The sequence below is a fragment of the Nocardia lasii genome (genome assembly GCF_042658545.1).
GTDB lineage: Bacteria > Actinomycetota > Actinomycetes > Mycobacteriales > Mycobacteriaceae > Nocardia > Nocardia lasii.
In genome coordinates, this window is the sequence record NZ_JBHSQN010000012.1 from 1 (window position 1) to 56525 (window position 56525).

General features: G+C 69.0%; 54 protein-coding genes. 34 read left to right on the top strand and 20 right to left on the bottom strand.

All coding sequences use genetic code 11. From position 1 onward, the window contains the following. Window positions 1-42: 42 nt before the first annotated feature. On the bottom strand, window positions 43-1902 hold the full coding sequence (locus tag ACFP3H_RS17980; protein ID WP_378607486.1) for a DEDD exonuclease domain-containing protein: 1860 nt from the start codon (window positions 1900-1902) through the stop codon (window positions 43-45). Window positions 1903-2668: 766 nt separating this feature from the next. Here ACFP3H_RS17980 and ACFP3H_RS17985 point away from each other — a divergent pair. The 13 genes from ACFP3H_RS17985 (at window position 2669) to ACFP3H_RS18045 (ending at window position 15503) form a co-directional block, all read left to right on the top strand. After that, window positions 2669-3238 carry a C40 family peptidase gene (locus tag ACFP3H_RS17985; RefSeq protein WP_378607489.1) on the top strand — a complete coding sequence of 190 codons (570 nt, stop codon included), beginning with the start codon at window positions 2669-2671 and terminating at the stop codon, window positions 3236-3238. A gap of 171 nt (window positions 3239-3409) precedes the next feature. After that, window positions 3410-4474, top strand: a complete 1065-nt coding sequence (locus ACFP3H_RS17990; protein ID WP_378607492.1) for an NlpC/P60 family protein — start codon at window positions 3410-3412, stop codon at window positions 4472-4474. Window positions 4475-4483: 9 nt separating this feature from the next. Then, complete coding sequence (locus ACFP3H_RS17995; protein ID WP_378607494.1) at window positions 4484-5494, top strand: peptidase MA family metallohydrolase; 1011 nt, start codon at window positions 4484-4486, stop codon at window positions 5492-5494. Window positions 5495-5536: 42 nt separating this feature from the next. Further along, window positions 5537-6664: a glycosyltransferase family 4 protein gene (locus ACFP3H_RS18000; protein ID WP_378607497.1), complete on the top strand. Its 1128-nt coding sequence runs from the start codon at window positions 5537-5539 to the stop codon at window positions 6662-6664. Between the two features lie 43 nt (window positions 6665-6707). After that, a complete protein-coding gene (locus ACFP3H_RS18005; RefSeq protein ID WP_378607500.1) occupies window positions 6708-7103 on the top strand; it encodes a polyketide cyclase / dehydrase and lipid transport in 396 nt (131 codons plus the stop codon). Between the two features lie 269 nt (window positions 7104-7372). Continuing rightward, a complete protein-coding gene (locus tag ACFP3H_RS18010) occupies window positions 7373-7810 on the top strand; it encodes an SRPBCC family protein (protein WP_378607503.1) in 438 nt (145 codons plus the stop codon). 26 nt (window positions 7811-7836) lie between these two features. Then, the gene (locus ACFP3H_RS18015) at window positions 7837-9087 is read left to right on the top strand and encodes an ArsA family ATPase (protein ID WP_378607506.1); all 1251 of its coding nucleotides are present in this window, start codon (window positions 7837-7839) and stop codon (window positions 9085-9087) included. Then, window positions 9077-9871 carry a flagellar biosynthesis protein FlhF gene (locus ACFP3H_RS18020; RefSeq protein WP_378607509.1) on the top strand — a complete coding sequence of 265 codons (795 nt, stop codon included), beginning with the start codon at window positions 9077-9079 and terminating at the stop codon, window positions 9869-9871. The genes ACFP3H_RS18015 and ACFP3H_RS18020 overlap by 11 nt, the downstream gene beginning before the upstream one ends. Then, the gene (locus ACFP3H_RS18025) at window positions 9868-10863 is read left to right on the top strand and encodes an ROK family protein (protein ID WP_378607512.1); all 996 of its coding nucleotides are present in this window, start codon (window positions 9868-9870) and stop codon (window positions 10861-10863) included. The genes ACFP3H_RS18020 and ACFP3H_RS18025 overlap by 4 nt, the downstream gene beginning before the upstream one ends. Before the next feature lie 117 nt (window positions 10864-10980). Continuing rightward, complete coding sequence (locus tag ACFP3H_RS18030) at window positions 10981-11709, top strand: lysophospholipid acyltransferase family protein (RefSeq protein WP_378607515.1); 729 nt, start codon at window positions 10981-10983, stop codon at window positions 11707-11709. A 54-nt stretch (window positions 11710-11763) separates the two neighbouring features. Continuing rightward, complete coding sequence (locus ACFP3H_RS18035; protein ID WP_378607518.1) at window positions 11764-12537, top strand: sporulation protein; 774 nt, start codon at window positions 11764-11766, stop codon at window positions 12535-12537. Between the two features lie 133 nt (window positions 12538-12670). Further along, window positions 12671-14050, top strand: coding sequence for an ABC1 kinase family protein (locus tag ACFP3H_RS18040; RefSeq protein ID WP_378607521.1), 1380 nt, complete (start codon window positions 12671-12673; stop codon window positions 14048-14050). A gap of 181 nt (window positions 14051-14231) precedes the next feature. Continuing rightward, complete coding sequence (locus tag ACFP3H_RS18045; RefSeq protein ID WP_378607524.1) at window positions 14232-15503, top strand: FAD-binding oxidoreductase; 1272 nt, start codon at window positions 14232-14234, stop codon at window positions 15501-15503. Between the two features lie 435 nt (window positions 15504-15938). On the opposite strand, the gene ACFP3H_RS18050 is transcribed toward ACFP3H_RS18045, so the two are convergent. After that, window positions 15939-16355: a cytochrome c oxidase subunit 4 gene (locus ACFP3H_RS18050; protein WP_378607527.1), complete on the bottom strand. Its 417-nt coding sequence runs from the start codon at window positions 16353-16355 to the stop codon at window positions 15939-15941. Window positions 16356-16365: 10 nt separating this feature from the next. Then, window positions 16366-17355, bottom strand: coding sequence for an aa3-type cytochrome oxidase subunit II (gene ctaC, locus ACFP3H_RS18055; RefSeq protein ID WP_378607640.1), 990 nt, complete (start codon window positions 17353-17355; stop codon window positions 16366-16368). Between the two features lie 485 nt (window positions 17356-17840). Here ctaC and asnB point away from each other — a divergent pair, with 485 nt between their 5' ends. Further along, window positions 17841-19817: an asparagine synthase (glutamine-hydrolyzing) gene (gene asnB / locus ACFP3H_RS18060; RefSeq protein WP_378607530.1), complete on the top strand. Its 1977-nt coding sequence runs from the start codon at window positions 17841-17843 to the stop codon at window positions 19815-19817. A 135-nt stretch (window positions 19818-19952) separates the two neighbouring features. On the opposite strand, the gene ACFP3H_RS18065 is transcribed toward asnB, so the two are convergent. Both ACFP3H_RS18065 and ACFP3H_RS18070 read right to left on the bottom strand, forming a co-directional pair. After that, window positions 19953-20879, bottom strand: coding sequence for a carbohydrate kinase family protein (locus ACFP3H_RS18065; protein ID WP_378607642.1), 927 nt, complete (start codon window positions 20877-20879; stop codon window positions 19953-19955). 432 nt (window positions 20880-21311) lie between these two features. Then, window positions 21312-21668, bottom strand: coding sequence for a HesB/IscA family protein (locus ACFP3H_RS18070; protein WP_378607533.1), 357 nt, complete (start codon window positions 21666-21668; stop codon window positions 21312-21314). Window positions 21669-21983: 315 nt separating this feature from the next. Between ACFP3H_RS18070 and ACFP3H_RS18075 the strand changes: the two genes are divergently transcribed. Continuing rightward, a complete protein-coding gene (locus ACFP3H_RS18075; protein WP_378607644.1) occupies window positions 21984-22583 on the top strand; it encodes a DUF3043 domain-containing protein in 600 nt (199 codons plus the stop codon). A 52-nt stretch (window positions 22584-22635) separates the two neighbouring features. Here ACFP3H_RS18075 and ACFP3H_RS18080 read toward each other — a convergent pair whose 3' ends face one another. Beyond that, on the bottom strand, window positions 22636-22803 hold the full coding sequence (locus ACFP3H_RS18080; RefSeq protein WP_378607536.1) for a hypothetical protein: 168 nt from the start codon (window positions 22801-22803) through the stop codon (window positions 22636-22638). A gap of 86 nt (window positions 22804-22889) precedes the next feature. On the opposite strand from ACFP3H_RS18080, the gene ACFP3H_RS18085 reads away from it, so the two are divergent. The 6 genes from ACFP3H_RS18085 (at window position 22890) to ACFP3H_RS18110 (ending at window position 28697) form a co-directional block, all read left to right on the top strand. Beyond that, the gene (locus ACFP3H_RS18085; protein WP_378607539.1) at window positions 22890-23843 is read left to right on the top strand and encodes a helix-turn-helix domain-containing protein; all 954 of its coding nucleotides are present in this window, start codon (window positions 22890-22892) and stop codon (window positions 23841-23843) included. 249 nt (window positions 23844-24092) lie between these two features. Continuing rightward, window positions 24093-24974: an alpha/beta hydrolase gene (locus ACFP3H_RS18090; RefSeq protein WP_378607646.1), complete on the top strand. Its 882-nt coding sequence runs from the start codon at window positions 24093-24095 to the stop codon at window positions 24972-24974. Between the two features lie 52 nt (window positions 24975-25026). Beyond that, window positions 25027-25560, top strand: a complete 534-nt coding sequence (locus ACFP3H_RS18095; protein ID WP_378607542.1) for a bifunctional adenosylcobinamide kinase/adenosylcobinamide-phosphate guanylyltransferase — start codon at window positions 25027-25029, stop codon at window positions 25558-25560. Window positions 25561-25642: 82 nt separating this feature from the next. After that, window positions 25643-26716, top strand: coding sequence for a nicotinate-nucleotide--dimethylbenzimidazole phosphoribosyltransferase (cobT, locus tag ACFP3H_RS18100; RefSeq protein WP_378607545.1), 1074 nt, complete (start codon window positions 25643-25645; stop codon window positions 26714-26716). Window positions 26717-27101: 385 nt separating this feature from the next. After that, window positions 27102-27851 (top strand): adenosylcobinamide-GDP ribazoletransferase, encoded by a 750-nt coding sequence (locus tag ACFP3H_RS18105; protein WP_378607548.1) that lies wholly within the window; start codon window positions 27102-27104, stop codon window positions 27849-27851. A 132-nt stretch (window positions 27852-27983) separates the two neighbouring features. Beyond that, window positions 27984-28697, top strand: a complete 714-nt coding sequence (locus ACFP3H_RS18110) for an MBL fold metallo-hydrolase (RefSeq protein ID WP_378607551.1) — start codon at window positions 27984-27986, stop codon at window positions 28695-28697. A 130-nt stretch (window positions 28698-28827) separates the two neighbouring features. Here ACFP3H_RS18110 and ACFP3H_RS18115 read toward each other — a convergent pair whose 3' ends face one another. The 3 genes from ACFP3H_RS18115 to gcvT form a co-directional block, all read right to left on the bottom strand. Next, window positions 28828-29310, bottom strand: a complete 483-nt coding sequence (locus ACFP3H_RS18115; protein ID WP_378607553.1) for an NUDIX domain-containing protein — start codon at window positions 29308-29310, stop codon at window positions 28828-28830. Window positions 29311-29393: 83 nt separating this feature from the next. After that, window positions 29394-30491, bottom strand: coding sequence for a branched-chain amino acid aminotransferase (locus ACFP3H_RS18120; RefSeq protein ID WP_378607556.1), 1098 nt, complete (start codon window positions 30489-30491; stop codon window positions 29394-29396). A 43-nt stretch (window positions 30492-30534) separates the two neighbouring features. Beyond that, window positions 30535-31635 (bottom strand): glycine cleavage system aminomethyltransferase GcvT, encoded by a 1101-nt coding sequence (gene gcvT / locus ACFP3H_RS18125; RefSeq protein ID WP_378607559.1) that lies wholly within the window; start codon window positions 31633-31635, stop codon window positions 30535-30537. Window positions 31636-31856: 221 nt separating this feature from the next. On the opposite strand from gcvT, the gene ACFP3H_RS18130 reads away from it, so the two are divergent. Both ACFP3H_RS18130 and ACFP3H_RS18135 read left to right on the top strand, forming a co-directional pair. After that, window positions 31857-33413, top strand: coding sequence for a bifunctional phosphatase PAP2/diacylglycerol kinase family protein (locus ACFP3H_RS18130; protein ID WP_378607562.1), 1557 nt, complete (start codon window positions 31857-31859; stop codon window positions 33411-33413). Between the two features lie 116 nt (window positions 33414-33529). Further along, window positions 33530-33778 (top strand): hypothetical protein, encoded by a 249-nt coding sequence (locus ACFP3H_RS18135; RefSeq protein ID WP_378607565.1) that lies wholly within the window; start codon window positions 33530-33532, stop codon window positions 33776-33778. Between the two features lie 51 nt (window positions 33779-33829). On the opposite strand, the gene ACFP3H_RS18140 is transcribed toward ACFP3H_RS18135, so the two are convergent. Both ACFP3H_RS18140 and msrA read right to left on the bottom strand, forming a co-directional pair. Beyond that, entirely contained in the window at window positions 33830-34888 is a 1059-nt protein-coding gene (locus ACFP3H_RS18140; protein WP_378607568.1) for a DUF2189 domain-containing protein, read from the bottom strand. A 129-nt stretch (window positions 34889-35017) separates the two neighbouring features. Beyond that, on the bottom strand, window positions 35018-35524 hold the full coding sequence (gene msrA / locus ACFP3H_RS18145; protein WP_378607571.1) for a peptide-methionine (S)-S-oxide reductase MsrA: 507 nt from the start codon (window positions 35522-35524) through the stop codon (window positions 35018-35020). Between the two features lie 166 nt (window positions 35525-35690). Here msrA and ACFP3H_RS18150 point away from each other — a divergent pair, with 166 nt between their 5' ends. After that, entirely contained in the window at window positions 35691-36155 is a 465-nt protein-coding gene (locus ACFP3H_RS18150) for a carboxypeptidase-like regulatory domain-containing protein (RefSeq protein ID WP_378607574.1), read from the top strand. Between the two features lie 43 nt (window positions 36156-36198). Here the strand turns inward: ACFP3H_RS18150 and ACFP3H_RS18155 are convergent, their stop codons facing one another. Genes ACFP3H_RS18155 through ACFP3H_RS18170 form a run of 4 tightly spaced genes read right to left on the bottom strand, consistent with a single transcriptional unit; the run spans window position 36199 to window position 40838 of the window. Then, window positions 36199-37500 carry an AAA domain-containing protein gene (locus tag ACFP3H_RS18155; protein WP_378607576.1) on the bottom strand — a complete coding sequence of 434 codons (1302 nt, stop codon included), beginning with the start codon at window positions 37498-37500 and terminating at the stop codon, window positions 36199-36201. Next, window positions 37484-38974, bottom strand: a complete 1491-nt coding sequence (locus tag ACFP3H_RS18160; RefSeq protein ID WP_378607577.1) for a hypothetical protein — start codon at window positions 38972-38974, stop codon at window positions 37484-37486. The genes ACFP3H_RS18155 and ACFP3H_RS18160 overlap by 17 nt, the downstream gene beginning before the upstream one ends. Next, window positions 38971-40056: a hypothetical protein gene (locus tag ACFP3H_RS18165; RefSeq protein ID WP_378607579.1), complete on the bottom strand. Its 1086-nt coding sequence runs from the start codon at window positions 40054-40056 to the stop codon at window positions 38971-38973. The genes ACFP3H_RS18160 and ACFP3H_RS18165 overlap by 4 nt, the downstream gene beginning before the upstream one ends. After that, window positions 40053-40838, bottom strand: a complete 786-nt coding sequence (locus ACFP3H_RS18170) for a hypothetical protein (protein WP_378607580.1) — start codon at window positions 40836-40838, stop codon at window positions 40053-40055. The genes ACFP3H_RS18165 and ACFP3H_RS18170 overlap by 4 nt, the downstream gene beginning before the upstream one ends. A 113-nt stretch (window positions 40839-40951) precedes the next feature. Here ACFP3H_RS18170 and ACFP3H_RS18175 point away from each other — a divergent pair, with 113 nt between their 5' ends. After that, complete coding sequence (locus ACFP3H_RS18175) at window positions 40952-42460, top strand: leucyl aminopeptidase (protein ID WP_378607582.1); 1509 nt, start codon at window positions 40952-40954, stop codon at window positions 42458-42460. On the opposite strand, the gene ACFP3H_RS18180 is transcribed toward ACFP3H_RS18175, so the two are convergent. Then, complete coding sequence (locus tag ACFP3H_RS18180; protein ID WP_378607584.1) at window positions 42461-42811, bottom strand: oxidoreductase; 351 nt, start codon at window positions 42809-42811, stop codon at window positions 42461-42463. It lies immediately after the preceding gene. Between the two features lie 232 nt (window positions 42812-43043). Here ACFP3H_RS18180 and sucB point away from each other — a divergent pair, with 232 nt between their 5' ends. The 8 genes from sucB to ppnP all read left to right on the top strand — a co-directional run bounded on the left by sucB (window position 43044) and on the right by ppnP (window position 49092). Continuing rightward, window positions 43044-44780: a 2-oxoglutarate dehydrogenase, E2 component, dihydrolipoamide succinyltransferase gene (gene sucB, locus ACFP3H_RS18185; RefSeq protein WP_378607586.1), complete on the top strand. Its 1737-nt coding sequence runs from the start codon at window positions 43044-43046 to the stop codon at window positions 44778-44780. Between the two features lie 11 nt (window positions 44781-44791). After that, entirely contained in the window at window positions 44792-45685 is an 894-nt protein-coding gene (locus ACFP3H_RS18190) for a TIGR01777 family oxidoreductase (protein ID WP_378607588.1), read from the top strand. 8 nt (window positions 45686-45693) lie between these two features. Then, window positions 45694-46197 carry a GNAT family N-acetyltransferase gene (locus ACFP3H_RS18195; RefSeq protein WP_378607648.1) on the top strand — a complete coding sequence of 168 codons (504 nt, stop codon included), beginning with the start codon at window positions 45694-45696 and terminating at the stop codon, window positions 46195-46197. 45 nt (window positions 46198-46242) lie between these two features. Then, window positions 46243-46992 carry a lipoyl(octanoyl) transferase LipB gene (lipB, locus tag ACFP3H_RS18200; RefSeq protein ID WP_378607590.1) on the top strand — a complete coding sequence of 250 codons (750 nt, stop codon included), beginning with the start codon at window positions 46243-46245 and terminating at the stop codon, window positions 46990-46992. Beyond that, window positions 46989-48011 carry a lipoyl synthase gene (gene lipA, locus ACFP3H_RS18205; RefSeq protein ID WP_378607592.1) on the top strand — a complete coding sequence of 341 codons (1023 nt, stop codon included), beginning with the start codon at window positions 46989-46991 and terminating at the stop codon, window positions 48009-48011. Before lipB ends, lipA begins: the two co-directional genes overlap by 4 nt. A 66-nt stretch (window positions 48012-48077) precedes the next feature. Next, window positions 48078-48377 carry a nucleotidyltransferase family protein gene (locus ACFP3H_RS18210; RefSeq protein ID WP_378607594.1) on the top strand — a complete coding sequence of 100 codons (300 nt, stop codon included), beginning with the start codon at window positions 48078-48080 and terminating at the stop codon, window positions 48375-48377. Next, window positions 48364-48753: a HepT-like ribonuclease domain-containing protein gene (locus ACFP3H_RS18215; RefSeq protein WP_378607596.1), complete on the top strand. Its 390-nt coding sequence runs from the start codon at window positions 48364-48366 to the stop codon at window positions 48751-48753. The genes ACFP3H_RS18210 and ACFP3H_RS18215 overlap by 14 nt, the downstream gene beginning before the upstream one ends. 27 nt (window positions 48754-48780) lie before the next feature. After that, complete coding sequence (gene ppnP, locus ACFP3H_RS18220) at window positions 48781-49092, top strand: pyrimidine/purine nucleoside phosphorylase (protein WP_378607598.1); 312 nt, start codon at window positions 48781-48783, stop codon at window positions 49090-49092. A 47-nt stretch (window positions 49093-49139) separates the two neighbouring features. On the opposite strand, the gene ACFP3H_RS18225 is transcribed toward ppnP, so the two are convergent. The 3 genes from ACFP3H_RS18225 to ACFP3H_RS18235 all read right to left on the bottom strand — a co-directional run bounded on the left by ACFP3H_RS18225 (window position 49140) and on the right by ACFP3H_RS18235 (window position 54305). Next, entirely contained in the window at window positions 49140-49673 is a 534-nt protein-coding gene (locus ACFP3H_RS18225) for a hypothetical protein (RefSeq protein ID WP_378607600.1), read from the bottom strand. A gap of 76 nt (window positions 49674-49749) precedes the next feature. After that, window positions 49750-50337 (bottom strand): VldE C-terminal domain-containing protein, encoded by a 588-nt coding sequence (locus ACFP3H_RS18230; RefSeq protein ID WP_378607601.1) that lies wholly within the window; start codon window positions 50335-50337, stop codon window positions 49750-49752. A gap of 242 nt (window positions 50338-50579) precedes the next feature. Then, the gene (locus ACFP3H_RS18235) at window positions 50580-54305 is read right to left on the bottom strand and encodes an AAA domain-containing protein (RefSeq protein WP_378607603.1); all 3726 of its coding nucleotides are present in this window, start codon (window positions 54303-54305) and stop codon (window positions 50580-50582) included. Window positions 54306-54499: 194 nt separating this feature from the next. Here ACFP3H_RS18235 and ACFP3H_RS18240 point away from each other — a divergent pair, with 194 nt between their 5' ends. Next, window positions 54500-55195, top strand: a complete 696-nt coding sequence (locus tag ACFP3H_RS18240; RefSeq protein ID WP_378607605.1) for a phosphoribosylanthranilate isomerase — start codon at window positions 54500-54502, stop codon at window positions 55193-55195. Here the strand turns inward: ACFP3H_RS18240 and ACFP3H_RS18245 are convergent. After that, entirely contained in the window at window positions 55183-56496 is a 1314-nt protein-coding gene (locus ACFP3H_RS18245) for a hypothetical protein (protein ID WP_378607607.1), read from the bottom strand. The genes ACFP3H_RS18240 and ACFP3H_RS18245 overlap by 13 nt on opposite strands. Window positions 56497-56525 lie beyond the last annotated feature (29 nt).

The following is a 56525-nucleotide window of genomic DNA, read 5'->3' on the forward strand; positions in this document are numbered from 1 at the left end:
GTGGGTGGGTGGGTGGGATGGCGCGGTTGGGTGGTGGGTGTGTCAGCGTTCGGACAGGTATTGCTCTTGTTCGGTTTTGGTGGTTGCGGCGGTGTGGGCCCGTTGGGCCCAGGCGGCCCATCGGCCTGCCCCGTGTAGCGGTTCGTGGTAGCCGGCGGTGGTGCGGACGATGCGGGCGCCGGGTTTGGCGAGCCAGCGGGCGACCACGCCGACTTCCTCCGGGGAGGCGCCGCGCAGGGGCGGGATGTGGTCTTCTAGCAGGTCGATCGAGGTGGGTTCGTGCGCATCGCTCCACTCGGAATCGTCCGGGCCGACGGCGGAATCGGTGGTCAGCGGAGTGGTCCGTGCTGTCGCGTCGCCCAGGTCGGGGATCACGGTTTCGGCGGCGGCGACGATCTGGTCGACGACGGCCATGGGTGGGGTGCCGCGGGGGGCGGTGCCCGCGGCGGCGAGGCGGCCGTGGCGGATGACGGAGAATTCCCAGCCGCCCGCGCCGTCGGGCAGGGCGATGATCAGTTCGGCGAGGCGGGCCATGGCGGCGAGGCGCTGGGTGCGGTGCAGTCGGGTGACGACGGTGGCGGTGCGGTCGCGTAGACGGGCAGCTGCTTCGAAATGTTCTGTGGCCGAATGGGTTTCGATGCGGTCGAGCATGGCGCGCAGCAGGGTGTCGGCGCGGCCGGCGAACAGGTCGCGGACCGCGTGCGCGCGGGGGGCGTAGGCGGTCGCGTCGAGGTCGGCGTCCTGGTTGGCCGCGGGGCAGCCGCCGACCACCGCGGGCGGGCAGGTGTGTTTCGCCGTGCGGGTCAGGCGGGTGGCGCAGGTTCGCAGGCCGGCGAATTCGGCGACGGTCAGGGCCATGTCGACGGCGTCGGTGCGAGAAGTGAAGGGGCCCACCGCTGTTCGGGTGGCGGTGCGGACCGCGATCAGGCGCGGGAAGGGTTCGTCGCTGAGGGTGAGCCACCATCCGCGCTGGGGGAACTTCGAGCGACGGTTGTACGGCGGGGCGTGCGCGGCGAGCAGGCGCAGCTCGCGCACCCCGGCTTCGAGACCGTGCGCGCACACCACGTGGTCGACCCGGGTCGCCAGCGCCACCATCTCCTTCATCCGGCCCCGGGTCTCCGAGCCGGTGAAGTAGTTGCGCACGCGCCGGCGCAGGTTCACCGCCGTACCTATATAGAGGACTTCCTCCGACGGTCCACGGAAGAGATAGACGCCCGGCGCGGCGGGCAGGTCGCCGGCGAAGCCGCGTTTGGCGCGCTGGGTTCCGGTGACGCCGGGCAGGTAGTCGAGCAGCTCGGTGAGACTGTGCACGCCCTGATTGCCGACCCGCCCGATCAGCGCGTGCAGCACGTCGACCGTGGCGCGGGCGTCGTCGAGCGCGCGGTGGGTCGGGGTGGTGGCGGCGCCGAGGATCCGGGCCAGCACACCCAGTTTCGCCGAGGGCGCCTCGTCACGGGTGAGCACGCGCCGGGCCAGCTTCACCGTGCACAGCACCTGCGCGTTCGGCCACTCGATCTCCTGTCGCGCCGCGGCCGCCTTCAAGAACCCCATGTCGAAGCGCGCGTTGTGCGCCACCAGCACCGCCCCCGCCGCGAACTCGAGAAACCCCGGCAGCACCGCCTCGATCCGCGGCGCCTCGTACACCATCGCCGTGGTGATCCCGGTGATCTGCACGATCGCGGGCGGAATCGCGTACCCCGGATTCACCAGCGTCGCGAACTCCCCCAGCACCTCACCCCCACACACCTTCACCGCCCCGATCTCGGTGATCGCGTCCCGATCCGCGCTGGTCCCGGTCGTTTCCAGGTCGACAACGACGAAAGTGGTGGCATACAGCGGGGTATCGAGCTCATCGAAAGCCAACTGCCGCGCGGCAGCGGGAAGCGGAACGGGATCGGACACGGGCAGCAGCGTAGGACGGGGGTCCGACACACTCGCCGCGTCGCACCATCGCGGTGATTCAACCGCCCTGATACCCGGTCGGCCACCGATCCGACGGGAGCCACGACGGCGGCACGACAAGGCGGGGCGGGACTGCCGCAACAACTTTCCCACCAAGCGTCGAACAGACCGGTCGGCCCGGTTCGACCCGCCGAAATCGGCTGCCGCGGCCGTTGTTCACCTTTCGCGCCGGTAATTCGGTGCGAGGCTTTCGTTCCGGTGCGAACAAAATGACCTAGATCAAACTCAAAAGTGATCGGGCTCACAAATATCCGAATGGCACATGAATAACGCGGATTTCAACCGGTAATCGGCCTTACCGGTCGCCGTGCGCCGAAATCCGCGACGCGCCGCCCGCGCGGCACCCCACCCGCCGCACCGCCTGTCCGCACACCGAGCCCGTGCCACCTGGGATTCAGCTGAGAAACAGCACGCGAATGCCCACTGACGCCCTATTGGCGACGCGCCGGTAGCGCTTCGACATCACGCTCGCCGTGACCTGGCGTTATCGTTTCGTGATCGAGTGTGACCCAGCTCGCATCGATTCCCCGGCGATATCACCCGGAATGCCCCCTGGACCGGCGTCCGACTTTACAAACCCCCGTGATGTCTTCGTAACCTTTTCGAGACCTCACGGAGTCCCGCTGAACCGGCAACGGCCAAGCGAGACGAAGCCCGCCGCGTCATACGGACACGTCGTCGTGAGGCAGATTGGAAGTACCGCATCATGGCGAACAACACCGTCAAGCGTCAGGCGCAGCGTGCCGTTGCCGTCGGAGCCGTCGGCGCTGCCACCATCGGCGCGTTCCTCCTGCCGGCCGCGCCGGCATCGGCGACCCCGGTGACCATTCCCGGGATCGGCACCTTCGAGGTTCCCAACGAGATCCCGCTGCCCCAGGGCGTGCCCGGCATCGAGATCCCCGCCGCGCCGCAGGTTTTCACCGCGCCGCGCGCCACCGCCGCCGACATCGCGCTCGACGCCGCGATGAGCAAGATCGGCTCCCCCTACGTCTACGGCGCCGCGGGCCCGAACGCCTTCGACTGCTCGGGCCTGGTCCAGTGGGCCTACGCCCAGGCGGGTCTGGACCTGCCGCGCACCAGTGGCGCCCAGCTCGGCGCGGGCACCCCGGTCTCGATCGACAGCCTGCAGCCCGGCGACCTGGTGTCGTTCTACGGCGGCGGCCACTCGGGTCTGTACGCGGGCGACGGCAATGTCGTGCACGCCTCGACCTCCGGCACCCCGGTTCAGCTCGCGCCGCTGTCGTCGATGCCGTTCGCGGGCGCTCGCCGCTTCTGATCCGTCTCGGGGTACGGTGCGTCATTCACGGGGAAGGGCGCACCGTGACCGGTCCGCCGCTGCACTGGACACGGACACGAGCGGTTCCGTAACCTGATCGAGACCTTCTCGGCTGACGAGGAGTTCGCGCTGGGGTATGGCGGCTAACGAGAGAACGGGGCACGGGCCAACGTGACTGCACCACACCGGAATTCGCGCGCCGCGCGCGGTTTCGCCGGAGCCCTGTCCGCCGCGATCCTGGTGTGCGCGGTCTACACCGCGGGACCGGCGACCTCCGATCCCGTCGCCCTGCCCACCTCGGCCACCGACGCGATCTCCCGGATGGTCGACCTGTCGCGCCAGTCCGAACAGCTCAATCAGCAAGCCCTCGACGCCCAGACCGACCTCGACGCCAAGCTGGCCGTGCAGCGCGACGCCGACAGCAAGGTCGCCGCCACCACCGCCGTGGTCGAGGCCGCCCGCGCCGAGGTGCGCAAGTACCAGCCGATGATCGACCGCACCGCCGTGGCCGCCTATACCGGCGTGCGCACCAACAGCATGTTCGCGGTGCTGTCGAGCGGTTCGCCCCAGCAGCTGCTGGACAAGATGTCGACCCTGGACGTCGTGGCCCAGCAGACCGCCGACACGGTCCGCCAGTTCAAACAGGCCGCCGACGCCGCCACGATCGCCGACAACGCCGCCCGCGCCGCCGCCGACGCCGCCCATACCGCCACCGCCGCCGCGAATGCCGTGCGCACCGACGTGGAACGCAAGCGCCAGGATCTGGCCGCGGCCACCACCGGCGTGGTCGAGGCGTGGAGCCAGCTCTCCGCGAGCGACAAGTCGACGCTGGCCGGTTCGCCCTTCCCACCCGGTTTCGACCGGGATTCGCTGCTGGCCGGGTTGGTCCCCGGCAGCGGCACCAGCGCACTGGCCGCCGCCCTGACCCGGGTCGGCGATCCGTATGTCTGGGGCGCCACCGGACCCGATCAGTTCGACTGCTCCGGCCTGGTGCAGTGGGCGTTCAAGCAGGTCGGCAAGGACGTGCCGCGCACCAGTTCCCAGCAGGCCAACTTCGGCACCCCGGTCTCCCGCGACGAACTGCTACCCGGCGATGTGGTCCTGTTCTATCCCGATATCACCCACGTCGGTATCTACGCGGGCAACGGAATGATGGTGCACGCCTCCACCTTCGGCGTTCCGGTCGCGGTGGCGCCGATCAACACGACTCCGTATCACTCGGCCCGGCGATACTGAGCGACACCGGTGAGCTCTTCGTCTTCCCGTCCCGGCCTGCGTTCGTGGTTGTCGTCGAACGGTCGCCTGGAGTTCTGCGTCACCCTGTTCTCGGTCACCCTGTTGACCGGCGCGTGCGTCGCGCTGATCCTGGTGCCGCGCAATGTGGGTCCGCTGCAACTGGCCACCGACGAGGCCGAGGTGCTCGAGACCTCCGAGGTCATCGACCATCCGCGCCTGAGTCCGGTGCGCCGCGACTTACAGCCCTACGGCCCGATCCTGGTGCGCGAGGTCGCCGCCGGTGACGCCGACGAGGCCCTGCTGGTGGCCCACCCGAGCCATCGCGCCGACCTCGACGTGCTCGAAGCCCAACTGGGCCCGGCTGTTTCGCAGGTGAGCGCGGTGTGGGGTACCGAGTGGAATCGCGCGCCGGTGGTGGTCGTGGCCGGTTCGCCCGCGGAGTTCATCGCGCTGACCAGGTCGGCAGGCATCTCGGCCGCCGCCGATGTGGCCGCGGTATCGCTGAGCGGCTCCTATGTCCCCGGCACCCGGCCCACCGATCAGCGCATCGTGTTCAACCCCGACGCGCGCCGCCGACTCGGCGCCGAGGGCCTCGCCACGCTGCTGCGCCACGAGCTCACCCACATCGCCACCAGGGCCGAGACCGTCGACGGCGCCCCACTGTGGCTGGTGGAGGGCTTCGCCGAGTACGTCGCCCAGCGCGACCGCGGCGCCACCTTCTCCCAGATCGCCCCGACCCTGACCACCCGGTTGCGCGCGGGCACCGTGCCCGCCGACCTGATCGCCGACGCCGATTTCGCCGGTGTCGACGCCGCCTACGCCTACGAAAGTGCCTGGGCCGCTTGCGCGTTCCTGGCCGATCGGTACGGCCCGACCGCGCTCACCACGCTCTACAAGCGCCTGGCGACCGGCCCGCAATCCGGTGCCGCGCAGGACAGCGCGTTCGCCGCCGTGCTCGGGGCCTCGCGCGCCGAGCTGCTCGACGGCTGGCGGGCCTGGTTGCGCGGCCGCGCTGTCTGACCACGTCCATTCCCTGTCGCGTCGACCGATTAGGTTGTTCTCATGGCCCGAACTCTGCTGGTTACCAACGATTTCCCGCCTCGGCCGGGCGGCATCCAGTCCTACCTGCAGGCCCTGACCCAGCAGCTGCCGCCCGAGGACCTGGTCGTCTACGCGCCGCGCTGGCGTGGTGACAGCCACGAGAAGTTCGACGCCGCGCAGAAGTTCCAGGTCGTGCGCCACCCCACCACGCTGATGCTGCCGAGCCCCGCGGTGATCAAGCAGGCGAGCGCGCTGGTGCGCGAGCACGACTGCGACACCGTCTGGTTCGGCGCCGCCGCGCCCCTGGCCTCGATGGCGCCGGTGTTGCGCCGCGCGGGCGCCGAGCGGATTCTGGCCAGCACCCACGGCCACGAGGTCGGCTGGTCCATGCTGCCCGGTTCGCGCCAGGTGTTGCGGTCGATCGGCGAGCACACCGACGTGATCACCTATGTCAGCAAGTACACCCGTGGTCGCTTCGCCGCCGCCTTCGGCCCGCACGCCGCCCTCGAACACCTTCCGCCCGGCGTCGACCCGGACGAATTCCGCCCCGACCCGGCCGCGCGCGCCGAACTGCGCGCCCGCTACGGCCTCGGTGACCGCCCGACCGTGCTGTGCCTGTCGCGGCTGGTGCCGCGCAAGGGCCAGGACATGTTGATCGTGGCGATGAACGAGATCCGCGAGCGGGTCGACGGCGCGGTGCTGGTGATCGCGGGCGGCGGCCCCTACGAGTCGCGGTTGCGCGCGCTGGTCGACACGCTCGGTGTGCGTGACAGCGTCGTGTTCACCGGTCGGGTGCCTTCGGGCGAGCTGGCCGCGCACCACACCATCGCCGATGTGTTCGCGATGCCGTGTCGTACGCGCGGGGCGGGCCTGGATGTCGAGGGTCTGGGGATCGTGTTCCTCGAGGCGTCGGCGTCCGGCGTTCCGGTCATCGCCGGTGATTCCGGCGGGGCGCCCGAGACCGTGCGCGAGGGCGAGACCGGCTATGTCGTGGCGGGCCGGTCGGTCGCCCAGCTCAGCGACGCCGTCGTGGAACTGCTCACCGATCGCGACAAGGCCGCCGAGATGGGCGCGGCCGGTCGCAGCTGGGTGGAGCAGAACTGGCATTGGGACCGTCAGGGCGCCCGGCTGCGGGAACTTCTGCGGTGACACCCCGGCCGGCCCCGGTGTGGCGTCGGATACGCTCAGCCGGGTGAGCAGTATCCAGGTCGCCGACCAGACCTTCCTCGCCGCACCGGGCGCCGCGATCGCCGAGGTGCTCGGCGCCACGAACAACTGGCGCCGCTGGTGGCCCGACCTGCGCCTGGACGTGCGCGAGGACCGCGGCGACAAGGGCATCCGCTGGACCGTCTCCGGCGCCCTGACCGGCACCATGGAAGTCTGGCTGGAAGCAGTCCCCGAGGGCGCCATCCTCCACTACTTCCTCCACGCCGAACCCCCCACCGCCGCGAAGCCGGCCCCTCGCGCCCTCGCCGCCGCCAACCGCACCCGCCGAGTAGCGGGCCGCACCATGGCCTTCGAACTCAAGTCCCGCCTCGAAGCAGGCCGCCCCGCAGGCGTACCCCCCACAACCGCACCGGCCCCATGACCCCCACCCGCCCCGCTCACCGAACTATGACACGTGTGGACCACCAAGCCCCGGCGGTCCCACACACCGAGCACCCCCACCACCAAAGCGCGATGCCCCAGAAAACCCAGTTCAAACACCTGGGCCAGGCACCCCTGGGTGTTCTCGGCGCGCCTCCGCCTCTGGACTGAGCGGAGGGTGCGACGAAGGAGTACCCGGAGCGAGGGAAGAGGCGGAGTTAAGCGCCGAGAACCGCGGCACCAGCCGCCAAATAACACAGAAAGGACGTCATGGCCGACCGGACTCAGCGATCAATACTGATCGACGCCCCCGCCCAGCAGGTGATGGCCGTCATCGCGGATCTGGAGTCCTATCCCGAGTGGGTGGCCGCCGCGAAGTCGGTGGAGGTCATCGACCGTGATGCGGCGGGCCGGGCCGCCACCGCGCGTTTCGTGCTCGACGCCGGGGTCGTCAAGGACACTTACGTCCTGTCCTATACCTGGAGCGCCGACGGTCGGGCGGTGACCTGGCATCTGCTCAGCGGCGACTTGCAGAAGGCCCAGGACGGCAGTTACGCCCTGCGTGAGACGCCCGAGGGTGGCACCGAGGTCGTCTATGAACTCACCGTGGATTTGAACATCCCGATGATCGGCATGTTCAAACGCAAAGCCGAGAAGGTCATCACCGACACGGCGCTGAACGAGCTGAAGAAGCGGGTCGAAGGCTGAGCGCCCCGGGCGGAACCCGCGTCGAGTTGTTCGTCGGCAAGGGCGGTGTCGGGAAGACGACGCTGGCTTGCGCGACGAGCATGACCTATGCCCGCTCGGGTCAGCGTGTGCTGATCGCCTCGCTCGACCAGGCTCATTCGCTCGGTGACGCCCTCGGTTTCCGTTTCCCGCACGATCCGGGCACGGTCGCGGGGGTGGCCAGGGTGGCGCCCGGGATCGAGGTCATCGAGATCGATTCCCTCGCCCTGCTCGAGGACCGTTTCCGCGAGGTGGTGGGGATGCTGGCCACCGGCGGCTCCCACGATCACGGCTTCGACTTGGCGGCGCTGGATCCGGCCGAGCTGACCGGGCTGCCGGGCGTGCAGGAACTGCTGATGCTGGTCGAGATCGCCCAGTACGCCGAGGAGAACGACTGGGACGTCATCGTCGTCGACTGCCCGCCCTCGGCCGACATGCTGCGCATCGTCACCGCCCCCGACACGATGCTGAACTATCTGGAACGCCTGTGGCCCAAGCACTCTCGCACTATGAGCGCGATCGGCCTCGACCTGCGCAAGGCGGTGCTCGCGGCGGCGGTGGAGCGGATCGTGGTGGCGGTGACGCAGGTGCGTGATCTGCTCGCCGACCGCACCCGCACCAGCGCGCGCCTGATCACCGGCCCCGAGCAGGTCGCCGTGGCCGAGGCGCGTCGGGTGCACTCGGCGGCCGCGCTGCTCGGGTTGCGCTTGGACGCGGTGATGGTGAACAAGGTCCTTGCCCCGGTGCCCGCGCCGGGCGAGCGCGCCCATCCGGCCGTGCACTGGTACCTGAATCGGCGCGCCGAGCAACTCGAGGTGGTGGCGCGCCTGCACGAGCAGCTCACCGATGTTCCGATCCTGATCGCCCAGCACGCCGGGGCCGAACCGGTGGGGGTCGGTGCGCTGTCGGCGTTCTCGGCCTCGGTCGACACGCTGCCCGCCGCGTACGCTCGGAGTGCGGAATCGGGCGAACCGATGGTTCGATGGGAGTCCGGCTCCGGTATCGACTCCGTGTACGCGATGCGGATGCGGCTACCGGTGGTCGATCCCGGCACTTTGCGGCTGGGCCGAGTGGAGGACGATCTGATCGTGGGAGCCGACGGGGTCCGCACGCGCGTGCGGTTGGCGCCGGTGTTGCGCCGCTGCACGGTGGCGGGCGCCGAACTCGATACCGGTCATCTCGTGGTCCGCTTCCGGCCCGACCCGCGGGTGTGGCCCGCCGATCCGAACTACACGAAGGCCACCGCAGATGAGCAGTGACTCCCAGTCCGACCGCCACGGCCACCATCCCGACGGCTTCGCCGAGTTCGCCGAGGAGTTACGGCTGCTCGCCGAGGTGCTGCTCGCCCGCGTGGAACCGGTGCTGCGCCGCACCGCCGCCGACGGCCAGGCCGACCTCGGCGGCTGCTCCTGGTGCCCGGTCTGCGCCGCCGCCGCGCTGGTCCGCGGCAACCACCACGATGTCGTCGCCGCCCTGGCCGAACACGGCACGTCCATGGTGACGGTGCTGCGCGAAGCCCTCGCCGGGATCCCGGTCGAACCGGTCCTGCCCCAGGAGTGGGCCGATCACGCTGCGGGACACCCGAATTCGACCGATCCCCACGCCGAACAACCGCGCACCGAGCCCTTCGCGACGGCGGACGCTCGACCACACGCCACCGGTCCGAACGAGGCGCGTTCCGCCGAGCGGCACACCACGTCGACCGAATCGCGCAAGCGCTCCCAGCGCGGTGCGTTCCCTCGGGACGAGTCCGACCAGCGGGCCGCGGCCCCTCCGGCGCCGACCGAGGAGCCGCGCACCGGGACACCCCACGCACGCGCGGCCGAGCCCACCCCGCGCCCGCGCCGAGTCGGCGAGTACCCCGCCCCGCGGCCGACCCACCCCCCGCACATCACCCCGGAACCGGACGCTTCCGAGGCCGCGAACGCCTCGGGCACGGGCACTTTCGCCCCCGAGCCGCCGAAGTCCGACCGTCGTGCGGCCCCGAACCGCGCGAGCACCCGCTCCGGCTATGTCGACATCCCGGTGACGATCCGGGGATGACCAGCCGGATCGACCCCCAACACCAGCTCACCGTCGGCATCGATGTCGGCGGCACCAATATCCGCGCCTCGGTGGTCGACGCCGACGGCGAGGTCCTCGACACCGTGCAGGCCCCGACCCCGCATTCGGCGCGCGCGCTCGAGGACGCGATCGACCGCTCGGTGCGCGAGCTGGCCCGCCGCCATCGCATCGCCGCGGTGGGTCTGGCGGTGGCCGGTTTCATCTCCACCGACCAGTCGACGGTCCTGTTCGCCCCGCACCTGCCGTGGCAGAACGCACCCGTGGCTCGCCGCCTGAGCGCCCGGCTGGATCTGCCGGTGATCCTCGAGCACGACGCGAACGCCGCGGGCTGGGCCGAGTACCGCTTCGGCGCGGCGGCGGGCGGGCGCACGGTGGTGCTGATCGCGATCGGCACCGGCATCGGCGCGGCCCTGCTCATCGACGGCACGCTCTATCGCGGCAGCCACGGCATCGCCCCCGAACTGGGTCACCTGCAGGTCGTGCCCGACGGTCGCGCCTGCCCGTGCGGCAAACACGGCTGCTGGGAACGCTATTGCAGTGGAACGGCACTGGCCGACACCGCCATCGAGATGCTGGCCACCGACCCGGTGCGCTCGGTACTGGCCCGCGACGTGATCCGCGATCCCGGCTCGCTCACCGGCCGCCGGGTCGCCGGCGCCGCCCAGGACGGCGACCCGCTCGCGGTGCGGGTGATGGCCGATTTCGCCCGCTGGCTCGGGCTCGGCCTGGCCTTCGTGAGCGACCTGTTCGATCCCGATCTGGTGGTGATCGCCGGTGGGGTGTCGAGTTCGGCGCCGCTGTTCCTCGACGAGGCCCGCGAGCACTACGCGGGCGCGGTCACCGGCGCGGGCCACCGCCCGCTGGCCCGGCTGCGCACCACCCAACTCGGCGAGGCCGCGGGCATGATCGGGGCCGCGGAACTGGCCAGGGCGGCGATCGACGCCCCGGCGGTCGGGCGCGCCGGGAGATGATGGTCACAGCCATGCGCGCGTGCTACCAGCCTGGGTTGGTTGTGACCTGCGACCAGCGGTAAAGTCGTTTTTCGACGAGGCTTTACACGACCATCCAGGTCCCGGGGAAAGGGCGCCATGTTCTACTGGCTACTCAAGTTCGTTCTCGTGGGGCCGTTCATGCACCTGTACAACCGACCCGTGGTCGAAGGTGTCGAGAACATTCCGACCGATGGTCCGGCGATCATGGCGGGCAATCACCTGTCCTTCTCCGACTGGCTGTTCGCGCCCCTGCTGAGCCCGCGCCGGATCAACTACCTGGCCAAGGCCGAGTACTTCACCACCCCCGGCTTCAAGGGTCGCCTGCAGAAGTTCTTCTTCAGCGGCACCGGCCAGTACCCGATCGACCGCAGCGGCGCCTCGGCCGCCGAGGATGCCCTGCGCGCGGCTACCAAGCTCCTCGACGAGGGTCGCCTCGTCGGCCTGTACCCCGAGGGCACCCGCTCCCCCGACGGTCGCCTCTACAAGGGCAAGACCGGCATGGCGCGGCTCGCGCTCGAGACCGGCGTGCCGGTGATCCCGGTGGCCGTGATCGGCACCGACAAGGTGTCCCCGCCCGGACCGTTCAAGTGGCGTCGACACAAGGTCACGCTGAAATTCGGTGCGCCCCTGGACTTCTCGCGCTACGAGGGCATGAGCGGTAACCGTTTCGTCGAGCGCGCCGTCACCGACGAGGTGATGTACGAGCTGATGCGGTTGACCGGTCAGGAATACGTCGACGTGTACGCGCACAGCCTCAAGAAGGGCGTCGCCGCGACCGACCGCCAGCTCGACGCGACCCGGATCCCCGACACCGCCGCCGGCTGAGCCGCGCGGTCACTCTTAAGCGAACTGCAAGCGCGGTCGGCCAGACTGCTCGCCATGTTCAAGCAATTGCTGGCCGCCGCCGGTGTCGGCGGTGCCGAGGTCGACACCGAATTGTTCACTCCCGGAGCCCAACCCGGCGGTGTGGTCGACGGCGTGATCCGACTGCGCGGCGGTCGGATCGATCAGGCCATCGGCCACGTGGCGGTCGAATTCGTGACCCGGGTCGAGCGCGAGTACTCCGACGGTGAGGAACGTATCGCCGACCACGGCTTCGGCCGGATTCCCGTCGCCGGACCCTTCACCCTCCTCGCGGGCACGGTGGCCGAATTCCGGTTCACCGCACCGGTTCCGCACGAAACCCCGATCACCTTCTTCGACGGCAAGCACCTGCCGGGCGCGACGGTCTCGCTGCGCACCATCGTCGACATCCACAACGCCGTCGACGCCACCGACACCGACCCGATCGGCATCGGCGCCCTGCCCGCCCAGCACGTCATCCTGGATGCCCTGCGCCGCATGGGTTTTCCGCTGCACGGTGCCGACGTGGAAGCGGGCAGGATCGCCCGCACCCCGCAGCAGCTGCCGTTCTACCAGGAGATCGAGTTCGGTCGCTCGCCGCATTTCCCGCGCGCGAACCAGCTCGAACTCACCTTCGTCGCCACCGGGCACGGCCTCAGCGTGGTGCTAGAGGCCGATATCGAGGGCGGGTGGTTCCGTGACGACGCCGACCGGATCGGCATGTTCTGGGTCGACTACGCCCAACTGGCACACCGTGATTGGACCGCCGAGATCCACCGCGTGCTGACCGAACTGGGCGCCCGCGGCTGAACCGAGTCGGCCACTCGTCCAGTTCGCTCGCCGTTGCCCGGACACCCCCGCGCCCGATTGGTAGCCTGTGCGGGCGAGAGACCGTGGCGGGCCGGGGATTCGGTGGCCCGCGTCGGCGGAGGGCGAGGGACACATGGCCGATGGTGGATCCGAGGAGGGTCGCGTCCTGCCGTTCCGGCGGCGCGACACCGCACCGCAAGGCCATCCACCGACCGGCCGGGTCGCCCGCGGCGCCCGACTGGCCGCGGTGCCCGTCGCCTACGCGGGCCGCCGCATCGCGGGCCTCGGCAAGCGGGTGGCGGGCCGCGACCCCGCCGACATCGACCGCGACATCCGCGTCCGCACCGCCGAGCACCTGTTCCAGGTCCTCAGCGAACTCAAGGGCTGTGTCGCCAAACTCGGCCAACTCCTCGGCCTGCTCGAACTGGGCCTGGCGCCCGAACTGGCCGAACCGTACCGGCTGGCGCTGGCCCGCCTGCACGATTCGGCCCCGCCGATGCTGCCCGGCGCCGTACACGCCGAACTCGCCACCCATCTCGGACCCCGGTGGCGCGAGCTGTTCCTCGAATTCGACGATCGCGCCTGCGCCGCCGCCTCGGTCGGCCAGGTCCATCGCGCCCGCTGGCACGACGGCACCCAGGTCGCGGTCAAGCTCATGTATCCCGGCGCGCGCCGCGCGGTACTGGCCGACCTGCAGGCGCTGCGCCGCGCGACCCCCCTGTTCACCGCCCTGCTGCCCGGCGCCGACACCCGACCGGTGGTCGAGGCGCTGTGCACCGAACTGGGCGACGAACTCGACTACGCCCGTGAGGCACTCAACCAGCGCGCCTTCGCCACCGCCTTCGCCGACGACCCCGACGTGGTGGTCAGCCGGGTGATCGCCCAACGCGGCGACGTGCTGGTCAGCGAGTGGCTCGACGGCGTGCCGCTGACCCGGTTGATCGAGCACGGCCGCGCCGCCGAACTCGACCGCCTCGGTGTGCTGATCCTGCGCTTCCTGTTCTCCGCGCCCGCGCGGGTGGCCCTGGTCTACGGCGACGCCCACCCCGGCAACTTCCTGCGCATGCCCGACGGGCGCCTCGGCGTCGTCGACTTCGGCGCCTGCACCCCGTGGCCGGCCGACTTCCTCACCGTCGCGGGCGACGTGGGCGCCGCCGTCATCGCCGAGTCCCCCGTCGAACTGGAAGCCGCGCTGCGCCGCCACGGCTTCGTCGCCCCCGACCGCGATCTCGACATCGCCACCGTCATCGCCCGCCTGCGCCCCGTGCGCGACGCCCTGCTCGCCCCCGCCTACCCCCTCTCGGCCACCTGGCTGCGCGAACAGGTCCGCCTGGTCACCGACCTGCGCCTGACCAACGTGCTGCGCCAACTCACCATGCCGCCCGCCCACACCGCCCTGCTGCGTTCCTTCCTCGGCGGCGTGGCCATCCTGTGCCAACTCCACACCACCGTGCCGCTGCGCGCCGAGTGCACCCGCTGGTACCCCGAAACCGCCGCCGCCGCAGGGCTGTGAGAACCGTCCACCGCCGCGCTACGCAGGTCCGCGATCTCGGCGTTCACGCCCGAGAAACGGCCGTCAACTTGTCTCCCGCGACCGGAAAACCCGGCATTCCCCGAGCAAACTCGCGCCCGCGTGGAACCAGGTGCGAAGTACCCTGCGCACGAACGGCGGACCTGTGGTTAGCTATGCGGTCATGGGCACGCCGCAGACCGATATCTCCGAAGAATATCTCCCCACCGACACCGCGGATGTCGTTCGCACTGTGCGTGATTCGCGCGACCGGTCGGAACGGTTGACCGTGCGCGGTGGCGAGCAGACCGAGGAGACCTACGGTCTCACCGATCAGCGTGGCGTGCTCTCGCTGCGCAAGATGAACTCGGTGCTCGACATCAACCTCGGCAGGCGCACCGTGCGCGTACAGGCCGGCGCGAAACTGTCCGAGATCGACCGCCGCCTCGGCGCGCACGGCCTCGGCCTGCCGGTGGTCGGCGATCACCGCGACATCACCGCGGGCGGCTTCGCCTCCGTCGGTGGCGTGAGCACCGCCTCGCACCGCTACGGCATGTTCATCGACCAGATCGTCGACCTCGAATACGTCGACCCCGACGGTCGCATCGGCACCTGCGGGCGCGGGCACCACACCGAACGCTTCCACCGCATCCTCGGCGCGGGCGGACGCGCGGGCATCATCACCGCGCTCACCCTCGACGTGGTCGAGGTCGACAAAGACCACACCATGCTCACCACCGACGCCGACCGCTTCCTCGACTTCGACTCCTTCGTCGAACACGCCACCAACGAGATCACCAACCCCGGCAGCGCGGCCCTGCAGGTCGGTCGCTGGGTCGACACCGCCCCACTGAAGGTGGCGCGGCCCGTCGGCGCCGGACAGGTGACCCTCGGCGCGGTCCGGTTCGGCCAGTGGTCGAGCCTGTACCCCACCGCTCCCACGCGTGGTCTGCGGGCCCGGCGTGAGGTCGGCACGCGTACCCGTAAGTCGCTGGGTGCGATCGCCTCGGCGGCCGGTGGGCGGGCGGGTATGCCGGTGCGTAATGCGGCGGCGGGTGCGCTGATGTTCGCGCCCAAGGTGCTCACCATGCGTGACGCCGAGTATCTCGCCGACACTGTGATCAACTCTTCCGAGCGTGGGCCTGCTTATCGGGTGGGGGTGTTTGCGCCGTTGGCCAATTACGGGTCGGTTTTTTACGGGTTGCATGATCTGTTTTCTGATCATCGGGAGCGGTCGGGGTGCTTTACCGTTATCTCGGCTATGACCTATGGTGTGCGCTCGGAGTACCTGCGTGCTGAAGCTGCTGCTCGTGGGCTTACGCCTGCTGATTATGGGCTGATCACGTTTACCTGTCGGTTGCGGCCCTCGGCTCTGCCCTCGGAGCAGTTGCGGGAGATCGTCTCCGGTATCGACGACATCTGCCGCTCCGAACAGGCTCTGCGGTACAGCGTGTAGGTGGCCCAGGTTTGGTGGGCCCAGTGAGGTACGCAGGCTGTGTTTTTGGAGCGCTGGCGCGCTCGAGCGCGGCCCCCCAGGGGCCGCGAGTTAGCACCCGTTGCTGGCGGCTGCGCCGCGGACGCAACGGCGGCTAACTCGCGGCCGGGCCGCTACGCCGCTGCGCGGCGGACCCTCCTCGAGGTCGGGTCGTGCGGGGCTGGGAGTGCGGTCATGGCGGAATTAGGGTGTGCGGTGGTGGGGTGGGGTGGGGTGGTGAAACGTGCGACGAAGACGTGCGGGGCTCGGTTTGGGGGGACGTCCGACGAAGACGTGCGGGGCTCGGTTTGGGAGACGTGCGACGAAGACGTGCGGGGCTGGGGTTTGGCGGATGTGTGACACAGACAAGAGAGGCTCCCACCGGGTCGGTGGGAGCCTCTCTTGTGTGATTGTGGGTCAGTGCTTTTCGGCGCCCAGGTAGTACTCGAATACCAGGCCGGCGGAGGCTGCGAGGACCAGGACTACGCCGAGGCCGATCAGCCAGAACTGGAAGAACGCCAGGCCGAGGGCGGTGACCGAGCCTGCTGCGGCCAGCAGGATGGGCCAGAAGCTGCCGGGCGAGAAGAAGCCCAGGTCGCCGGCGCCGTCGACGATTTCGGCCTCTTCGTAGTCCTCGGGGCGCAGGTCGATGCGACGCGCCACGAAGCGGAAGTAGGTGCCGATGATCAGCGACAGACCCGCGGTCAGCACGATCGCGGTGGTGCCTGCCCATTCGATGCCGGTGCGCGACTGGGCGGTGAAGAAGCCGTAGACGATGCCCACCAGGATGAAGAACGCTGTGAGCAGTTCGAAGATCCGTGCTTCGAGCCTCATGTCAGAATCCTCACTTGCTTTCGTTCACCGAAGCGCTCTTGATATCGCGCTTGGTGTTGAAGGGGTACGTGGAGGTGGCCACCGGCGACTCACCGATCGAGGACAGCGCCTCGCCGTTGGTCATACCGCTCTCACGGGCCTTGATGTACTGCGCGAACTTCTCCGGCGACACCGCGCGGACCTCGAAGTTCATCATCGAGTGGTAGGTGCCGCACATCTCCGCGCAACGGCCGACGAACGCGCCTTCCTTCTCGATCTGCGAGATCTGGAAGACGTTGTCGGAGTGGTTTTCCTTCGGGTTCGGCATCACGTCGCGCTTGAACATGAACTCCGGCACCCAGAAGGCGTGGATCACGTCGGCGGCGGCGAGCTGGAACTCGATGCGCTTGCCGGTCGGCAGCACCAGGACGGGGATCTCGGTGCTGGAACCGAAGGTCTCGACCTTGTCGTAGTGCAGGTACGAGAGGATGTCGTTGCTCGGCTTGCCGTGCACGGGGCCGGGGCGCGCGTGGCCCTCTTCGTTGGTGCGCGACTCGTACTGGCGCAGCTGCTCTTCGTTCAGCTGCTCCTTCTCGTAGTCGATGCCGTTCCAGGTCAGCCCGCCGACGTTGTTCACGTTGCGGTAGCCGAACTTCCAGTTCCACTGGAAGGCGGTCACGTCGACGGTGACATCCGGGTTGTCGGTCTTCTCGTGCACGTAGTTCTGCACGACGACGGTGAAGTAGAACAGCACCGCGATGATCACGAACGGGATCGCGGTGTAGGTCAGCTCCATCGACACGTTGTAGCCGGTCTGGCGCGGGAACTCCGGGGAGTTCTTGCGCTTGCGGTGGAAGATGACCGTCCAGAAGGTCAGACCCCAGACCAGCACGCCGACAACGAGCGCGGCCAGCACGGACCACGTCCACAGCTCGCGCATCCGAGCGGCTTCGGGCGTGATGCCCGAGGGCCAGCCGAATCGCAGCCAGACATTGTCGATCGAGCAGCCCGAGACGAGCATCGCGGTGATCCCCAAGGACACCGCCAGCCCGGCCCGTCGAAGGACCTGGCCCTGCCGACCCCGTACGGGTCGTGCCCCGATCTCTTCGCTCGCCTTGTGCGCCACGCTCACGCCTTCCTGGTCGCCACACATTCCGACACATTGCGTCGTCGCGGGCGGCGTATCGCCCGTTCCGACACCTCTTCACAGCAGTTTCAGGTCGTCTCGAGTATTGCCGCTGGGAAGCCTGCACACCTGAGAGGGACCTGAGTACTACGCAGCGTAGACCAAAGCGGGCACTGTCTTGTCGCGGGGTCACTTTCGACACTCCGCCGTGACCGCACCGAAGTTCGCGACCTGCGGTTTGATCCGGTGTCACGGGTTCGCACCCGCACGGCGGGCGGGCGAGCGCGGCGTGTCGGGCACGGGTGCGGCATACTCGGACACAGCGTTTCGGCCCGGTCTGTGGCCACCCCATCATCGAACGAGAGAAGGTTGCCGACACCGTGTGCGGACTGCTCGGATTCCTGACAGCTGATACGGCGACGACCGAGGTGGTCGATCAGGTGTACGACGCGCTGCACTGCCAGCGGCATCGTGGCCCGGACGAGAAGGGCACCTGGCACGACGATCACATGATCTTCGGGTTCAACCGCCTCTCGATCATCGATATCGAGCACTCGCACCAGCCGCTGCGCTGGGGCCCGGCCGACAATCCGCAGCGCTACGCGATGACCTTCAACGGCGAGATCTACAACTATCTCGAACTGCGCGAGCAGTTGGCCGCCGCGCACGCCGCGGAGTTCCCCGACGGCAAGATCTTCGCCACCGACGGTGACGGCGAGGCCATCGTCGCCGCGTTCCACTTCTGGGGCCCGGAGGCCGTGCGCAAGCTGCGCGGCATGTTCGCCTTCGCGATCTGGGACACCGAGTCGCAGGAGCTGTTCCTCGCGCGCGACCCGTTCGGCATCAAGCCGCTGTTCCTCGCGACCGGCCCCGGCGGCACCGCCTTCGCGAGCGAGAAGAAGAGCGTGCTCGAACTGCTGAGCCCGCTCGGGTTGTCCGACGAGCTCGACCCGCGCGCGCTCGAGCACTACACGGTGTTGCAGTACGTGCCGGAGCCCGAGTCGCTGCACAAGAACATCCGTCGCCTCGAGTCCGGCAACTACGCCACGGTGCGGGTCGGCCAGGAGCCGGTTGTCACCCGCTATTTCCGTCCCGACTTCCGGGTCCGCCCGTTCGTCGCCGGGTCGGAGCAGGCCCGCTACGCCGAGATCGCCGCCGCTTTGGAAGACTCCGTCGCCAAGCACATGCGCGCCGATGTGACCGTCGGTTCGTTCCTCTCCGGCGGCATCGACTCCACCGCCATCGCGGCGCTGGCGATGCGCCACAACCCGAAGCTGATCACCTTCACCACCGGGTTCGAGCGCGAGGGCTACTCCGAGGTCGACGTGGCCGCCGAGAGCGCCGAGCTGATCGGCGCGCGCCACATCGTGAAGGTGGTCTCGCCTGCCGAGTTCGCCGCCGCGATCCCCGAGATCGTCTGGTACCTCGACGACCCGGTCGCCGATCCCGCCCTGGTCCCGCTGTACTTCGTGGCCAAGGAGGCCCGCAAGCACGTCAAGGTGGTGCTGTCGGGCGAGGGCGCCGACGAGCTGTTCGGTGGCTACACCATCTACCGGGAACCGTTGTCGCTCAAGCCTTTCGAGTACCTGCCCGCCGGTGCGCGCAAGCTGCTCGGCAGGCTCGGCGACAAGCTGCCCGACGGCAAGCGCGGCAAGTCGCTGTTGCAGCGCGGTTCGCTGTCGCTGGAAGACCGCTACTACGGCAACGCCCGCAGCTTCAACGACGCCCAGCTGCGCGCGGTCCTGCGCGATTTCCGCCCCGAGTGGACCCACCAGGACGTCACCGCCCCCATCTACGCCCAGTCCGCGGGCTGGGACCCGGTCGCGCGCATGCAGCACCTGGACCTGTTCACCTGGTTGCGCGGCGACATCCTGGTCAAGGCCGACAAGATGACCATGGCCAACTCCCTGGAACTGCGCGTGCCGTTCCTCGACAGCGAGGTCCTGCGCGTCGCCGAGGGCATCCCCTACGACCAGAAGATCACCAGGGAAACCTCCAAGTACGCCCTGCGTCAGGCCCTGGACGGCATCGTCCCCGACCACGTCCTCAACCGCGCCAAGCTCGGCTTTCCGGTCCCGCTGCGCCACTGGCTGCGCGGCACCGAACTCTACGACTGGGCCGAAACCCAGATCGCCGAGTCCCAGACCGACCACCTGATCGACAAGGCCGCGGTCACCCAGATGCTCCGCGACCACAAGGCAGGCGTCTCCGACCACAGCCGCCGCCTCTGGACGGTCCTGGTCTTCATGGTCTGGCACGGCATCTTCGTCGAAGACCGCATCAAACCCGAAATCCAAGAGCCGACCTACCCGGTCCGGCCCGACTCTCCGAGTACTCAGCCGGACGCAAGCAAGTAGGGGCTGGGAGCCGGGCCGCCGGTCGGCACGACGAGCGTTCTGGGCGTGCCCGGCGAGTTACCCGTGTCGTAGCGAAATCAGTTGTCGCGCCACGACACCCGGGGTGACATCGGCCACCCCGGGCCCGGCGGGTCGTTACAGCAGGGTGGCCAGTTCGTCGGCGGCGTCGGAGCCGTAGGCCTTGGTGAGGCGCTCGAGGGCGTCTTCGGTGTTGAGGGTCCATTCCTGGGTGCCGGTGGTTTCCAGGACGAGGACCGCGATCAGGGAGCCGAGCTGGGCGGCGCGTTCCAGGCTCAGGCCGGCGCGGTGGGCGGTGAGGAAACCGGCGCGGAAGCCGTCGCCGACACCGGTCGGGTCGACCTTGGCGACCTCGGGGACCACGCCGACGCGGACCTCGGTGCCGTCGGCGTCGACCACGAGCACGCCCTCCGAACCCAGGGTGGTGACCCGGATTCCGACCTTGGCGGTGATCTCGGCTTCGCTCAGGCCGGTCTTCTGCTGTAGCAGCGCCCACTCGTACTTGTTGGTGAACAGGTAGGCCGCGCCGTCGACGAGTTCGGTGGCCTGTTCGCCGTCGAGGCGGGCCAGCTGCTGGGACGGATCGGCCGCGTAGGCGATGCCCTGCGCCTTGGCCTGACGGGTGTGCGCGACCATCGCCTCGGGATCGTTCGCCCCCACGAGCACCAGGTCGATGCCGTGCGCGGCCGCGATCGCGGCGATGTCGATATCGCGGGCCTCGCTCATCGCGCCCGGGTAGAACGAGGCGATCTGCGCCATCGCCTCGTCGGTGGTGCACACGAAACGCGCGGTGTGCGCGGTCTGGGACACATGGACCGCCGAGCAGTCGACGCCGCTGCTCTCCAGCCACTGCCGGTAGTCGGCGAAATCGGCGCCGACCGCACCGACGAGCACCGGACGCTGCCCGAGCAGGCCCATCGCGTAGGCGATATTGCCCGCGACCCCGCCGCGGCGGATCTGCAGATCGTCGACGAGGAAGCTCAGGGACACATGATCGAGTTGATCGGCGAGCAGGACATCAGCGAACCGACCCGGAAAACGCATGAGGTGATCGGTGGCGATGGAGGCAGACACGGCAACAGACACGAGGCAGGGCCCCTTCGACGATAGGCGGGAAACAGAAGAAGCCCGGGATCAACCGATCCCGGACTTCAACGGTAGCAAGCCACACGCCCCCCATGGTTCACCTAAGCGCAACCTGGTCGGCAACAAAGCCCCGAAGGCCGACAAAAACCCCCGATTCCGTTGCGACAAGCCCACTCTCACGAGTGAAACGACCGCCCCCTACCGGACCCGCTACGGACTCCCAACCCCAACCACCACGTTTTCGGCCGCCCCGGATCCGAGGGGCGAGACGTAACGGCGAAGCCGAAGTATCGCCCCTCGGATTCGGGGGACCCAGGCCGAAAACCCGCGGCGCCAGCCGCTAATTAAACGACTCGGGGGACCCAGGCCGAAAACCTGCGGCGCCAGCCGCTAATTAAACGAGTCGCCGCAGGCGCAGGAGCCGGTGGCCTGCGGGTTGTCGATGGTGAAGCCTTGCTTCTCGATGGTGTCGACGAAGTCGATCGAGGCGCCCTGGATGTAGGGGGCGCTCATGCGGTCGACGGCCAGCTTCACGCCGGAGAACTCCACGACGATGTCGCCGTCGAGGATGCGATCGTCGAAGAACAGCTGGTAGCGCAGGCCTGCACAGCCACCCGGCTGCACGGCGATGCGCAGGGCAAGGTCGTCGCGACCCTCCTGGTCGAGCAGCGCCTTCGCCTTGAGGGCGGCAGCGTCGGTCAGCGTCGCACCGTGGGTCTCGGTGGCGGTCTCGTTCTGCACAGTCATGGACACTCCTAGTTCGACTCAGCCCGTCAACGGACCTTCAGGTGCACAGCGCACGAACAGTACGAACGCTGTCGCAGCGACTGCTATTCCTATTTTGCCACCCTCGGCGCAGCCAGTGGACACGACCTGGGTGCTTGTGCCCACACTACGCCCCGGACGGCGGTGATCGGGGTCTCGACGCCGCGCCGATGAGACCGGTCTCACCGGTGAGTGGACCGCATTTCCCTCGACTCGACGTCATCGAATAGCCTGGTGAACGTGAAATTGTTTCGTCGCGACGAGTCCAGCACCATCGACGAGTCCGTCGACTCCTCGGTGCCCGGTGTCGAATCCCCCGTCGTCACCGCGTCGACCACCCCCGGTAAGGGCAGGCCGACTCCGAAAAGGCGTGAGGCCGAGGGCAAACGACGCGGCCCGGTCGCGCCGGCACCGCTGACGTCCAAGGAGGCCCGTGCGCGCCGCAAGGCGACCAAGGGCACCAAGGAAGATCGCAAGTCCGCTGCCGCGGATCGTCGCGCCGCCGTGCAGGAGCGTCGTGCTCGCATGCTCGCGGGCGAGGACAAGTACCTGCTGCCGCGCGATCAGGGTCCGGTCCGCGCCTACGTGCGCGACCTGGTCGATGCCCGCCGCAACCTGGTGGGCCTGTTCATGCCGATGGCGCTGGTGCTGATCCTGTCGATGTTCGTGGCTCCGGGCCTGCAGACCATTGTCACGCTGGCCATGCTGGTGATGATGGTGTTCATGATCATCGAGGGCTTCGTGCTCGGCAAGATCGTGAACAACCGGGTGATCGAGCGTTTCCCCGATACCACCGATACCGGCTTCAAGCTGGGCTGGTATTCGTTCGTGCGCGCTTCTCAGATCCGCAAGATGCGGGCGCCCAAGCCGCGGGTCGGCCCCGGCGACGCTGTGTAGTCAGCGATCCTCAGCGATCCGAGGGGTGGCGCCCCTCGGATCGCCGGTGCGATCACTGGGGTCCGGGGCGCAGGTATGCCGCGTAGCCGGCGATGGCTTTGAGTTCGGCGTCCATGCGCTGGGCGTCGCGGTCGATGATGCCGGTGGACCCGGTGGTGTCGCGGCCGATCAGTATCGCGAGGCCGACGATGAGGGCGAGGGCGATCAGAAAAGTAAGCATGGCAGTAATTTTGCGCTCGCCTAATTCCGGCCGAAAGTGGCCGTTCTGTCATTGTGCGCAAAGATTCGGCCAGTTATGCTGTGTCCATGTTGTCGAAGGTTGCCGTGGTGCTCAGCGACCGGCTCGCCATGTTCGAATTCGGTGTCGTGTGTGAGGTTTTCGGCCTCGACCGCACCGCCGACGGCCTGCCCGGATTCGACTTCCGGGTCTGCGGCGCCGAACCCGGCAAGCCCCTGCGCTCGTCGACCCCCGGCCTGTCCGTCACGCCCGACTACGGCCTGGACCAACTCGCCGGCGCCGACCTGGTCGCCATCCCCGCCTCCCCCATCGACCAGTACGACGACCGCATCCTCGAGGCGGTCCGCGCGGCCGCGGCGGCGGGCGCGATCGTGCTCACCGTGTGTTCGGGGGCCTTCCTGGCCGGGGCGGCGGGCCTGCTCGACGGCCGCAAGTGCACCACCCACTGGCGCTATGTCGATCGCCTCGCCACCATGTTCCCCGAGGCCACCGTCGACCCGGACGTGCTGTTCGTCGACGCGGGCAACCTGATCACCAGCGCGGGCACCGCCGCGGGCATCGACGCCTGCCTGCACCTGGTGCGCCGCGAGATCGGCACCGCGGCCGCCAACGGCATCGCCCGGCGCATGGTCGTCCCGCCCCAGCGCGACGGCGGCCAGCGCCAGTTCATCGAACAGCCGGTGCCCGAATGCCGCTCCGAGGGACTGTCGACCACCCTGGCCTGGCTCAGCGAGAACCTCGCCCACCCGCACACCGTCGACGAACTCGCGGCCCGCTCGAGCATGTCCACCCGCACCTTCGCCCGCCGCTTCGCCGCCGAGACCGGCACCACCCCCGTCAGGTGGCTCACCACCCAGCGCGTCCTGTTCGCCAAGCAGCTGCTCGAAGCCACCGAGATGTCGCTCGAGCGCATCGCCGAGGAGTCCGGTTTCGGTTCCGGCGCCCTGCTGCGCCACCATTTCCAACGCCAGGTCGGCCTGGCCCCCACCGAGTACCGCCGCCGCTTCGGCGCGACGGGGTGATCACCACGTCCCCGTCATCGGCGTCGAACGCGCGGAACGCGCAACATGCGGCATCCGCACCCACCGAACCCGCGGCGCTAGAACATGGTCGACTGTGCGGCCCGCGTACTTGTGAGCCCACACAGTTTCCTTGACGCGATCCGGCGAAACTGGTGGGCTGGCACAGTGATTCGTGGTGGGTGGGGAACAGTGAGTCGGCTGCGCAGAGCGCTCACGATCGTGACGGCGGCGGTCCTGGCGTCGGTGGGCATGTCGGTAGCCGACGCGGCACCGGTACACCGTACGCCCGCAGGCGGTTTCGAGATGCTGACCGTGCCGTCGAGCATGGGGCCGATCAAGGTCCAGGTGCAGTGGGCGTCGCGCGGCGGCAGCTCCGCGCTGTATCTGCTCGACGGCCTGCGCGCTCCCGACGACCACAGCCAGTGGACCACCGACACCGACGCCCTGCGCCAATTCGCCGGGGACAACGTCACTTTGGTGTTCCCGGTCGGCGGCCATTCCAGCTTCTACACCGACTGGTACCGCCCGAGCAGCACCAACGGCCAGAAGACCACCTACCGTTGGGAAACCTTCCTCACCCGCGAACTGCCCGACTTCCTCGCCGATTACGGGGTCTCCCGCACCAACAACGCGATCGTCGGCGTCTCGATGGGCGGCAACGCCGCGCTCACCCTGGCCGCCCATCATCGTGACCAATTCCGTTGGGCGGGTTCGTTCTCCGGCTTTCTCAACCCGACCTACCCGATGTGGAACCAGGCCATGCGCGCGGCCATGCTCGACGAGGGCCGCTTCAATCTCGACGACATGTGGGGCCCGACGAGCGATCCCGCGTGGAGCCGCAACGACGCGGTCGTGCAGGCCGAACGGCTGCGCGGCCTGCCGGTCTACGTCACCACCGGCAACGGTGTCCCCGGCCCGCTGGACGCGACCAACGGCGTCGGCAACACCGTCAACGCGGCGGGCATCGAGGCGTTCGCGGTGATCGCGGCCAGCATCTTCCGCGACCGCACCGTCGCCCTTGGCATCCCCGCCCGCGTCGATTTCACCACCGGCACCCACACCTGGCCGTACTGGCAGCAGTCGCTCACCACCGCGCGCCCGATGATCCTGGACGCGCTGGGCGAGCGCTGAGCTCGCGGATCGACCGTGCGGGGTGGCGTCGCGCCGGTGCTACCGTGCGGGAATGTCAGCCAGTGAGCCCACCCGCACCCTGGTCCTCGGCGGCGCCCGCTCCGGCAAGTCCGCCTTCGCCGAGGAGCTGCTCGCCGACGCGCCCGCCGTCCGCTATCTGGCGACCGCCGTCGTCGACCCCACCGACGGCGATTTCGCCGCCCGGATCGCCGGGCACCGCGAGCGGCGACCGAAGCACTGGTCGACGGTCGAGAACGCCGATCTAGCAACGGTTCTCGCCACACCCGCACCCGCCACATTGCTCGACGACATCGGCACCTGGCTCACCGCCCGCCTCGACGCCCGCGCCGCCTGGGACGCCCCGCGCGGCACCGTCGTCCCCGATTGCGATGTGCTCACCGCGGCGGTCGCGGCCTACCGGGAGCGGCTGGTGATCGTCTCGCCCGAGGTGGGCATGGGTGTCATCCCGGCGACGCGGTCGGGGCGGTTGTTCCGCGACGAGATCGGCAGCCTGAACCAGCGCCTGGCCCGGGTATGCGACGAGGCGTATCTGATCGTGGCCGGGTTGCCGGTTCGGTTGAAATGAGCCGGGTCGGTCGGCGCCGCGCACCGTGATCCGGGCAAGATGAGCGTCGAAGATCCCGGCACCACTTTGGAAAGGCTCGCCAGTGACTCACGGATTCGACCCGGTCGCGGCCCCGGACGCGCGGGTGCGCGCGGCGGCCGAGCAGCGTCAGACGCAGCTCACGAAACCGGCCGGATCGCTGGGACGGCTCGAGGTCCTCGGCAACTGGGTCGCGGCGTGCCAGGGCGTGTGCCCGCCGAAGCAGTTCGAACGGGCCCGCGTGGTGCTGTTCGCCGGAGACCACGGTGTCGCGAAGCACGGGGTTTCGGCGTATCCGAGCGAGGTCACCGCGCAGATGGTGGCCAACTTCCTCGCCGGTGGCGCGGCCGTGAACGCGCTGGCCGCCGTGGCGGGGGCGAGCGTGCGGGTCGTGGACATCGCCGTCGACGGTGACACCGACCCCACGGTCTCCGGGCACAAGGTGCGACGCTCGAGCGGTTCCATCGACCGCGAGGACGCCCTCACCGAGGACGAGGTCGCCGCCGCGCTGGCCGCCGGGCGCGCGATCGCCGACGAGGAGATCGACTCCGGGGCCGACCTGCTCATCGCCGGCGACATGGGCATCGGCAACACCACCCCCGCCACCGTCCTGATCGCCACGCTCACCGGCACCGAGCCGGTCGCCGCCGTCGGCCGCGGCACCGGTGTGGACGACAAGGGCTGGATCCGCAAGGTCGCCGCCATCCGCGACGGCATGCGCCGCGCCCGCCCCGTCGCCGCCGACCCGGTCGATCTGCTCCGCGTCGCCGCGGGCGCCGACTTCGCCGCGATGACCGGATTCCTGGCCCAGGCCGCCGTCCGCCGCACCCCCGTCCTGCTCGACGGCGTCGTGGTCACCGCCGCCGCCCTGGTCGCCGAGGACCTCGCCGCGGGCGCGAAAGCCTGGTGGCTGCCCGCCCACCGCTCCACCGAACCCGCCCACGACCTGGCCTTGAAGCACCTGCGCCTGACCCCCCTGATCGACCTCGAGATGCGCCTGGGCGAAGGTTCCGGCGCCCTGACCGCCCTGCCGATCCTGCGCGCCGCCGTCGCCACCCTCGCCGAAATGTCGACCTTCGCCGACGCCGGCGTGAGCACGGCCGCCGACGAGCCGGACACCATCGACCTGGCGAAATGACCCACCCCCGTTCGACAGCACGCACCGACCGAACTCCCACGTCGACTCAGTTCCCCAGCCCCGATCGCACACGCCGCGCGCGTGACTCAGGTCTGCGAAACTGCGGCCACAACGCCACGCACCTGACCCACGCCCCCAGTGCTGCACTCGCCACAGCCGCACACCTGGCCGAGGTCCCTGTGGCTGCCGCCGCCAACACCACGTGCCGGGTCCAGGTCCACAAGGCTGCCGCCGCCAACGCCACGCATCTCGCTGAGGTCCCAGTGGCTGCCGCCGCCAACACCAGGGTCCAAGCCCACAAGGCTGCAATCGCCAACACCACGCATCTGGTCCAGGTCATCGAGGCTGTAGCCGCCAATGCCTCGCATCTAGCTGAGGCCCCCTCGTGAACGCCGTGCGCTTGGCGTTCTCCTGGCTGACGGTGATCCCGGTTCCGGGACCCGCCGAGGTCGACCGCCGTCTCGCGGGCCGCGCGATCACCCTCGCGCCCGTGGTCGGCCTCCTGCTGGGCACCATCGCCGCGGCCGCGCTCTGGCTACTGGCCACCGTGGGCCTCACCACCCTGCTCGCGGGTCTGCTCACCGTCGGTCTGCTCGCCCTGCTCACCCGGGGCATGCACCTCGACGGGCTGGCCGACACCGTCGACGGGCTCGGCAGCTACGGCCCGCCCCAGCGTGCCCGCGAGATCATGAAGTCGGGTGGGGCGGGTCCGTTCGGCGTCGCGGCGCTCGTGTTCGCGATCGGCATCCAGGCGGTCGCCTTCGCCACCCTGGCCGAGCAGGGCCGCTGGTTCGCGATCCTGCTCGCGGTGGCCGTGGGTCGCGTCGCCGTCGTCCCCGCGTGCCGCGTCGGCATTCCCGCCGCCCCGGACGCCGGTTTCGGGGCCCTGGTCGCGGGCACCCAGTCGCGCGCGGTCGTGCTGATCTGGTCGATCCTGGCGACCGTCGCCGCGATCGGCGCCGTCGGGGACCACCTCTGGCTCGGTCCCGTGATCGTGCTCGCGGTCCTGGCGCTGACCGTCGCGATCACCCGCCACTGTGTCCGCCGTTTCGAGGGCCTGTCCGGTGACGTCCTGGGTACCGTGGTCGAGATCGCGGTCGCCGGTGCCGCAGTGGGGTTTTCGCTGACCGGGTAACCAGTGCCGTTGCCCCACCCACTCGTACTGGTCACAAGTCCAATATGGCGCCGATTGTGTGGTCCCACAGACCGTCCGGTCATCGGTACTCGGGTGCACCCCCAGCACACCGGTGGCAATACAGTGGACGACATGTCACCCGAGCGCCTCTACTTCCGCCAGCTGCTGTCCGGTCGGGATTACGCCGTCGGCGATCCGATCGCCACGCAGATGCGCAATTTCGCGTATCTGATCGGCGACCGGGAGACCGGCGAGACCCTGCTGGTCGACCCCGCCTACGCCGCCTCGGACCTGGTCGAGGTGGCCGAGGCCGACGGCATGCGCGTGTCCGGCGTGCTCGCCACCCACCACCACCCCGACCACGTCGGCGGCACCATGCTCGGCTTCACCCTCGGCGGTGTGGCCGAACTGCTCGAGAAGACCAGCGTGCCCGTGCACGTGAACAAGCACGAACTCGACTGGGTCGCCCAGACCACCGGCATCGCCCCCAGCGAGCTGACCGGCCACGACCACGGCGACAAGGTCAGCGTCGGCGCCTTCGACATCGAACTGCTGCACACCCCCGGCCACACCCCCGGCAGCCAGTGCTTCCTATTCGACGGCCGCCTCATCTCCGGCGACACCCTGTTCGTCGACGGCTGCGGCCGCACCGACTTCCCCGGCGGCGACTCCGACGAAATGTTCCGCAGCCTGCGCCAACTAGCCGCCCTGGACGGCAACCCCGTCGTCTACCCCGGCCACTGGTACTCCGAATCCCCCAGCGCCGCCCTGTCCTCGGTCCGCGACAACAACTACGTCCTACGCCCCAAGTCCCTGGGCGAATGGCAAGCCCTCATGCCGGGCTGAACCCCGGAGGAAGCGGCCGCAACCGCCAGCACGGTGGCATTTTCGTGCAACCAAACGCTCCGAACACCAAAAACCAGCCACCCCAGCAACTCCCTGCACGTTTATGCCACCCCAACCCCACCCGCCCTGCCTACTTCACACCGAACCCGTTCTCCAGATAGTTCGGTGCGCTCTCGTTGCGCGCCCGGCGAGCAGCCGCGACGCGACGAGCCAACACCGCCGGTAGCCTGTTCGCGGCCTCGACCTCATCGCACCACGCCCAGCTCCGAAGCTCGTCCGCCGGCAAAGCGATCCCTGCTGTCCGGTCGGCGCTGAGCACGCCGCCGTCATAGACCAGCATCAACCCGTCGCTGGGGTACAGACCCGGCGGCACCCAGTCCACCACCAGCAGTCTGCCCACCGGAACCTTCAGGCCGAGCTCCTCGTGGATCTCCCGCGCCGCCGCGGCGAGCGGCGACTCGTTCGCCTCCACGACCCCGCCGGGCAGCTCCCAGTAGTCCTTGTACGTCGGCTCGACCAGCAGCACCCGATCGAGCTCGTCGACGAACACCACCCCGGCGCCCATCCGCTTGCTCGGCAGTGCCGCAATGTCCTCGCGCTGTTCGGAACCCATGGGGCACAACACTATCCACTGCGAACACGTCGGCGGGTTCGTAGGGAGGACGGGTTTACGAAAACCGTTGGGCTACACCCGAACTACACGGTTCGAATCCACCCGTGGGTATCAGCGAACGTCCCACGCTGGATCCCGGTCAACGTATCGCGCAGGGCCATGGTGACCTCGCCGGGTTCGCCGCCGCCGATGGCGAATTCGCCGTCGGCGGACTTGACCCAGCCGACGGGGGTGATCACCGCGGCGGTGCCGCAGGCGAAAACCTCGCTGATCTCGCCGGATTCGGCACCGGTGCGCCATTCTTCGACCGAGACCTTGCGCTCCTCGACCGGGTAGCCGGAGTCGGCGGCCAGGGTGAGCAGGGAGTCGCGGGTGATGCCGGGCAGCAGGGAGCCGGACAGTTCGGGGGTCACCAGGCGGGCCTCGGAGCCGGTGCCGTAGACGAAGAACAGGTTGTTGGTGCCCATCTCCTCCACGTAGCGCCGCTCGCAGGCGTCGAGCCAGACAACCTGGTCGCAGCCCTGTTCGGTGGCCTGGGCCTGGGCGAGCAGCGAGGAGGCGTAGTTGCCCGCCACCTTCGCCTCGCCGGTGCCGCCGGGGGCCGCGCGCACGTACTCGGTCGACAACCACACCCGCACCGGCTTCACGCCGCGCGGGAAGTAGGCGCCGGCGGGCGAGGCGAGCAGCAGGTATTTGTACGCCGAGGCCGGCTTCACGCCCAGGCCCGCTTCGGTGGAGAACATGAACGGCCGCAGGTACAGCGAGTCCTCACCACCGGCGGCGGGCACCCAGTCCGCGTCCACCTCGAGCAGCTGCCGCACGGATTCGATGAACAGTTCCTCGGGCAGCTCCGCCATCGCCATGCGCGCGGCCGAGCGACGGAAGCGCGCGGCGTTGGCGTCGATGCGGAAGGTCGCGATCTCCCCGGTGGGCTGGCGGTAGGCCTTGAGCCCCTCGAAGATCGCCTGCCCGTAGTGGAACACCATGGTCGCCGGGTCCATCGACAGCGGCCCGTACGGCTCCACCCGCGCGTTGCCCCACTGACCGTCGGCGTAGTCGATCGACACCATGTGATCGGTGAAGAACCGCCCGAAACCGGGCGCCGCCAGTACCTCTTCCCGCCGCTGCGCCGAGGTGGGCGCGGGATGCGGGACGCGAGTGAACTGTGCAGCAACTGTCATGGTGGGAATCCTATCCGGGCGGGTGTCGCGCTGGTACTGGGAGTTACTTGGTGTTCGTCTCGACGAACGGGGGCCTGATCACCTCGGCGCGCAACCGGCGGCCGCGCACGTCGACCTCCACCTCGTCGCCCGGTTCCAGCTTCGCGTCGGTGTCGAGCAGCGCCAGCGCGATGCCGACCTTGAGCGAGGGCGAGAACGTTCCCGAGGTGGTCTCGCCGACCGGTTCGCCGTCGCGCAGCACGGTCTGCCCCTGCCGCAGCACGCCTCGATCCAGCGCCTTGAGACCCAGCAGCGTGCGCCGCGGACCGTCGGCCTTCTCCTGTTCGAGGGCGGCCTTGCCCCAGAACTCCGGCTTCTTCCAGCCGACCGCCCAGCCGGTGCGGGCCTGGTTCGGGGTGATGTCGAGGGAGAGTTCGTGCCCGTGCAGCGGGTAGCCCATCTCGGTGCGCAGGGTGTCGCGCGCGCCGAGCCCGGCCGCTTGCCCACCGGCCGCTTCGACCTGCGCGACCAGCGCGCGGAACACCGGCTCCGCGTCGTCCCAGCTCGGCAGCAGTTCGTAGCCGTGTTCGCCGGTGTAGCCGGTGCGGCACACCCGCACGGGGCGCCCGTCCCACTCGGCGTCGACGTAGGCCATGTATTCCATCTCGGTGGGCAGCCCGAGCGCGGTGAGCACCTCGCCTGCCTTGGGCCCCTGCACCGCGAACACCGCGTAGTCGCGATGCTGGTCGGTGACGGTGATCCCCTCGGGCGCGACCGCGCGCAGTGCGGCGACCACGGCGGCGGTGTTGGCCGCGTTCGGCACCAGGAAGACCTCGTCGTCGCTGACGTAGTAGGCGATCAGGTCGTCGATCACGCCGCCGTCGGGGGCGCAACACAGCGTGTACTGCGCCTTGCCCGGCCGGATGCGGCCCAGGTCGTTGGTCAGCGCCGAGTTCACGAACGTCGCCGCGCCGGGCCCGGCGACGGTGGCCTTGCCGAGGTGGCTCACGTCGAACAGCCCGACCGTGGTGCGGACCGCGGTGTGCTCGCCGACGGTGCCGCCGTACTGCACGGGCATCTCCCACCCGCCGAACGGAGCGAAGGTGGCTCCGAGTTCGACGTGGACAGCGTGGATGGGGCCCTCGAGCAGCGCGGCGTCGGTCATGGGCAGAGCTTATCGGTCCCGGCCCACACCGCGCGAACCTCCCGATCCGGGCCCGGAGCCCCGGCAATCGGTGACCGCGCCCGACCCGGGTCAGCTGCGCCGCCATCACTGTCCTGCCGTCCGGCGGCCCCGGTCGCCGCCGCTGTCATCATCGAGGGGTGCGAGGGCGGTGGCGTTCGTAGCGAAAGCTACTGACGCCCAACGGCGGTAGTGTTCGGAGTGTGAGTGAGCTGCCCCGCGCCCGGTTCGGTCATGTCGCCCGGATGGACGACACGATGAGCCGCGCCGTGTCCCGAATCCCGGAAACATCGATCGACCGCGGCATGCTGCGGTTGACCCGCTCGGCCAACACCGGCGGCCTGTGGCTGGCCGTCGCGGCCGCGCTCGCGGTGCGGCCCGGTCCCCCGCGACGGGCGGCCCTGCGCGGGGTGATCGCCCTCGGCGGCAGCAGCTTCCTGGTGAATCTGGTTCTCAAGACCCTGATTCCGCGCCGTCGCCCCCCGGCCGAGCTGATGCCGCTGGGTCGCCGACTCGTCGCCGCGCCGGTGTCCTCGTCGTTCCCGTCCGGGCACAGCGCCAACGCCGCCGCCTTCGCCACCGCCGTGGCCCTGGAGAGCCCGCGCACCGCGCTCGCGGTGGCGCCGGTGGCCGCCGCCGTGGCCTATTCGCGCATCCACACCGGCGCGCACTGGCCCTCCGACGTGCTGGTCGGCGCCGGCGTGGGCACCGCCGTCGCGCTCACCACCCGCCGCTGGTGGCCGATCCGCGAATCCGACGAGGCCGACGCGCACGCCGTGCACGACGCCCCCGTCCTCGCCGACGGCAAAGGCCTTCTGCTGCTGGTGAATCCGCGTTCGGGCGACTCCTCCTACGACCCCACCGACGACATCGCCGCCGCCCTACCGGCCGCCACCCTCGTGCACACCGAACCCGGCCGCGACGCCGTCGAACTGCTCCAGGAAGCCGTCGACGACGCCGAGACCCCGATCCTCGCGGTCGGCGCGGCCGGCGGTGACGGCACCATCGCCGCGGCCGCCGCCGTCGCGATCCGCAACGACCTGCCCCTGGTCGTCATCCCCGCGGGCACCCTCAACCACTTCGCCCGCGACCTCGGCGTCTACGACCTGCGCGAGGTCGTCGACGCCACCGGCACCGGCGAGGCCGTCGAAGTCGACATCGCCGCAGTCGAATTCGAGACCCCCGAGGGCCCGCGCACCCACCACCTGATCAACACCGCCAGCATCGGCGCCTACCCCGAACTGGTCCGCCTACGCGAGCAGTGGGAGGACCGCTGGGGCAAGTGGCCCGCCTTCGCCGCCGCGCTCGTGGTGACCCTGCGCCGCGCCGAACCCATCCACATCCGCATCGACGACCGCTGGCACGCCATGTGGTTCCTGTTCATCGGCAACGGCCCCTACCACCCGCACGGCGCCGTCCCCGCCTTCCGCTCGCGCCTGGACGAGGGCCTGCTCGACGTGCGCTGGCTGCGCGCCGACGTGCGCTTCTCGCGCACCCGCGCCGTGATCGCCCTGATGCTGGCCGCCATCGGCCACAGCCGCGTCTACGGCGAACGCCAGATGCACGAACTCACCGTCACCTCGAAGGCCCCGGTCGCCGTGGCCGCCGACGGCGAAGTAGTGGGCACCGCAACGACTTTGCGCTTCTGGGTAGCCGGCCGCGTCACCACCTACCGCCGCAACGAGAACAACCCCCGCTGGGAGAACCGCCCGCGCCCCCACCACCGCCGCCACCTCACCTGGCTCACCGACCGCCGCTGAGCCAACCCCCGCCGTGCCCTCGTGAAACTCCTACCGACTGGTAGTGCCCCGCGAACTTCCGGAACGCCATTCGATCGTGAAAAGCTGTGCGCCGCTACATGATCGAATGGAGAACAATGAAGAATCTCGTCAGTGTCGGTGCCGCTGTGATCGCCGGCTTCGCGTTCGCGATCGCGACGCCCGCCCTCGCCGTGGCGGCCCCGTCGGACTGCCACAGTTCCTACAGCCCGTGCCTGCCCATCGTCAGCGATGTCGACTGCGAGGGTGGCAGCGGCAACGGGCCCGTCTACACCGGTCGCGTGCGGGTGATCGGACCCGACGATTACGGCCTCGACCGGGACGGCAACGGTATCGGCTGCGAGTAGACAGCACGAAGGGCGTGCGATCGGTATCGCACGCCCTTCGCGTGTCAGCTCTCAGCGATTGCCGTCCGGGCCCCATCCCGAATCGCCGGGCTTGCCGAGATCGGGATTGTCGGGGTATCCGGGACCGCCATAACCCGGCCCGCCGGAACCCGGCCCACCCGGACCGCCGTAACCGGGCCCACCGGCAGGCCCGCCGTAACCCTGACCGCCATAGCCCTGTCCACCCTCGGGACCGCCGTACCCGGGCTGACCGGGCTGACCGGGCTGACCGGGGTAACCCGGCTGACCGGGGTAACCCGGCTGACCCGGATATCCGGGCTGACCCGGGTAACCCGGCTGTCCCGGGTAACCGGCCTGACCCGGGTAACCCGGCTGCTCACCGTACTGCTGCGGATACCCCGGCTCAGCCACACTCGGCCCACCCACAACCGGCCCGCCGACCGTCACCCGGTACGCGTACGTCGACGCGATGATCGACACCGGAATCGACACCAACAGCCCGAGCCCGCACAGCAGCGCACCCACGATGTTGATGCCGAACACCGCCAGCGCCAGCAACAGCAGCGGCCCGGCATTGCTCGAGATCGCCGAGAAGCTGGACTTGATCGCGGTGATCGCGTCCTGGTCCCGGTCGACCACGAAATTCATTGTCCACCAGGTGAAGAACGCGATCACGATGCCCGGCAGGATGCACAGCACGAAGCCGATGCCGGTGGCGACGCCGACCAGGAAGCTGGCCAGGATGATCGCGCCCACGTTGGTGAACTTGAAGAAGTCGCCGAATCCGGGCTTGCGTCCGTCGGCCTCGTCGAGCGAGCCGCGCACCAGCGCCGCGGAGATCAGGTAGCTGACCACCGCGCTCACCACGCTGCCGATGATCTGCCAGAACCCGAAGCCGATGCTGATGCCGCCGTCGTAGTCGGTGCCCGCGGAGTTGCCGAGCCCGAACAGGAAACTGATCGCCGCCGAGATCAGCACCGCGATCAAGACGATGCCGACCCACACCACCGCGTTGTTCTTGAATTTGTCCCACCCGAATCCGAGGGCGTCACCGACGCTGAGTCTCGGCCCGGACGGGGGGTACCCGGGTTGTTGCTGTCCATACGCCATCCGAATCGATCTCCTCATCGTCCGCGGCGACCGCGGGGTCACCGTTGTGAGATATTCCGATCCGGCGTCAGGTGCACACGCCGCTACTGCCGATCATGGCATAGACGCGGGGGCCGCCACGCGGATGACTCAACTCTGGCGCTGGGGCAATTTCCAACCCGGACGCGGGAAATGACAGGTGTAGCCGTCGGGGTAGCGCTGCAGGTAGTCCTGGTGCTCGGGTTCGGCGTCCCAGAACGTGCTCGCCGGGGTCACCTCGGTGACGACCTTGCCCGGCCACAGCCCCGAGGCGTCCACATCGGCGATGGTGTCCTCGGCGATGCGGCGCTGGTCGTCGTCGAGGTAGAAGATCGCCGAGCGGTAGCTGTCGCCGCGGTCGTTGCCCTGGCGGTCCTTGGTGGTCGGGTCGTGGATCTGGAACAGGAACTCGAGCAGCGCCCGGTAGTCGGTCTGGCTCGGGTCGTATTCGATCTCGACGGCCTCGGCGTGCCCGGGGTGATTGCGGTAGGTGGGGTTGTCGTTGTTGCCGCCGGTGTAGCCGACGCGGGTGTCGAGGACGCCCGGTTGACGCCGGATCAGGTCCTGCATTCCCCAGAAGCATCCACCGGCCAGAATCGCTTTGCGCGTGTCGGTCATTTGTCCTCCTCGATGAGAGTTCCACGGTCGCACAGGTCGGCCACAACCGTGTCTGTGCAACGCCTGACGCGGATTCGGAATTCCCGTCAGTATTGTTGCCCGAGCGTTACCTCAGCAGATTCGGTTTGTCCTTCCATGTCAGACGAAGCAGGAGGAACACGGCGCGATGCCACGGAGAGTCAGTGCACAGTATTGGGCGATCGGCTTGGCGACGGCGGCTCTGATGGGGGCCGCGATGGGCAGCGCGGGGGCGCATCCCGGCCACGACGACACGATCGCGCAGCGGTCGGCGCCCTGTGAACAAGCCCGACAGGCCCGCCTCGACGACGAGGTGGTCCGTTCGGCGAGTCCGACGGCCGCGGGTCAGATCGACGCGGTGCTCATCAGGTCCACCGACCGCACGCCGATCGCGGGCGGCAAGATCGTGCTCACCGGGATCGACGCGTGCGGGGATCACATCTACCGACACATGTCGACCAGCACCACCGGGCAGGTGAGTTTCCGCGGACTGCAACCCGGCCGCTACCAACTCACCGCCTACCGTTCCGATTCCGCGGCGCGGGCGATCACCACCGCCGATGTGAACCTGTCGGCGCCCTCGCTCAAAACGATTCAGTTCACCGCGGGCTGAGTAGACAGGGCCGGGCAGCGGGGTGCCCGGCCCCACGCGTCGTTCAGCCGACGGCGCGGACGCGGTGGTTCGAGAGATGGCTCAGCACAGCCTGATTCGCCTCCCACCCGTCGGGGAACTTCACGGCGACCCCGAGATGGACCGGTTCGGCCGACGGGTGCGCGTCGAGCAGTTCGGGAATTCCCGCGCGCCCCACCAGGATGCAGGCGTGTCGGTGCCGGGAGGCGAGCACGCACAGCCGCCCCGCTTCCAGGTGGAACGCGCTGGCGTCGCGCCGCCCCGACAGCGGGTGCAGCACCAGCGTCACGTCGTATTCGCGCCCCTGCAACCGATTCGCGGTGTCGACGGTGACCGGTTCGGCGCTGGTCCCGCGCAGCGCGGTGCGGATGGCGTCGGCCTGATCGCGGTGCGCGGTGCCGATCGCGACCCGCTCGGTGGTGACCGGGTGGCTGCCGGATTCGGAGTGCGCGGTGGCGCCGCGTTCGATCAGCCGGGCCGCGATGGCGGCGATGGCGGCCACCGCGTCGCGGTCGGTGCGCAGGGTGTGTCGGGCGGGCAATTCGTACCAGCCCCAACCGGTTTCGGCCGCCTGCTCCAACACCGCGTCGACCGGTCCGCCCATACCGCGGGTGGTGAAATCCATGCGCCGGTCACCGAATCCGGTGCCGGACTGGAATTCGGTGAAGGGGTAGAACGCCTTCGACACCACCGGCGCCGCGGTGGCGGGCAGTCGCCACGACACCGGCAGCCGGTGGGTGGGGATGTTGTCGTTGTTGGCCAGCATCACGCTCACCGCGCTCATCGTCGGGTCCCAGGTGAGACCGGCCCAGCGCGCGGTCTCGACGGTCGCGAACGGATCGAGCTGTCCCGGATCGCCGACGAACAGCCCGCGATCGAACCGATTCGCGATGCGCAACAACATGTCCGAGCGCATCTGGTACGCCTCGTCGATGATCGCGTGGGTCCAGGTGCCCTCGGTGATGGTGGCCCATTTGGCGGCCGTACCGATCACGATGGCGCGGTCCTCGAGGTCGCCGGGCTGTTTGGCGACGCGGACGTTGGCGTGCTGGTCGACCCGGTCGCTCACCACATAGGCCGCGCTGGACAGCCGCCCGATCCGCAGGGCGGGGTCGGCGGCGGCGAGGCGGTCGATGAGGTCGTCGACCTGTTCGTTGGTCTGGGCCACGATCATGCGCTGCTCACCGTCCTCGGCGAGTTGGCGCGCGGCCCGCACCACGAGCGTGGACTTGCCCGCGCCCGGCGGTGAGTCGACGACGATCGCGCGATGGCTCTGCTCGCGCAGGTCGGTCAGAATCCCCGCGACGGCCTCATCCGGCGTGGTCACTGAGTTCCTCCTCGTCGTCTTCGGTGGGCACCCATTCCGGCGGCGGACCACCGTGAGTCCACGGAGTCTCCTCGCGCGCGGGCAGATTCAGCATCCCGTTGAACGGCGTCGGCTTGAACCGGGCGAAACCGAGTTCGTCGCCTTCCTCGGGCACGCTGCCCGGGTCGGCGACGAGCTTGCGCCCCATGCCGCCGGACAGTTCGAGCACGAAGCCGTCACTGTCGACCTCGACGACGTGCCCGGTCTGCTTGGGCCGCTCCACACACGTCAGCTCCTCGCCGACGGCGGCGACGAACGGGTCAGTGGTGCGAATGTGGATGTGCGGGCGCAGTTTCGGACGCGCGCCCGAACGATCGAGGCGCTCGGGTTCGCAGTGCACGACGGTGCCGCGGAAGGCCGCGCCGCTCACCCGATGTTCGAGCATGAGCAGCGGATCATCGAAGGCGCACTGGGCCTGCAACGCTTCCAGCGCCCGTTCCCGCTCCAACAGCCGACGCACCGCCGGCACTGCCGAATCGCGCCTGGCCTGCGGAATCCCCTCGGCCACATCGGCGGCGAACCGCGAGAACGCGCCCCGATCGGCGGTCCACCGATCCTCGACACTGGCCCCTTCGGGCAGTGCCGCCAGCAGCTCGATCGAACGCCACATCAACTGCCAGGTGGGTTCGAGCTGGCCGCGCAGCGATCGTTCGAGTCGTTCGGCCGCAACGGATCTCGCGGAGTCGTCGAGCGCGTCGTTGTAGGCGGCGATCAGCGGCGCGAGTTCCTCGTTGTCGAAGCCGGGATCGGTCGCCGGACCGGCGGGCGGGCAGAGCAGCGGATCCTCCGCCAGTGCGGCCGCTTCCGCCCCGGTCAGTCCCACGGGCGGATCGATCCAGCCGAGCAGCGCGGCGAGATTGCCGTCCTCCAAGGAGGATTGGCCCGACGCCCAGTGCCCGGCCAGCGCGGCGGTCATGGCGGGCAGCACCGCCGAACCCGGATGCTCGGCCCGGTCACCGAACCAGGTCAGCCAGCGCCCGAGCAGCGGAATCGACGCCGGCACCGGGTTGTCCCCGTCGACCCGATGGAACCGCACCGAACGGCCCAGCAGCTTCAGGAAATTCACGCCGCCGGGGTTGGGCGTCCACATCTGCGGGGCGTCCAGGCACCGCGTGTAGGTCTCCCCGGCCTTGCTGGTCAACTCCTCGGTGTCGACGAGGAACGACGAAAGATACGGCAGCACAACGTCGGCCAGCTGCTCGATGAACCGCAGGCGCAGCACCCGGTCGCGCGGCTGCGGCACGGTCAGCACGTTCTGGTCGCCGGGCGAGGTGCCGATCATGATCGCCACCGGCGCCGCCGCCTCCCCCGCCAACCGCAACGGGATCGCGACCAGGGGTCGTTCGGCCAGGTGCAGGTGGCGCACCGCGGCCGTGGCCTGCGCGCGACCGGCCCGCACCGCCTCGGCCTTGGCCAGTGCCGCCAACACGCTCATCCGGCGATCTCCCAGCGCAACCGGTGCGCGGTCCGCAGCATGGCGGTGATGTCGACGTGCTCGGGGCCGGGTTCCAGTGTGCCGTCGGCCAATCCGAGCACGGTGTGGATATTGTCGATGCCGCCCACCACATCGCACACCCCGCGCCCCAGCGCGTCCACCGACCCGCAGGTGCGGGCTTCGTCGCGGCAGGCGAAGGCGAGCTCGCAACTCGACATGCACTCGGGCGCGTAACGAGCCGGAATGGCCGCGATGGTCTTCTCGAGATTCTCGCCCGGCGCGAACGTGGCCTCGGGGGGCAGTTCGGCGAGCAGGTCGGGAATCGCGGTGAGCCGGGTCAACTGCCGCGAGACCACCGCCAGTTGCTTGCGCAGGTCCACCAGCTCGGCGGTAGGTCGGTTGGAGAAGTCCTTGGCGCACACCAGAATCGCGTTGTGCGACACGATCTCGGGCGACTCCCCGATCTCGACCATCAACTCGCGCAACGCGATCACGTACACCGCCGACTGCCGGGCCGCCGCCGCGACCTGCGCCGGATCGGCCTGACCGTCGATCACCGGGAAGGCCTTCACCTCCACCACGTGGAACTGGCCGTCCACCTGCACGGCCACCACATCGGGTTCGAGATAGGCCGTGGCACCGGCGATGTCCAGGCGCAGCATCGGGTGGTCGAACAGGGTGCCGTCGCTCGCGGCGATCGCGCTCTTCAACAACTGCCGGGTGCGCTGATAGCGCACGGCGTTGCCGGTGTTCTCGCCCACCGAATTCAGGTCGTGGTAGGCCACTTCGGGAATCGTCAGCCCCAGGGTGTCGCGCAACAGGGCGAGCAGTTCCGCGCACCCGTTGGCCTTCACCATCGCCTCGAACGCGTTGCCGCGCGTGATGGCGAACTGCGACTGGCCGAATTGCGGTGGGAAACCCAGTGACTGGGCGATCACGGTCTTGTCCACCGCGGCCGCGTCGAGCAGGGCGCGGCGGGCACATCCGGGATTGGCCGTCAGCGCGGCGATGGTGCGGGCGTTGTGCCGTGTCGCGGGAACATCACCGCGCAACTGGTCCAACTGTGCTGCGAGAGTGCTCATTTCACCTCGATTCGTCGCCGATCGGCTACGCCGAGCCGAACACCGAATAGTTGCGCGGCCGGATCGGTCAGCTGATCAGCCGCCCGACGTGCCGCCGCCGACCGCTGCCGCGCGTCGTCGTCTTCGTGTACCGCCAGCTCGCGCCGCGCGGCCTCGATCACCGTCGCCGGATCGAGTGAATCCGGGGCACTGGAGATCCCAGGAATCGACACGGCGAGCCGCCACAGTACGCGCAGACCGGCCGTTTCCGGCGCAGGCTGCGCCGAAAGATGTTCGGCCAGACGGATCGCCGAGACCAGCAGCCCCACCCGAGGACTCAACGGGCCCACCATCCGCCGCTCCAACGGCCACGAACTCACCGCCATCAACCCGCGCGCGGGCGCGAGCAGATCGGTGGTCAGCGCCGCGCACAGGTAGTACGGACGCGAATACGGCGCCGACCGGAAGGAGCGTTCCTCGTCCCGGCGCAGGCTGGTCAACCGCGCGGGCAGCAGCTCCCCCGAGAAGAACGCGTCGTGGGTGGCCAGCACCAGTTTCGGCGACGACGGCACCGACAGCAGGGTCAACGCGCGATGCACGTGCTCACGCACCGGCACCCCCGGCGCTTCGGCGGCCTCCTCGGGTTCGGCCCCGAGAACAGCCGCGTCCCAGGCCAATTCGGCCCGGCGCAATTCCGCCCGCAACTGCCGCGCCGTGGCGCGATCCCCACCGGCGGCCGCCCGCCGCACCTCGGCCCGCAAACCGGAGATGCGCACCTCCAGCTCCTCCGCCGAGTCCGTCACGAGTCGGAGCGTATCCACAGCTACCAGTATTGTCCAGTAAAATCCAGTATTTCGGCACACAACAGGCCGGACTCGTGCTGCGGGCTCCGAACGCGACGGAATAACCTGGGGCAATGACAGCTGTTGCAGATCGTTCACTCGGACCGGAACTGGCGCGCACCGAAACCATCGCCACGGACACCGACGTGCTGGTGATCGGGTTGACCTCCTCGGAGAACGGACCGGGGATCGTCCCCGCCGACCTGTTCGGCGACGTGCTCACCGCCGAGGTCCGCGCGGAACTGCTGGACACGCTCGGCGCCGTCGGAGCCAAGGGCAAGCCCGAGGAACTCACCCGGGTGCCCGCGCCGGCGGGCCTGGACAACGTCACCAGCGTGCTCGCCGTCGGCCTCGGCTCGGCCGAGAAACTCGACGCCGAGCAGGTCCGCCGCAGCGCCGGGGTCGCCGGACGCGCCCTGTCGGGCACCGAACTCGTCGCCACCACCCTGTCCGGCCTCGACCTCGGCGCCGCCGCCGAGGGCTTCTACCTCGGCGCCTACACCTTCCCCACGTTCAAGGCCAAGAGCGCGCCCAAGCCCGACGAACAGCCGGTGGTCCGGGTCGAATTGCTGGTCCCCGAGCCGGAATTCGGCACCCTGGAACTGCTGCGCGCCCAGCTCACCGCCGAGGCCGTGGCCACCGCCCGCGACTTCGTCAACACCCCGCCCAGCGCCCTCTACCCCGCCGAATTCGCCGACCGGGCCCGCCTGCTCGCCGAGGCGGCCGGGCTCGAGGTCGAGATCCTCGACGAGAACGACCTCGCCGCGGGCGGCTACGGCGGCATCATCGGCGTCGGCCAGGGCTCCTCGCGCCCGCCGCGCCTGGTCCGCATCACCTACGCGGGCGGCGACAAGAAGATCGCCCTGGTCGGCAAGGGCATCACCTTCGACACCGGCGGCATCTCGATCAAGCCCGCCGCCAACATGGAGAACATGACCTCCGACATGGCCGGTGCGGCGGCGGTCATCGCCACCGTGCTGCTGGCCGCACGGCTGGGTCTGCCGGTCACCGTCACCGCGACCGTGCCGATGGCCGAGAACATGCCATCGGCTACCGCGCAGCGCCCCGGCGACGTGCTCACCCAGTACGGCGGCACCACCGTCGAGGTCATCAACACCGACGCCGAGGGCCGGCTGATCCTGGCCGACGCCATCGTGCGCGCGGTCGAGGACGAGCCCGACTACCTCATCGACGTCGCCACCCTGACCGGCGCCCAGATGGTCGCGCTCGGCACCCGCACCCCCGGCGTGATGGGCACCGAGGAGTTCCGCGACCGGGTCGCGGCGATCTCGCGCGCGGTCGGCGAGAACGGTTGGGCCATGCCGCTTCCCGCCGAACTGCGCGCCGACATCAACTCCAAGGTCGCCGACCTGGCCAATGTCGCGCCGCACCGCTGGGGCGGAATGCTCTCGGCCGCACTGTTCCTCAAGGAATTCGTGCCCGAGGGCCTGCCGTGGGCGCACCTCGACGTGGCCGGTCCGGCCTACAACACCGGCGGCCCGTTCGGCTACATCGGCAAGGGCGGCACCGGCGTCCCGGTGCGCACCCTGATCAGCGTGATCGAACAGATCGGCGCGGAGTAGTCACTCCTCGAATTCGGCTTCGCGAGCCCGCCGCCGCTCGATCCGGCGGCGGGCGTCGAAGTCGCGCATGCGTTGCGGATATCCGGTCTTGATGACGTCGTAGACCGGGATCTTCAACGCACCCGCCAACCGCCGCGCGCCCCGTTCGCCGACGATCCGGCGGGTCCATTCGCCATCCGCGGCCACCAGCACCGCTGTGACATCGGTCACAGTCGTCTGGGGTTCGATGAACGCCTCCACCCCGGTTCGCTCGCGCGCCCAGTCCGCCAGCGCGCTCAGCTCCGACGCCCGCTCGCGCGCGACTGACCTGCTCGCACGGCGCCCACCACGGAAACGATCCAGCAAACCCACCGAGCTCGACCTCCTACACTCCGGCGGAATTCTGCTCACCGCCGTACATTCCATGGTGCCAGCTTCGCCCGGATCACCGCCCTGCGCTACACCGGCGGCGAGCGAGTGCAAGGATGGTTGCCGGAACAAGAACCAACGTTTCCCGGGTGCTCCGCCGAGACCGGTGGGGTGGACGAAAGCCGCGACCCGCGACGGATGTCCGCCGGGTACACACTCAGAGGAGTCAGAGGACATGGCCTTCTCCGTCCAGATGCCGGCCCTTGGTGAGAGCGTCACCGAGGGCACGGTGACCAGGTGGCTGAAGCAGGAAGGAGACACGGTCGAGGTCGACGAACCGCTGCTCGAAGTCTCCACCGACAAAGTCGACACCGAGATCCCCTCGCCGACCGCGGGCGTGCTCTCCAAGATCGTCGCGCAGGAAGACGACGTCGTCGAGATCGGCGGTGAACTCGGTGTGATCAGCGACGCCGGCGAAACCCCTGCCACCGCCCCCGAGCCCGCCGCCGCCCCCGAACCGGAACCCGCGCCCGCCGCGCAGGCGCCCGCCGCGCAGGCCCCCGCCCCGGCTGCCGAGGCACCGGCCGCGTCCGCCGCTTCCGGCACCGCCGTGACGATGCCCGAACTGGGCGAGTCGGTCACCGAGGGCACCGTCACGCGCTGGCTCAAGGCCGTCGGTGACACCGTCGCCGTCGACGAGCCGCTGCTCGAGGTGTCCACCGACAAGGTCGACACCGAGATTCCCTCGCCGGTCGCGGGCACGCTGCTCGAGATCACCGCGCAGGAAGACGATGTCGTCGATGTGGGTGGACAGCTGGGCGTGATCGGTAGCGGTCAGCCCGCCGCCGCGGCCCCGGCGCCCGAGCCGAAGCCGGAACCCGAGCCCGAGCCGAAGCCCGAGCCGAAGCCCGAGCCGAAGCCCGAGCCGAAGCCGGAACCCGCGCCGAAGCCCGCTGCTGCCGCCGCGCCCGCGCCCAAGCCGACCCCGGCCCCCGCGCCCGCCCCGGCCGCCGCGTCGTCCAACGGCAGCACCCCGTACGTCACCCCGCTGGTGCGCAAGCTGGCCGACGAGAACGACGTCGACCTGTCGACCCTCACCGGTTCCGGTGTCGGCGGCCGCATCCGCAAGCAGGACGTGCTCGCCGCCGCCGAGGCCAAGAAGGCGCCCGCCCCGGCTCCGGCCGCCGCTGCCGCCGCACCGGCTCCGGCCGCACCGGCCAAGCAGACCGCCGCGCCGAAGCTGGCCGGCCTGGTCGGCACCACGCAGAAGGCCAGCCGGATCCGTCAGATCACCGCGACCAAGACGCGCGAATCGCTGCAGGCCACCGCGCAGCTGACCCAGGTCCACGAGGCCGACGTCACCAAGATCGCGCACCTGCGTCAGCTCGCCAAGGCCTCGTTCAAGGCCCGCGAGGGTGTGAACCTGACCTACCTGCCGTTCTTCGCCAAGGCCGTGGTCGAGGCGCTCGGGGTGCACCCGAACGTCAACGCGTCCTACAACGAGGACACCAAGGAGATCACCTACCACGCGTCGGTGCACCTGGGTATCGCGGTCGACACCGAGCAGGGTCTGCTCTCGCCGGTCATCCACAACGCCAGCGACCTGTCCCTCGCAGGTCTGGCCCGCGCGATCGCCGATATCGCCAACCGCGCGCGCACCGGTGGCCTCAAGCCCGACGAGCTCTCCGGTGGCACCTTCACCATCACCAACATCGGCAGCGAGGGCGCCCTGTTCGACACCCCGATTCTGGTTCCGCCGCAGGCGGCCATGCTCGGCACCGGCGCGATCGTGAAGCGCCCGGTGGTGGTCACCGACGAGGCAGGCGGCGAGTCCATCGGCGTCCGGTCGATGGTGTACCTGCCGCTCACCTACGATCACCGGCTCATCGACGGTGCCGATGCGGGACGCTTCGTCTCCACCATCAAGCACCGGCTCGAGGACTCGGCGTTCGAGGCCGATCTCGGCCTGTAGTCGAGGAATTCATGAAGGTGGTCATCGCCGGTTCGTCCGGTCTGATCGGCACGGCGCTCGTCGCGGCACTACGCCGCGACGGGCACCAGGTGTCGCGTCTGGTGCGCCGCACCGCCGCCGCACCGGACGAATTCGCGTGGGATCCCGCGCGCGCCCAGCTCGACGAGCGGGCGTTGCGCGGGGCCGACGCGGTGGTGAACCTGTGCGGTGTCGGCATCGGCGACCAGCGCTGGAACGGCGGCTTCAAACAGCTGTTGCGCGACAGCCGCATCACTCCCACCGACGTGCTGGCCACCGCGGTCGCCGCCGCCGGGGTGCCGACGCTGGTCAACGCCAGCGGCGCGCACTACTACGGCGGCGCCACCGGTGACGCCGTCATCGACGAAACCTGCCCCGCCGGAACGGATTTCCTGGCCACCCTGTGCCGGGACTGGGAGGCCGCCACCGCACCGGCCGCCGCGGCGGGCGTGCGTACCGTGACGCTACGCAGCGCGGTGGTGTTGGCCCGCAACGGCGGCATGCTCGCCAAACTGCACCCGCTCTACTGGCTCGGCCTGGGCGGACGCCTGGGCAGCGGTCGCCAGTACTTTCCGTGGATCTCCCTCGACGACGAGGTCGGCGCGATCGTCTTCGCGCTCACCCACCCCGAGATCTCCGGGCCCCTCAATCTCACCGGTCCCGCGCCGGTCACCAACGCGGAATTCAACCGCGCGCTCGGCCGTGCGCTGCATCGACCCGCCCCGTTCATCGTCCCCGGCTTCGCGCTCTCGGCGCTGGTCGGCGAGCTGTCGGAGTCGATCCTGCACGGCCCGCGCGCCATCCCCGCCGTGCTCGAAGAGGCCGGCTACACCTATTCCCACCCCACCGTCGGCGCCGCGCTGGCCGCCGCGGTGGGCCGACAGTGAGTTCTCCCATGCTGATCCGTGACGCCGAGAAGGCCGATCTCCCCGCCGTACTGGCCATCCACAACACCAATATCGCCGCCTCGACCGCGATCTGGGACACCGAGGAGGTGGGCCTGGAGGACCGGCAGACCTGGTTCGACGACCGGGCCGCCGCCGGGATGCCGATCCTGGTCGCCGAGATCGACGGCGAGGTCGCCGGTTACGCCTCCTACGGCCAGTGGCGCCCCAAGTCGGGCTACCGGCACTCGGTGGAGAACTCGGTCTACGTCGACGAACGCTTCCAGCGTCGCGGGGTCGCGACCACCCTGCTCACCGAATTGATCGCGCGCGCCATCGAATCCGGGCGGGTGCACGCCATGATCGCCGCGATCGAGTCCGGCAACAGCGGTTCGATCACCCTGCACGAGCGCTTCGGTTTCCGCATCGTGGGCGAACTGCCCGAGGTCGGCCACAAATTCGGCCGCTGGATGGACCTGACCCTGATGCAGCTCAGCTTCCCGATCGAACCGTGAGCCCGTGCTGGTGTGCTGTCGGTGGCCCGGCGTAACGTCGCGGGGGTGAACGACACGCGCCGCACCGCGTCCGCTCGATTCGATTCGACCCCGATCGTGGTCGAGAATCTCGGACTCATCGACTACCACGCCGCCTGGCAGCTGCAACGGCAGATCGCCGATCAGCGCGCCGCCGGCGAAGGCTCCGACCGGTTGCTGCTGCTCGAGCATCCCTCGGTCTACACCGCGGGCCGGCGCACCGAGGCCGAGGATCTGCCCGTCGACGGCAGCCCGGTCGTGCAGGTCGACCGCGGCGGCAAGATCACCTGGCACGGGCCGGGTCAGTTGGTCGGCTACCCGATCATCCGCCTGGCCGAGCCCGTCGATGTCGTCCACTACGTGCGTCGCCTGGAAGAAGCCCTGATCCAGGTCGTCACCGGCCTCGGCATCACCTGCGGTCGCATCGAGGGCCGCTCCGGCGTGTGGCTGCCCGCCACCGACCTACTGGCCGAACGCAAGATCGCCGCGATCGGAGTGCGCGTGCAGCGCGGCGTCGCCCTGCACGGCATCTCGCTGAACTGTAATTCCGCGCTCGACGGTTTCCAGGCCATCGTGCCGTGCGGTATCAGGGACGCCGGCGTCACCACCCTGAGCCGCGAGCTCGGCCGCGAGGTCACCGTCGCCGAACTGGAGCCGCTCGTCGCCGCCGCGATCGTTGCCGCGCTCGACGGCGAAATTCCCGTCGCGCCCCATGACATTGATCGCACCACCGCGCCGTCGAACCCGCAGGCCCCGAGCGTAGAGTCGGTGTCGTGAGTCCCGTAGATGCCTCTGCCCCCGCCGGACGCAAGCTGCTGCGCATCGAAGCGCGCAACGCGGAGACCCCGATCGAGCGCAAACCCAAGTGGATTCGCACCCGCGCCACCATGGGCCCCGAGTACACCGAGCTCAAGAGCCTGGTGAAGTCCGAGGGCCTGCACACGGTCTGCGAGGAAGCGGGCTGCCCCAACATCTTCGAATGCTGGGAAGACCGCGAGGCCACCTTCCTCATCGGCGGTGAACAGTGCACCCGCCGCTGCGATTTCTGCCAGATCGACACCGGCAAGCCCGCCGCCCTCGACCGCGACGAGCCCCGGCGCGTCGCCGAGAGCGTCCGGTCGATGGGCCTGCGCTACTCCACGATCACCGGCGTGGCCCGCGACGACCTCGACGACGGCGGCGCCTGGCTCTACGCCGAAACCGTGCGCGCCATCAAGGCACTCAACCCCGCCACCGGCGTCGAACTGCTCATCCCCGACTTCAACGCCGACCCCGCCCAGCTCGCCGAGGTCTTCGCCACCCGCCCCGAGGTCCTCGCGCACAACCTGGAAACGGTGCCGCGCATCTTCAAGCGCATCCGCCCCGCCTTCCGCTACGAGCGCTCCCTGGCCGTACTCACCGCCGCCCGCGAAGCAGGCCTGGTCACCAAGTCCAACCTCATCCTCGGCATGGGCGAAACCCCCGAGGAGGTCACCGCCGCCATGCGCGACCTGCACGAGGCAGGCTGCGACATCCTCACCATCACCCAGTACCTGCGCCCCAGCCCCCGCCACCACCCCGTGGACCGCTGGGTCAAGCCGGAGGAATTCGTCGAACACTCCCGTGTCGCCGAGGAACTCGGCTTCGCCGGCGTCATGGCGGGCCCCCTGGTCCGCTCCTCCTACCGCGCGGGTCGCCTCTACGCCCAGGCCATGACCCACCACGGCCGCGAGATCCCCGAAACCATGGCCCACCTCGCCCAGGAAGGCACCGCCTCCCAGGAAGCCAGCTCGGTCCTGGCCCGCTACGGCAGCTGAATCCGCCTGCGCGCCCAGCTAAGCTTGGGCATACCACATTGGCGAAGCGCCGTTCGAGGAGACAAGATGGCGATCGATTTCGACACGTTGATGCCGCGATTGCGGGTGTTGTGCGAGAAGTACGACGTCATCGAACTGTCTGTTTTCGGATCGGTGGTCCGTGGGTCGGATGGGCCGGACAGCGATGTCGACCTGCTCTACCTGCTGAAACCGGACACCGAGATCGGTTTGGAGTTCTTCGGGTTCCAGGAAGAGCTCGAAGAACTCCTCGGCCGAAAGGTCGACGTAGTTCCCAAGAAGTACCTCCACTGGTTCATTCGCGATGCCGTATTGGCGGAAGCGAAGGACCTGCATGTCGCGGCGTGAAGACCTGTATCTCGCCGACATCGTCACCGCCCACTACCGAATCGCCACTTACCTCGAGAACCTCACCTTCGCAGACTTCCAGAAGGACGATCTCCGCCAGGACGGCGTGATCCGCCAGCTGTCGATCATCGGCGAAGCGGCGTCGTCACTGTCCCCGGAAACCCGTGACGCACAGCCGGAGATTCCGTGGAAGCTGGTGCGAGGCATGCGAAACATGCTGGTCCATCAGTACTTCAACGCTGACTTGATTATCGTGTTCAACGCCGCCACAAAGAGCGTGCCGGACCTGGCTGACCGCATCCTGGCGATCCTGACACAACGTGACCCGGACGAGGCCGAGCGCGTGCTCGCCCAGAAGCCCGCATCGCTAGACTGAGCCTCCCCTCATTCCCCGGAAGGACCCATGTCGAAGTTCGAGAACGTCTCCGTCAGCAAGAAGGCCAACGTCTACTTCGACGGCAAGTGCGTCAGCTACAGCCTCGAGTTGCCCGATGGCGCCTCGGTGTCGGTGGGCGTGATCCAGCCGTCGTCGCTGCGCTTCACCACCGCCGCGCCGGAGATCATGGAACTGGTCGCGGGCGAGGCCAACGTGACGCTGGACGGCACGACCGAGGCCGTCACCTACCGTGCGGGTGAGTCGTTCAAGATCCCCGGCGACAGCGCGTTCGACATCGAGGTCGTCGAGACCATGCACTACGTCTGCTACTACGGCTGAGTGCCCGACACCGGGGCGACCCTCATGGTCGCCCCGGTGCGCCGGACCTACTTGACGAGGAACTCGTCCTTGTACAGCCGGTTCGGCCGAGGCGCGGTGGCCTCGCTCAATTCCACCTGGAAGTCGCTCTCGCGCTGCGTCCTCGGCCGGTAACTCCCGCCGAAGGTGACCATCACCGACCCGCCGACACCGGTGGTGCCGCGCGCGGAGGTGGTCTCGCGACCCGCGTTGAAGACCGTCGCCACATCGCGACCGTCATTGCCGACGGCGATGGTGCCGTCGTGGAAGAACTGCACGAACGTGCCGTTGTCCGCGCCCACGGTGGCGGCCACCGTGTGACCCTTGTCCGGGTCGAGCTGGAACTCCGCGTCACACTGCTGGCGCCGATCCACGGCACCGGTGGTGTCGAGGGTGCGCCCGATGCCGAGCAGCACGGTCTCACCGAGGGCGTTGTGCCGCTCGCGACCGGCTTCGGTCCACAGATGGGTAGTCGACCAAACCTTCACGCGCCCATCATCGAAAAGCGACACCCGGTCGTCGGTGCCGTTGCTGATCAGATATTTCGCACTGTTGGGGGCCATACCCCCCATCTTCCCCGCTTTCGCGCCCCAGGGTCACCCGTTCGCGCTCATCGCCCGCTCACCTGCGGTTGCGCGATCAGCAGGCGATGTTGGCAGGCCCCGAGGGCGCGAACGAGATATGCACGTGGTCATAGTGGTTCTGCGTGGCGCTGCCGCGATCCTCCATGTAGGACCAGCCGCCGCCGTCGTTGTAGCGCTGCTGCCAGATCACATACGTGACCCCGAAGCGCGCCTTGTTCGCGAGCACGAAATCGGCGATCGTATTGCCCACCGCGACGTTGGAGGTCATGACGTCGAGGGCCTGGCCCGCGCCGTGGTCGCCGTCGTGGCGACCGTGCGCACCACCGATATTGCTGATGCCGAACATCTTCTGCAGCAGGTTACCGACCTGCGCCACATGCGGCAGCGTCCCGTTGAACTCCGTGCCGCACAACACCTTCACCTTCAACGCCGACAGCGCCGCCAACTCGTCATCGGCCCGCACCACCGGCGCGGGCTGGGGCTGATCGTTCGTCGGCGCCGCCGCGATCGGATCCACCTCGATCGCCGAGGTCGTGTGCGGCTGCACCGAAGCCACCGTCTCCACGTCGGCACCACCGGGCCGCAACGCCATCCACAACATCCCCGGCACGGTCGCCGCGAGACTGCACACGGCCAACGGCATACGACTAGAAGGGGCCGACGGTTTTCGATGCGAAGCAGTCACGTTGAAGCTCACCAGTCATTGTCGAGAACAGGTCACTGCAAGATTACGAAACGGTCGCGACAATGTCACGCCCACACCCGCACTACACAGTCGGACCAGCATCTACCACCAACGCCGTTCCCGCAATCCTTTCCCCGCGTGTCGGGCACAGACATCCTCCGCGTCCGGATTCGACGCCGGATTCGACGCCGGCGGCGTAATCATTCTCCCGGCTGCCAACGATCCATCTCGCCCCCCGACCGGGTGTGCCCGGCCAGCGCAGAGAAGTTCCGGAGCGGAGACCAGTTCTCGTAGTCGCCGACGACGACAAGGCGACGACGCGCACGAGTGACGGCGACGTTGAGCAAATTCGGCGAAGCCGATGCCCAGTCACGGGCACCCTTGCCATCGGACGCGGTCCCGAGGACCAAGAACACGATGTCGGCCTCCTTGCCCTGAGCGGTATGCACCGTGCCCAGCCGCTTGCTGTCGACAGTGAGGCCGTTGGCCTGCAGGTACTTGCGCAGACCGGTCACGACATCGCGAAACGGGCTGAGGATGAACACGGTGTCGTTCAGCCGACGGGTCAGCTCCTCGGCGCGGGCTTTGTCCGAGCTGTCCCACTCCCGCGTCCGCGTCGCCGACTCTTCGTCCATGGCGGTGGCGAGACGTTGCTGAATCCTTCGAAGAACAGTCAGAACATACTTGCCTTCGTCGGGGTTCCACTTCGGCCCGTCGGCGGCGGCGGGCACATCGATCCAGATGTTGCGTCTTCCCAGCGGGTACTCGGTCGATCTGCCGCTGACGCCGTCGACCATCATGTTGTCGTAGGCGATCGCATTGCTCACCTCGAACATCAGGCGATCACAGCGGCGATGGACTCGCAGCGGCGAGCCCACCCAGATCTGATCGAGCGAATCCAGATCGGGCAGCCAGGTTCCGAACCGAGTGACACTGTCGGCAACCGACTGGACCGAAGCACGCTGCGGCGCCCAGCGGATGTCGACATCGAAGGCGTGAGCCAACCGTCGCTGTCCTTGCCACGGCAGGCTGACCACCGGTTCGAGCTGGCGTGGATCGCCGACCACGACGGCGCGACGGCTCCGCCACAGCGCTCCGACCGCTGCCTGCGGGGCAGCCTGGCCTGCCTCGTCGATACAGAGCCAGCCCACGCTTTCGCGACCGAGTCCGGCGAACATTGTCGGAAACGAAGCGAAGGTCGTCGAAATCGCCGGAACGACGAAGAACAGCATCTGCCACGCGGCGAGGACGGTCGCATCCGGAAGATCGGCCGGACATTCGCCGGAGACTACGTCGATGGCCGCACGGAGATTGTCCCAAGCCACTTTCGGCTCGGCGGCCAACGTCGCGTAGTGCACATCCAGCGCCGCGAGCAGGACCTCCGACCGCGCCTTCGCGAACTCCTCGTCCATCCACGGCGCCGACCGTTCCCGCACCTCCATCGCCGCCCGATCATCGAGCGGGGCTTCCCACTCCGGCCCTGGCACAGAGCCAGGCCACTCGCGCCGCGCCGCGTCGAGCCGGGCTCGCGCGGCAGACAATTCGGCTTCGCGGCGGCTGATCCCCCGCTGTGCCGTCTCGGTGGACAGTTGCGCCGAAGCGCGTTCGCGGTCGCAGGCTCTCAACTGTTCCTGTGCGACGATCACCGCGCGATCGAGGTCGATCCGCCGCGAGAAGGCCACCCGCAGTGCGGCATCGTAGTGTTCGCGGGTTTCGTCGGCACGCCGTACGCGGTGGGCACGATCATCGACGGCAGCCGCAAGAGGTGCCACACCGGCGGCCCACTCACGATCTGCGCCGCGCGACAGTATCCGCCGCATCCATCCCGGCCGAGATGCGCCTTGCTCGTGGAGTACCGCTTCGGCGCGAGCCAGATCGCGATCGGCCCGTGCGACAGCATCGCGAGCATCGGCGAGTGCTACTTCGATATCTCTGACATCGACGCTGCCCCGATGTGCCGCCGCCCGCGCACGGGTCAACGCCTCGACGATGTGCTCACGTCGTGCCCGCAATTCTCGCTCGCGCGCATCGGCACCGAGCAACTGGCGACGCAGCGCGTCCAGTTCGGAATCCGGGCCGCTGACCAGTACCAAGAGCTCTGCCACGGCGGCGCGAGCCGTGGCCATGTTCTCGACCCGCTCGACAGCCGAGGTGTAGCGCCGCACAGCGTCTCGCCATGATCGGGCGCGTTCATCGGGCGCCACCGACTGCAGTTCGCGAAGAATCGATTCGATTCCGACCCCGGCCTTTTCGTCGGCGGTGTCGCCTGCCGCCTTCGGGCCCCACCAGAATCGCTGCGCGAAGTCGCGCCGGTTGGCCCTTCTACCCAGCCGTGCGGCGATCGCTCCCCAGCAGGGCACTTCCGCGAGATAGGTTGCCGGACCCGCGAAATACGCGGCATCGGGGAAGGTCTCACAGTCGATCGACTCAACGGAAGGTACCTCCAAGGTGATGTTCTCGACGGCACCGTTGTTGGAGGATGCGATGACGATCTCGAAGCCGGTCAGCTCGTCGATCAGCGGGCGCAGCTTTCGCGACCACCCCTGGTCGTCCTCCCACTTGAGTTGTCGCTCGCCGAAGGCGGCGCGCGGGCTCGGCAGCGCCGCCAGGACCGCAGCCCGGTCGACGATGATCGAGGCGATCAGGTCGCGCAACATGGTGGTCTTACCGGTACCGGGCGGCCCGTTCACGGCGTAGATCCCCCTGGCCTGCGGAATGCCGAGCTCACCGACGATCGTGTTGATCGCGAACTGTTGACTCAATGCGAGCGGATGCGCCGGCTTCTCGGGCCAGCGACCCGGTGGTGTCCGCCGCGGATGCACCGCGTGGAACAAGACCGACGGATCCCGGCGCACATCGATCCGGCCGGATGTCGCCCTCGGCTCGTCCTCGGTGAGATATCGAGACAGTGCCTCGCCGACATTGCCGTTGTCGAGCTCACAGGCGACGCGTTCGAGGTCACCGACGTAGAAACTGTTGAGGAGTTCGTCTCCGGATACCTCATCGGCGCGCCGTTTCGGCACCGTGAAGCACTTCACCCGAATCGCCGATGGTTCGAGCACCTCGTCGACACCGAGCTGCTCGGAGATCCATCGAACGATCGCGGCCAGGTCGTCGAGGTCGAGCACCTTCGTCCCCAACGAATCCGCGGCGGTCTTCTCCGCTGCCGGAGCCTGATTCTCGTCCGATTCGTCTGCTGACCCGTCCCGTCGATCCTCCAGAGCTCCGATCGCGTCATCGGTCATCGCGTCCGCGACCGATTCGGAGACCTTCGACGCCGTTTCGCCGAAACGCGACTCGATCGCCGAACCCACAAGTCCGGGCAGCGACGCGAGCCCGCCGATCCCCACATCGATCGCGATCCGCGCGGCGACGCCCGCGACCAGTCGCACAGCTCGGGCGCCACGGGAACGAACTTCACCATTCTCGATCGGAATCCGACCGTCGCCGATGTCGAACAGCACTCGCATCATTCGGTCACGCTGGTCGTCGAAACCATCGAGCCAATCGTCGGCGCCCGGCCCCGGCGTCCCCACCGTGCGTCCGATCGCCCACGCACACGACGACAGTGTCACGCTCGATTTGTACAGCCGCCCGGCGTCGTCGAGGGTCAGACTGACGAGGGCGGTATCGCCGTCCTTGCGACCCCCGAGATCGGAAGGCTCCTCATCGGGTGCCAGAACGGTGTCGAGCACCTCACGCACCCGACGGATTCCGAAAACACCGGCGTACACCGTGTAGCGCCACACTTTGTCAGATGGCGGGTCATCGGCCGCGTGCCAGGGCAGCGTAGCTCCGGGACGCAGGTCGACGATCCCCTTCTTCCGATCGACCGCATCGACGTTCTGCGGCGTGAAGTACTCGACGGCGCGCCAATATCGCACGATCCGAGCCTGCTGCTTCGTCTGTGAATCGTCCTGCCCCACAACCCCACCCCTGCCCGACCGATGGCGAAACCCGCTGTCGCACTTGAGTTATAAGCATAACGAATCATCACTTGCCCGTGGCGCCGAACGTAGCTCAGTCCCTACGTCGCTCCGACCGAGCACCGGATTCCGCCGCGTCGTGAGCCGCGCCACCCGACGAGTCCCAGCATCCCGGTCGCGGTAGGTTGGGACCCATGACTACCAGCCCATTCCGGGCCAAAATCTGTGGCATCCGGTCTGTTGCCGACCTCGAGACGGCTCTGGCTGCCGAGCCCGATGCGATCGGGTTCATCTCCGGTATCACCCACTTCAGCGAAGATCAGCTGGCCCGGGATGCGGCGAAGCTGTTGTCCACCGCGGTAGCGGCGACCGAGGTCGCGCGAGTGCTGGTCACCCATCTCGACGACGCGGAACAGATCCTCGCGCTGGCCGACACGATCGGCGTCGATGCCATTCAAATTCACGGTCTGGTTCCCGAGAGAACGGTCAAGGAGGTCTACGCGCATGCCGGTGAGCGCCAGGTTCTGCGCGCGGTTCATGTGACCGGTCGTGGCGCCATCGACACAGCGATCGATGCGGCCCAGTACTGCCACGTAGTGCTGCTGGATTCGCGCACGAGCAGCCGACTCGGTGGCACCGGACGGACCCATGACTGGGAGATCAGCGGGGAAATCGTGACGGCGCTCCACGCGCTCGACCGGAAGGTCACGCTGGCAGGTGGCCTCACCCCCGACAACGTCGCCGAGGCGATCGCGACCGTGCGCCCCTTCGGTGTCGATGTCAATTCCGGAGTCGACGACAACGTGGGAAACAAGTCCTTCGACGCGTGCTGGGGTTTCGTCCGTGCGGCACGCGCCGCGCTGGCTGCCAACTCCGCTCACACCATGTAGGTCACGACGGGCAACACCACGGCGGTGAACCCGCCGAAGACCCCGGCGGCGATGGCTCGCGCGGACGTGCTCGGAAACCGGCTCGTCAACCACGCCAACGTGCCGAAGGCGAGGACGACGGTTCCCCACACGACCAAACCGCCCGCCGAAGCACGGGCGGGGAGCGAGGCGTCCGGACCCTGTTGTGATTTCAACAGGCCACCCAATCCCACAATGGTGAGGCCGGCCGCGGCCGCCAGCAAGAACATCGCGAACCCCGCGTGACTGTTGATCACAAGTCGCCTTTTCCCCCATTCGGTCACCACCCCGCCGTCGGTGTGATGAGCGCCGTCGGCGCGACAGATCAGGTCGAAGATCCGCCCCGGATTCACGGTCTCACCGACCGCGGCGCGTGCGTACACCATCGCCTCGATGGCCAGCGTCGTCGAGTAGGCGGTCACGAATCCCTCACTGGAGGTGCGGAATCCACCGCGCCCGGGAAGTCGATGATCCAATTCCTGCAAATCGAACAGCGCTGTCAACGCCGCGCGAACGGTCGGGTGCAGGATCAGCGCGGCGTCGGCCACGAGCACCGCTCCGATCGCGGTGTGCAATCCCAGATGCCGCCACGCGTGCGCGACATCGCCCCGGAGGAACCACTCATCACCATTGCAGTCGGCCCGATCGGCCAGCCCGTCGAGCAGCCGCTCGATCGCGAGTTCCGATGCCCGCCGCGATCTTTTGCCGACGATCGAGGCGTACTCGGGCCGGGCGAGCACCCCCGCGATGTGCGCGGCCGTGTACAAGGCCTCGGCGCGAACATCGTCGGACAACATCGTCATCGCCAGGAACGTCACACCGCGCAGCGCCGCCCGCGCCACCGCGACATCCGCGCTCGCGTAGGGCGCCAACGCGTGCATGGCCGCCGCGGTCGCGGTCAGCGACACAGGTCCGACAGACCCCGACATCCGGAACCCACCCGATTCCGGCTCCTGTTCGTCGAGCAGCGTGCGAACGCACTCGCGGACATCAGGATCGTCGTCGGCGACCCCGAGACAGTGCATCGCCCGCAGTCGCCACGCGATATCGATCGGCCCCGTGAACTCGCCCGCACCCGCGGTGGGCGGCACGATCATCTGCCTGCGTACCAGGTGCAGCACTTCCTCCGCCCGCGGAACCGGAATCCCCGCCGCGGTCAGCGCGCACACGATCTCCGCGGTGTTCTGTGGGTTCGGCGGTACGTCATGAATCCACCCCCACCCCGCCCCACCAGCACCGTCGGAGAACTGATACCGCCGCACCCACTCGACCGCCAGCCTCATCCGCTCCTCGAGATTGGACATGTCACTCC

Excerpts from the sequence above, each read along its gene's own strand:
- ACFP3H_RS18115 (WP_378607553.1), bottom strand. The coding sequence starts at position 29,310 with ATGGGTTCCGAACAGCGCGAGGACATTGCGGCACTGCCGAGCAAGCGG.
- msrA (WP_378607571.1), bottom strand. The coding sequence starts at position 35,524 with ATGACCGACACGCGCAAAGCGATTCTGGCCGGTGGATGCTTCTGGGGA.
- ACFP3H_RS18020 (WP_378607509.1), top strand. The coding sequence starts at position 9,077 with ATGAGCAGTGACTCCCAGTCCGACCGCCACGGCCACCATCCCGACGGC.
- ACFP3H_RS18050 (WP_378607527.1), bottom strand. The coding sequence starts at position 16,355 with ATGAGGCTCGAAGCACGGATCTTCGAACTGCTCACAGCGTTCTTCATC.
- sucB (WP_378607586.1), top strand. The coding sequence starts at position 43,044 with ATGGCCTTCTCCGTCCAGATGCCGGCCCTTGGTGAGAGCGTCACCGAG.
- ACFP3H_RS18225 (WP_378607600.1), bottom strand. The coding sequence starts at position 49,673 with ATGGCCCCCAACAGTGCGAAATATCTGATCAGCAACGGCACCGACGAC.
- ACFP3H_RS18210 (WP_378607594.1), top strand. The coding sequence starts at position 48,078 with ATGGCGATCGATTTCGACACGTTGATGCCGCGATTGCGGGTGTTGTGC.
- ACFP3H_RS18195 (WP_378607648.1), top strand. The coding sequence starts at position 45,694 with ATGCTGATCCGTGACGCCGAGAAGGCCGATCTCCCCGCCGTACTGGCC.
- ACFP3H_RS18085 (WP_378607539.1), top strand. The coding sequence starts at position 22,890 with ATGTTGTCGAAGGTTGCCGTGGTGCTCAGCGACCGGCTCGCCATGTTC.
- ACFP3H_RS18245 (WP_378607607.1), bottom strand. The coding sequence starts at position 56,496 with ATGAGGCTGGCGGTCGAGTGGGTGCGGCGGTATCAGTTCTCCGACGGT.
- ACFP3H_RS18025 (WP_378607512.1), top strand. The coding sequence starts at position 9,868 with ATGACCAGCCGGATCGACCCCCAACACCAGCTCACCGTCGGCATCGAT.
- gcvT (WP_378607559.1), bottom strand. The coding sequence starts at position 31,635 with ATGACCGACGCCGCGCTGCTCGAGGGCCCCATCCACGCTGTCCACGTC.
- ACFP3H_RS18230 (WP_378607601.1), bottom strand. The coding sequence starts at position 50,337 with ATGCCGTTGGCCGTGTGCAGTCTCGCGGCGACCGTGCCGGGGATGTTG.
- ACFP3H_RS18120 (WP_378607556.1), bottom strand. The coding sequence starts at position 30,491 with ATGACAGTTGCTGCACAGTTCACTCGCGTCCCGCATCCCGCGCCCACC.
- ACFP3H_RS18045 (WP_378607524.1), top strand. The coding sequence starts at position 14,232 with ATGGGCACGCCGCAGACCGATATCTCCGAAGAATATCTCCCCACCGAC.
- ACFP3H_RS18215 (WP_378607596.1), top strand. The coding sequence starts at position 48,364 with ATGTCGCGGCGTGAAGACCTGTATCTCGCCGACATCGTCACCGCCCAC.
- ACFP3H_RS18165 (WP_378607579.1), bottom strand. The coding sequence starts at position 40,056 with ATGAGCACTCTCGCAGCACAGTTGGACCAGTTGCGCGGTGATGTTCCC.
- ACFP3H_RS18150 (WP_378607574.1), top strand. The coding sequence starts at position 35,691 with ATGCCACGGAGAGTCAGTGCACAGTATTGGGCGATCGGCTTGGCGACG.
- ACFP3H_RS18035 (WP_378607518.1), top strand. The coding sequence starts at position 11,764 with ATGTTCAAGCAATTGCTGGCCGCCGCCGGTGTCGGCGGTGCCGAGGTC.
- ACFP3H_RS18010 (WP_378607503.1), top strand. The coding sequence starts at position 7,373 with ATGGCCGACCGGACTCAGCGATCAATACTGATCGACGCCCCCGCCCAG.
- ACFP3H_RS18240 (WP_378607605.1), top strand. The coding sequence starts at position 54,500 with ATGACTACCAGCCCATTCCGGGCCAAAATCTGTGGCATCCGGTCTGTT.
- ACFP3H_RS18160 (WP_378607577.1), bottom strand. The coding sequence starts at position 38,974 with ATGAGCGTGTTGGCGGCACTGGCCAAGGCCGAGGCGGTGCGGGCCGGT.
- ACFP3H_RS18030 (WP_378607515.1), top strand. The coding sequence starts at position 10,981 with ATGTTCTACTGGCTACTCAAGTTCGTTCTCGTGGGGCCGTTCATGCAC.
- ppnP (WP_378607598.1), top strand. The coding sequence starts at position 48,781 with ATGTCGAAGTTCGAGAACGTCTCCGTCAGCAAGAAGGCCAACGTCTAC.
- ACFP3H_RS18135 (WP_378607565.1), top strand. The coding sequence starts at position 33,530 with ATGAAGAATCTCGTCAGTGTCGGTGCCGCTGTGATCGCCGGCTTCGCG.
- ACFP3H_RS18040 (WP_378607521.1), top strand. The coding sequence starts at position 12,671 with ATGGCCGATGGTGGATCCGAGGAGGGTCGCGTCCTGCCGTTCCGGCGG.
- ACFP3H_RS18095 (WP_378607542.1), top strand. The coding sequence starts at position 25,027 with ATGTCAGCCAGTGAGCCCACCCGCACCCTGGTCCTCGGCGGCGCCCGC.
- ACFP3H_RS18140 (WP_378607568.1), bottom strand. The coding sequence starts at position 34,888 with ATGGCGTATGGACAGCAACAACCCGGGTACCCCCCGTCCGGGCCGAGA.
- ctaC (WP_378607640.1), bottom strand. The coding sequence starts at position 17,355 with ATGCTCGTCTCGGGCTGCTCGATCGACAATGTCTGGCTGCGATTCGGC.
- ACFP3H_RS18080 (WP_378607536.1), bottom strand. The coding sequence starts at position 22,803 with ATGCTTACTTTTCTGATCGCCCTCGCCCTCATCGTCGGCCTCGCGATA.
- ACFP3H_RS18110 (WP_378607551.1), top strand. The coding sequence starts at position 27,984 with ATGTCACCCGAGCGCCTCTACTTCCGCCAGCTGCTGTCCGGTCGGGAT.
- ACFP3H_RS18190 (WP_378607588.1), top strand. The coding sequence starts at position 44,792 with ATGAAGGTGGTCATCGCCGGTTCGTCCGGTCTGATCGGCACGGCGCTC.
- ACFP3H_RS18090 (WP_378607646.1), top strand. The coding sequence starts at position 24,093 with ATGTCGGTAGCCGACGCGGCACCGGTACACCGTACGCCCGCAGGCGGT.
- ACFP3H_RS18070 (WP_378607533.1), bottom strand. The coding sequence starts at position 21,668 with ATGACTGTGCAGAACGAGACCGCCACCGAGACCCACGGTGCGACGCTG.
- ACFP3H_RS18065 (WP_378607642.1), bottom strand. The coding sequence starts at position 20,879 with ATGCGTTTTCCGGGTCGGTTCGCTGATGTCCTGCTCGCCGATCAACTC.
- ACFP3H_RS18175 (WP_378607582.1), top strand. The coding sequence starts at position 40,952 with ATGACAGCTGTTGCAGATCGTTCACTCGGACCGGAACTGGCGCGCACC.
- ACFP3H_RS17985 (WP_378607489.1), top strand. The coding sequence starts at position 2,669 with ATGGCGAACAACACCGTCAAGCGTCAGGCGCAGCGTGCCGTTGCCGTC.
- ACFP3H_RS18000 (WP_378607497.1), top strand. The coding sequence starts at position 5,537 with ATGGCCCGAACTCTGCTGGTTACCAACGATTTCCCGCCTCGGCCGGGC.